Below are 57,671 nucleotides of genomic sequence, written 5' to 3' on the forward strand. Positions count from 1 at the left end.
GCAGGCGCAACTCGAATACTTTTATAAAGATTGGATAAGCGGGGGAGTCAGTGCGCTCTTTTTCGGGGGCGACCTCGACCGCGACGCGATGATCGTTTACCAGCGGTACCGCCTGAATGTCAGGTTCCACATGGCGTCCGAAGAGTTCGACTTGTATGCTTCGCCGCTTCTGGGTTTTGAAAATACGAGTATCTCGGCGTTTAGAAAGCAGGTGCGCGGAAAGAAGACTGACTCGGAACAGCGGCAACATTACTGGTGGGATGACGATGCTGAAGACGACAAAGCCGATGCGGATTCCGTAGAAGTCAAAAATGACGACTGCCAAAAACTTTTTACGCTGGACGGTTTTTCTATCGGGCTTGCGCTGGGCGGCGGGTATGACCTGTCGGATTTGTTCGGCCTGACCGGCGAAGTTCATGTGGAATACAACTTTACCAAGGAATTCCTGCTGAACGTGGTTCCGGGGGTTGCCTTTAACCTGCGCGAAGTGTGGCCCTGGGCCAAGCGGACGCTCCGTTCGACCTGGATTTCGTTCGAAGTGGGGGCTCAAAAGGCCTTCAACAAGGATATTGACGGGTGGTCGAACACCTTTTTCCTGGGAATTCAGTTCGGGGCGTAGGGTAGACCTGCCTCCGAGGTTTGACACCTAAATCCCGATTTTCTATATTTGGTGCACCGATTTTTATCGGAACCCTCCCGGGGCCAATGTCGGTTTCCCGGGCGATAGACCAAAGGGACTCATTATATGAGACAATACGAAACGATGGTGATCATCGACGCTATGATCTCTGACGACGCTATCAAGGCCGAAATCGAGACTATCGCCGCCAACATCACCAAAGGCAACGGCGAAATCCTCCGCCGCGACGATTGGGGCAAGCGCAAGCTCGCATACTCCATCAAGAAGCGCCAGCATGGCTTTTACGTGATCTTCTACTACAAGGCCGAAGCCGCTACGGTCGCCTCTGTGGAAGCCGCTCTTAAGCTGAACGAAAACGTTCTCCGCTGGATGACTCTCGCTGATTATCCGATGAGCGAAATTGTTTATGACCAAACTCAGACCCAGTCCACCGAAGATATCATCCCGGTTGACGCAGAAGAAGGGGAGGCTGAATAATGGCTTTTGAAGATAAGAAGCAGGCAACCCGTATCCGCCGCAAGAAGACTTGCTGGTTCACGGAAAACAACATCAAGTTCATTGACTATAAGGACGAAAAGACTCTTCGTCGCTTTATCTCTGAACGTGGTAAGATCATTCCTCGCCGCATTTCTGGCACCTCCGCCAAGTATCAGCGTATGCTGAACGAAGCTATCAAGCGTGCCCGTCAGATGGCTATTCTCCCGTTCGTTTCGGACAGTCTGCGCTAAGGAGGAACTAGACTATGGAAATTATTCTTAAGGCCAACGTTCCCCACTTGGGCAAGATGCTTGACGTCGTGAAGGTTAAGGACGGCTATGCCCGTAACTACCTCTTCCCGCGCAAGCTCGCTGTTCGCGCTACCAAGGAAGCCAAGCTCGAAATCGAAAACAACCGCGCTGCTGTCGAAGCTCAGTTCCAGAAGGAACTCGCTGCCGCTGGCGATGTGGCTGCTAAGCTTTCTCAGATTTCTGTTAACCTCGAACGCCGCGTTGTGGAAGGCGAACGTCTGTACGGTTCTGTGACCGCTTCTGACATCGCTGACGCCATCACCAAGCAGGGCGTTAAGGTTACCCGTGCTCAGGTTGCTCTCGAAGAACCGATCAAGCAGCTCGGTGTTTACACCGTGACGATCAAGGTCTTCAGCGACGTTGAAGCTCAGGTCAAGGTTTGGGTGGTTGCGGAAAAGGCATAAGTCTTTTCTAAATCACTAGAAATCTTTCGGACCGCTCCTTCGGGGGCGGTCCTTTTTTTGTAACAAAAAATGCGGACAAATGAATGTCCGCACATAAAGTTCGATTTGAAAAATGGTTTACTTGTTGATGAACTGCGGAATGCCCTTGTACTTTTCCATGTTCTTCATGATGCAGGCCATTTCCCAGTCCTTTTCCTTAAAGCGGCGGCGGAGCAGGGCCACGAACACTTCCATGAGCATCAGGCAGTCGTAAACGGCGCGGTGCATTTTGTCGGATTCGATCTTCATGCTGATTTCGTCGCGGCGCTGGAACATGTTTGCCAAAATACCGAGCTTGTGGGAACTTGCTTCGGGGAGGATTGCCTTGGAAATAGCGAGGGAGTCGATGACGGGGTTGCCGGGCACGAGCTGCGGATTGTTCTTATAGGCCACGCGCAAAAAGCTTGCGTCGAAGTTTGCGTTGTGGGCGAGCAGAATGGAACTCTGGCCGCAGAATTCGGTGAACTTCTTGATGGCGTCACCCACGGCGGGGGCGTCTTGCACGTCGCTGTCGTAAATGTGGTTCACGGCAGAGGCTTCGGCCGGAATCATCATGTTCGGCTTCACGAAGGTTTCGAGCTCGCCGAGCAGCTTGGGCCCGACTTTGCCGTTCTTGGTTTCGACGGTGAACTTGACGGCACCGATTTCGATGATTTCATCTTTCTGGTTGTTAAGACCTGTAGTTTCAAGGTCGAAGGCGACAAATTTCGGGGGCATTAAAATCACGATTCATTCCTTAGTTAATAAGTTATCACCTTGGTATATTTGCAGTCACAAAGATAATTTAATTTCGATGTCAATACGTGTCAGCGGCAGGGGCAAGACAAATTTATCCCATGTTTTTAGCGTGATGTGCGCGCCGTACTTGGCGCTGATTTGCCATAGGGGAGTGTGGCTTGATTTGGAAAGCCAGAGCGAGCCTTTTTTGACTACGCCTGCCGGTCCGCGAGGGCCGTCTAGCGCCATGCCTACAAAGTGGCCTTCGCGGAGCGGTATAAGCAAGTGGCGCACGTTGGTGGCGCCGTGGGTGCTAGAGCCGCGTGTGACACTGTAGCCGAGATTTTGGACGATGCTTGCGAAAAGGTCGCCGTCGCTTGATTCCGAAACGAGCGTGTGCACACCCCAGTTTTTAAAGGCGGCGGCACTCGCGAGTAGATCTTGATGCCATACCCCAAGGATTCCCGGTGCAAACGATTCGGGCGTTTTTAGCCTTACGCGCAGGCTTTTAATCCAGAGGGTAACAAGAAAAGCCTTGAACCTGACCTTGAACGGCGGTTTAGTCATGCCTAAAAGATAAAAAAATGCAAAAAAAGCCCGGTTTGCCCTTGAAAAAGGGAATAAATTTACCTATATTGCGTTTCACTTTGGCGACGTACCCAAGTTGGTAAGGGGCGGCTCTGCAAAAGCCTTATTCATCAGTTCGAGTCTGATCGTTGCCTCTCAAAACTCCTTCTCACCCCGGGAAGGAGTTTTTTTTTGGCTTGCAAGGGAATATCAAAAAAAGACGGACAAAGTCCGTCTGATTTTATACCAAACCACCAGCCTACCGCCTACAGTCTACAGTCTACAGTCTACAGTCTACTTCCTACTTCCTACTTCCTACTTCCTACTATCTTCTACACAACTAGATTCTTCCGTGAGCAACAAACACCACGTATTAACGAGGCGTGGTTGACGCCTACGGCGTCCGCGGCTTCACTCGGTCATGAAATTATGCAAGCATAATTTCGCGACTCTCGTTTTGCACGCTTTTGCGAGAGCGAGTCGATATCACAATTTTATTTATGCGACAGAGCCGAACGGACTTTTCTAGGTCTTCCGCGGCCGCGCTTTACGGGAGTTCCGTCGGGCATCACGGTTGCTTCCGGGTGCTTGGCCTTAAAGAAATCCTGAATCTTCTTGGCGCGTTCTTCGGCTTTTTGCTTGGCGAGGTCTGCGGCCGATACAATCACGGCCTTGGGCTTGTCGCCGCCTTTAAAGCCGAACGACGCCTTGAGAACGCGGCCCGAGGCGGGCTTCGGAGGTTCCGAAATCATGGACTTGGAGGCGCTGCTCAAAGTCGCTTCTTTCAGCTTGTAGCTCGAAAAGCTCGGGCTTTCTTGCGTGAAGGCGGAACTTAACATCTTCTGCTTTTCGGCCGAAAGTTCGCTGAGCGGGGGGATTCCCGGGAGGGCTGCCTTGGACTTGAAGTACAGGTCGCCCTGCTTGGGTATGGAACCGAAAATCTCGTTCGCAATACTCTGGGCTTCTCGGTATTCCTTTTGCTGCTTTTGGGCGAGGCGGTCTTTCTTGGAGGGTCTGGCGGCCCCGTTCTTGCGTTTCCCGTTAAAATCTTTCTTGATTTTTTCGGAATTCTGGATGATTTCTTCGTCGGTGAGTCCGCGGAGTTCCGGCGGAACTTCGATGATTTGGAGCGCGATGTTAGACAAATTCTGATCCATAAAGCCCGATTTTTAGCCCTTTCGGGCCTTGTCAAGAGTGGAAAAAGTCATTTTATTGTAAAAAATGCGACCCAAATTTAAAAAAAATTGAAAAAAATGCTTGTCAAGACCTAGAAAAAAAATTTTTTTTGGACTATTTTTGTTATACATGCTTCGGTTTACTCAAGAAATATTACTTGCTCTCCGTGCTATCTCTAATGAAGAAGAAGCACATGAAATGTCTAAGAAGGCCCGAGAACAGTTCGATTTCCTTGGAATTCGTCTTGTTCCCCGCCGTGAGGTGACCTACCCCATATTCGACAAGTATCCTCCGAAAGATGGTGACGAATTGGTGGCTAGGGTCGAGGACATGTGGGCACAGCCGTATCGTGAAATCCAGTATGCGGCTTGTGACTACCTGTTCCGCCACAGAGTTCTGCTCGGTGGACAGCACCTTGCCTTCCTTAAAAAGTTAATCAAGACCCGTGCCTGGCGCGATACCGTCGATACGCTCGCCGCTTGCGTCCTGGGTGACTTGGCGCTCCGCTTGCCGGCGCTGCGCTCCAAGATCGCTTCCTGGATTCGCGACCCGAACGTGTGGGTGCGCCGTAGCGCGATCATTTTCCAGATTCAGTACAAGGATCGTACCGACTGGCCGCTGCTCAGGCAGTTCTGCCTGACTTGCGCCAAGGATGATGATTACTACATCCGTAACGGTATCGGTCGTGCCCTTTCGGAATATGCCCGAATCAACCCGACCGAGGTGCGTCGTTTCGTGCAGGACAATACCTTTGCCGAACAGACCGCCCAGGAAATCCTCCGCCTGATTTAAACGAAAAAAAATCAAACATTTTAGCGCCTTTTTCGCAAGAACTGCGGAAAAGGCTTTTTATTTCTTAACAGCAGACTACTGTCTTCCGCCTACTTCGGACTTTTTCTAAATTTTAAATATGCGTTACGGTGACATTTCATTTTTCCAGAGCGGCGTGGCCGTTCCCCTCTTTAGCCTTTATAGCAAACAGAGCATCGGTATAGGTGAATTCTTGGACCTGATTCCGTTTGCCCGCTGGACCGCTTTTTGTGATTTCAATATTATTCAGCTTTTGCCGGTGAACGATACGGGGGCCGAATCGAGCCCCTATAGCGCCCGCAGTGCCTTTGCCTTGAACCCGGTGTTCATTAACGTGCAGTCGGTGGAAGGTTCTTCGGAATACGAAGACGAAATCCAGGCGGGCAAGGCTGATTTTAAAAAGTACGGCAAAATCGACTATTACAATATTACGACTTGGAAGCGCATGATTCTGCGCAAGATTTTTGACAATCGTTACGACGACCTGAAAAAAGACAAGGTGTTGCAGCGCTGGATCGATGACAATGCTTGGGCAAAGCCGTATTGCGTGTATTGCACTCTCAAGGCTCAGAACGACGAAAGAAGCTGGAAGGACTGGAAGAATTACCGCGACCCGACCGAAAAGGATATCGAGGCCCTTTGGAAAAAATTCTTGAAGGATAACCTGTACCAGGCCTGGATGCAGTTCGAAGCCGAGAAACAGTTCAGCGCTGCGGTTGCCGAAGTCTCCAAGATGGGAATCCGCATCAAGGGCGACATTCCTATTCTGATTAACGAAGACAGCGCCGACGTGTGGGCCGACCGCAAGTACTTCTCGCTGGATGACCGCGCGGGCGCTCCTCCTGACATGTTTAGCTACACGGGCCAGAACTGGGGATTCCCGACTTACCGCTGGGACGTGATTGAAAAGGACAACTTTGTATGGTGGCGCCGCCGCCTGGCTCAGGCAAGCAAGTTCTACCATGCTTACCGCATTGACCACGTGCTTGGTTTCTTCCGCATTTGGTCGATTCCGCAGCAAGAAGTCACGGGCATTCTGGGTTACTTTAACCCGTGCGTACCGCTCACTTACGACAAGTTCGCTGCCGCTGGCTTTATGCGCGAAACGCTGGAATACCTGCGCCGCCCGAATTACGGCATAGACCAGTTGCACGAATTTTTGGGCGCTGACGCCGACCGTCTTGCTCCGATTTGCTTTACCCAGCTCGAAGGTCACCCGGACCGCTTGATTCTCAAGCCGGAGTACAGTTCCGAAAAGGCTATCCTTGGCATGAACGAACCGCAAGAAGTCAAGGACAAGCTGCTCAAGGTTTACTGGAACCGAGTGTTTGTTCCCTCGGGCGACGAAAACAATTTCTACCCGTATTGGTACTGGTACAATGCGCCGGTGTTCTTTACCTTGCCGGATTACGAACAGGAAAAGTTGCGCAACTTGATCAAGGAAAACGAAAATTCCCAGAACGGTTTGTGGGATGCCAACGCCACCAAGCTCTTGACCGTGCTTTCGCAGGAAACCGATATGCTGGTCTGCGCCGAAGACTTGGGTGCCGTGCCGCCTTGCGTGCCTGCCGTGCTCAAGAAACTCAATATTCTGTCGTTGCGCATTGAACGCTGGGCCCGTAACTGGAATGCCCCGTATTCGCCGTACTACGAAATGGACGAATACCCGCGCCTGTCTGTGTGCACCACCAGCTGCCACGATACCTCTAGCTTGCGTGGACTCTGGAAGGAAAGCGACTTTGACCGCAACCTTTATTGGTCGCATGCACATTTGCCGGGCAACGCCCCTGACGAGGTGACGCCTTCTGTGGCACGCCAGATACTCTCTCACGTGTATACGGCGAACAGCTTGTTCTGCATTTTGCCGGTGCAAGATTACTTTGCTCTATCGGCAAGCCTTAGTAAGTGCGCGCCCGAAGAAGAACGCGTGAATGTGCCGGGTACGGTGGGTGGCTCTAACTGGTGCTACCGCATGCCGTGTTCTGTAGAAGAATTGATGGACTACTCGTCGCTTGCCTCTGAAATCCGCATGCTCGTGGATGTGCGCAAGCGCCGCCCCATGTGGAAGATTTAGTTGATAGAGCTTAGTTGGTAGAACTTAGTGATTGTGTCTAAGTTCTAAGCTCTAAGCTCAAAGTTCTAGTTATGTTTGCTCCTGCTTGGGTTAAAGACGCTATCTTTTATCAGATTTTTCCGGACCGGTTCTGCCGTTCGGAGCGTTATAAGGCCGTAGGCAAGTTTGTCGCGTGGGGGAGCAAGCCTACCCGCGAAAACATGTTCGGCGGGAATCTCGCGGGCATCGAAGATAAGCTTGAATATATTGCGGGCCTCGGCGTCAACGCAATTTACCTGTGCCCGATTTTCAAGAGCAATTCGAATCACCGTTACCATACGGTGGACTACTTCGAGATTGACCCGGTGCTGGGTACGCTCGAAGATTTTGACCGCTTGGTCAAGAAGGCTCACAAGCTAAAGTTGCGCGTGATTTTGGATGGCGTGTTCAACCATTGCTCTCGTGGATTCTTTCAGTTCAATAGCCTGATGGAGTTGGGCGAGCATTCGCCGTATGTGGACTGGTTCCATGTGAAGGGCTGGCCGCTGAACGCCTATACCGATAAGCCCAATTACGAATGCTGGTGGAACTTCCCGGCGCTCCCGAAATTCAATACGGACTGCCCCGATGTGCGCGAATACCTTTTTAGCGTAGGCGAGTACTGGATGAAGCGCGGCATTGACGGCTGGCGCTTGGATGTCCCGAATGAAATTGACGACGACAGTTTTTGGCAGGAATTCCGCCGCCGCGTGAAAAAGGTGAATCCGGACGCCTACATTGTGGGCGAGATTTGGGATGAACCTTCTCGCTGGCTCAAGGGCGACCAGTTTGACGGCGTGATGAATTACATGTTCCGCAAGGCGGCGATGCAGTTCCTGTTCGACGAAAATCCGATTTCGATCAAGGAATTCGGCGAACGCCTGCAGAAAGCATTCCCCGAAGGCCGTGGCGACATTCCCATGAATTTGCTCGGGAGCCACGATACCACGCGCCTGATGTCGCAACCCTGCGCAAACCTCGAACGAATCAAGCTCGCGTATACGATTCTCTTCTTCTTGCCGGGGGCGCCGTGCATTTATTACGGCGAAGAACTTTCGATGAAAGGCGGCAAGGATCCTGACAACCGCCGTAGCGTACCGTGGAGCAAGTTTGCCGAAATGCAGGGGAAGCCGCTGTACGAATTTTTAAAGCAGATGATTGCGTTCCGCAACAAGAATGCGGTGCTTCGCGACGGCGCGCTTGAAATCCGCTCCGCCGACAATGGATTTGCTATTGAGCGTACCCTCGGCAAAAAGACGATGACGCTCGTTGTGCTGCAAGACGGCTCTGAATACAAGTTCAACATTATATAAATAAAAGCCTTGCGGGGTTTTAGGGGTTAAACCCCTAGGCGAAGGGGTGGTGAGCGACGAAGTGCGAACCAGGGGGAGTCTTCCCCCCTTGCAGACCGTTCGGCTCTATTTATAGTGAAAATATGTGATTTCGCCTCACTCTCGCCTCCACGACTCGTTTAGACGAGTCGCTTGAGGCTCACAGATGCTTTCTAAACGCATTTCTTGTGACAAATTTTTAATGACTGAAGACTATTTTTCTATCTTTGCGCGCAAAACTTAGTGAATAATGCCTTATAGGGATTACAAATGAATAAGAAAAAATTCGGCATGCGAGAACTCATTATTCTCCTCGTCATTGTTTTGTCGGCCTACACGGTATGGCCTTCTATCCAGGTTCACACCAAGAAGGGCGAAGAAAAGCAGACCTTCCTCAAGGAAAATCCGAAGATGGGTGCAAAATCCATCAATTTCGGCTTGGACCTTGCCGGCGGTACGGCTATTACCCTTGAAATTGACAAAACCAACATCAAGGGCGACGATATCAAGGACATTCAGGAACAGTCCCTCGAAATCATCCGTAACCGCGTTGACCAGTACGGTCTTTCTGAACCGCAGATTTCCCCGTCCGGCGACGACCGAATCGTGGTTGAACTGGCAGGCGTGGATGACTCCACTGCAAAGGCTCTCGTGGGTTCGACCGCCAAGCTCGAATTCAAGATTCTGGCCGAAGCTGAAAAGTTTACCCAGGTGGTCGGCCTCATCGACCAGTACCTGACCCGCCAGACGACCGACATCGTGGCTGATTCCGCCGCTACGGATTCCACCGCCAAGGATTCTACGGTCGCCAAGGCTGATTCCGCCAAGGATACGACCAAGACCCTTTCCGATGACGAATTGCTCGGTAAGGCTCCGGCAGCCGAAGTGGCCGCAACCGATTCCGCCAAGGATTCTGCCGCGGTCGAGGCTCAACCGGCATCTGAGGTCGGCGTTGCTCTTTCCGCTTACTACCTGAGTTTTGGTAACGGTGGCTTTATCGCCGAAGAAAATGTCGAAAAGGTCAAGAAGCTCCTCGCTACCGACGGTGTGCAGAAGCTGATTCCGCGCGATGTCGCTTTCGCTTTCGGCAGCGGTCTCGAACCGGTGCAGCGTGATTCCAAGATCAAGGCCAAGCGCCTTTACTTGCTCAAGCGCCGTGCCGAAATGGCCGGTGACGATGTGGTCGATGCTCGCCCCTACCGCGTGTCTGACGGTGTGAGCGCCGGTGAAGTGGCTGTGAGCCTCAAGTTCGGTGGCATTGGTCCTAAGAAGTTCTCTGCCGTGACTGCCGCAAACATCGGCAAGCAGATGGCTATTGTTCTTGACAACCAGGTGATTTCTGCTCCGGTGATCCGCGACCGTATCCCGAACGGCGAAGCCCAGATTACGGGTCTCGACGACATGGCCGAAGCTAACCGCCTCTCCGTGGTGCTCCGCGCCGGTGCCCTCAAGGCTCCGATGAAGATTATTGAAAGCCGCAGCGTGGGTGCAACCCTCGGTGAAGAAAACATTGTGCAGGGTTTCGGTTCCGGTGCTATCGGCCTTATCCTCTGCTTGGTGTTCATGGTTGCCTACTACCGCCTCGGTGGTCTTATTGCAAGCTTCGGTATGGTGATCAACACCTTGGTGACCGCCGCCGTGATGTCTGTGTTTAACGCTACGTTGACCTTGCCGGGTATCGCAGGTTTCATCCTCGTGGTCGGTATGTCTCTCGACGCCAACGTGATTATTTACGAACGTATCCGTGAAGAACTCAAGAACGGCCTGACCGCCCGCGCCGCCGTGGCCAAGGGTTACGAACGCGCCTTCGGTGCCATCTTGGACTCCAACTTGACGACCGTGCTTACCGGCCTTATCCTTTATAAGATTGGTACGGGTTCTGTGAAGGGTTTCGGTCTTACTCTTACGATCGGTATCTTGACTTCCTTGTTCTGCGCAATCACGGTGACTCGCTCTATTCTTGACTGGCGTCTTGCCAAGGCTGATCGTACCACGCTTTCGATTGGTTCCGGCTTCAAGGCTATCAACGAAGCGAACCTCCAAATCATTCCGAACCGCCGTCGTTTCGGCCTCATTTCCATGATCCTGATTGTGGCCTCTATCGCCTTCATCGCTGTCAAGGGCTTCGACTTCAGCATCGACTTCACTGGTGGTCAGGTTTATACCGTGCAGTACCAGGATAGCGACAAGCATGAAAAGGACTTGAGCAAGGCTTTGTCTGCTGCCGGTATTTCTGGCACGAAGGTCCGTACGCTCGGTGGTACTTCTGCTAACTCTTACCAGATTAGCATGCGCGCCTCTGATGACGCCCAGTTCGAACTCAAGATGGCTCAGGCCTTCGAAAAGGCCGGTCAGAAGTGCGAAATCGTCGCTAAGGACAATGTGGGTCCGACCATCGGTAAGGAACTGCGCTTCAACGCTATCCTCTCTGTGATTCTCGCATGGCTCGGCATTTTGATTTACGTGTGGTTCCGCTTCGGTAAGTTCGGTCTCGGCTTCGGTGTCGCGGCCGTGCTCGGCCTGGTACACGATACCGTGATTACGCTTGGCTTCATCTCCGCCTTCGGTCTTTCCTTTGATGGCGCCTTGATTGCCTCGCTCCTCACCATGATCGGTTACTCTGTGAACGACACCATCGTGAACTTCGACCGTATTCGTGAAAACACTGCCGTGTATGGTTCCAGCAACTTCGCCGAAACCATCAACAAGTCCCTGAACCAGTGCTTCAGCCGTACCATGGTGACCTCTCTCACGACCTTGTTCGTGTGCGTGATCCTCGCCGTGATGGGTGGTTCTTCCATCCGCGACTTTGGCTTGGTCCAGTGCTTCGGTATCCTTATCGGTACCTACTCTTCTGTGTGCATCTGCTCTCCCGTGGTTCTGTGGTGGAGCAAGCGCTTCAAGAAGGGTGTGTAATTTAGCACTAAACTCAAAAAAAGCTTTAAAAAACCTCGGTTTTGCCGAGGTTTTTTTTATATTTGAAGCCGTTCGATAAAGGGGGCTCCTATGCTCAAGAAGTACTACAAGATCGAATCGGGTCGCCTCGCTAGTGCCCCGAACGAAGACAGCGCCGACATCGTGATGATGGGTTCCTTGAGCCAAGAGCAACGTAGTGTGCTCGTTAAAGAGTACGAAATCACTGAACATACCATAGCCTCTGCTTTCGACTCGGACGAACTTTCCCGCATCGAATACGATGACGATTTTACGACGATCGTGTTTAAGAAGCCGAAGAACTATTCGGCAAGCGACAACTTCCAGTTCCGCGTGGAATCTTTCGGTATATTCATCTTCAAGGACTGGGTTCTGCTCCTGACGGACTCTGACATTCCTATCATGGATGAAAAGCGCTTTTCGAAGATTGACAGCTTGAACACCTTCGTGCTGCGTGTGTTGAGCTACGCCATCTTCCACTTCAACGAACACTTGAAGATTATCAACCGCATTAACGACGAGTTGGAACAGAAACTGCGCACGGCCATGGAAAACAAGTACCTGCTTAGCATGTTCAGCTTGAACAAGGGCTTGATTTACTACGTGAGCGCCTTGAACAGCAACGATACTCTGCTCAAGAAGTTGCAGATTGGCCGCAGCCTGAACTGGAGCGAAAACGAACGGGAACTGCTGGACGATATCGTGATTGAAAACCGCCAGAGCCTGCAGCAAGCTGAAATCTACGCCAACATTTTGACGTCCATGATGGATGCCCGTGCAAGCGTCATCAGCAACAACGTGAACACGCTGATGAAGAACTTGACGATTGTGACGATTTCTATTTCTCTCCCGACGTTCTTCGCAAGTTTGTTTGGAATGAACGTGAAGTTGCCCTTCGGCATGAACGGAGACGCCACGGTCGGTTCGCCGATGGCCTTCTGGTTGATTATCGCGTTGTGTATCTTGTCGGTGATTGTGTTTACCGCTTTCTGGATGCGTCGGAAATAAAAAACTTGAATTTCTGCACAAATGTTCACTAAAAATTAGACGGCTAAGCCGTCTTTTTCTATATTGCGGCACATGACAAAGTCTATTGAAATCCGCGACGCGCACGAACACAACCTCCGCCATGTGAACCTTTCCATTCCCCGCGATTCCATCGTGGTGGTAACCGGCGTTTCCGGTTCGGGCAAGTCGAGCCTCGCCTTCGATACGGTGTTCCAGGAAGGTCAGAGGCGATTCGTGGAATCGCTCTCGGCGTACGCGCGCCAGTTCATTGGCCGCATGAAACACCCCGAGGTAGAGAGCGTGCGCGGTATTTCGCCGACGATTTCGATTGACCAGAAGACGGTGAACCGCAACCCGCGTTCGACGGTGGGTACGGTGGTGGAAATCTTGGACCATTACCGCTTGCTTTTTGCGCGCTTGGGCGTGCCGCATTGCCCCGATTGCGGGCGCGTGATCCAGGCGCAGACGGTGGACCAGATTGTCGATAATTTGTATGTGAGTGACGAAGGCAAGCAGATTACGGTGATGGCGCCGATTGTGCAGGAGCGCAAGGGCGAATACCGCAAGGAACTGGCGGAACTCAAGGAAAACGGATTTGTGCGTGCCCGTGTGGACGGGACGATTTATCGCCTGGAAGATGTTCCTGCGCTTGTGCGTTACGAGAAGCACACGATTGAAGCGGTGATTGACCGATTGACGCTCGAACGCAAGAACATGAGCCGCCTGCGCGAGGCGCTGGAAGGCGCTTTGAAACTGACCGACGGGAAGCTGGTGAGTTTCTTGCTGTCGGCAGGTGAGGGCAAGGAAGAATATCGCTTGCAGGGCACTTTGCTCGCTTGTCCCAAGTGCGGCATCTCCATTCCGGAACTGGAACCGCGGTTCTTCAGCTTTAACGACCCGAAGGGCCGCTGCCCCGCCTGTAAGGGTATGGGCGAAAGCTACAAGTTTGACTTGGACCTGATTATTCCGGACAAGACGAAGTCCATCAAGGAAGGTTGCATCGCGACCATCAAGAAGGACGACGGCACGCTGATTTTCAGCGATTTCGGTCGCCGCAACCTGCGCAACATCGCGAACGAGATGCATTTTTCGCTGGACACGCCGTGGAACAAGCTCAAGAAGGCACAACAGGATGCCGTCTTGTACGGCACGCCCAGCGGGAGCGAACGGGGAATCATGCCCATCATGGAAGAACTGTGGGACATGTGGCACATTTACCACTTCCGCAAGTACATGCAGATTGGCATTTGCCCCGAATGCCACGGCACGCGCATCAACCGCACGGCGAATGCGGTCACGTTCCATGGCGTGAACCTGACCGAGATGACGGAATGGTCCGTCGAGAAGTCGGTGGAATTTTTCAATAAGATTGACTTGTCCGAAAAGGAAAAGCGAATCGGCAAGGAAATTCTGAAAGAGATTCGCGGGCGACTTTCATTCCTCAATGCAGTGGGGCTGGGGTACCTGACTATCAACCGCAAGGCGTCCACGCTTTCGGGCGGTGAAGCGCAGCGAATCAGGCTTGCAAGTGCCGTGGGCGCCGGCCTGCAGGGCGTGCTTTACGTGCTTGACGAGCCGAGCATCGGGCTCCACCCGCGCGATAACGATAAGTTGCTCGGGATGCTGGAGCATTTGCGCGCGCAGGGCAACTCCTTGATTATCGTGGAACACGACGAAGACACCATGCGCCATGCGGACTGCGTGATTGACGTGGGGCCGGGTGCTGGCGTGGAAGGCGGTCGCGTGATTGCGGCTGGAACCGTCGAGGAACTCGAGAAGAACAAGGCTTCGCTGACGGGCGCTTATTTGAGTGGCCGTAAGGCAATCGAGATTCCCGAGAAGCGCAAGAAGATTGACAAGAATACGCCGAAACTCAAGATTTGCGGTGCTGCCGAAAACAACCTGAAAAACATTGATGTGGAAATCCCGCTCGATGGCGCGCTCACGGTGGTGACGGGCGTTTCGGGCTCCGGCAAGAGTACGCTGATTAACCAGATTCTGCGCCGCGAACTGGCCCGCGTGTTCTATAACTCCGAAGAACCGGTAGGCAAGTTCGACCATCTGGAAGGCCTCGAAAACATCGACAAGGTGATTGAAATCGACCAGACGCCGATTGGCCGCACGCCGCGAAGCAACCCGGCAACGTACACGAAGATTTGGGACGATATCCGTGACCTTTTCGCGAGCATGGAAGAAAGCAAAATTCGCGGGTACAGCAAGAGCCGTTTCAGCTTCAACGTGAAGGGCGGCCGCTGCGATGCATGCGAAGGCGCGGGCGTGAAAATCGTGGACATGCACATTTTGCCGAGCGTGCAGGTGACCTGCGAAGTCTGCGGTGGCAAGCGCTTTAACGATGCCACCCGCGAAGTTTATTTCAAGGGCAAGAACGTCTCCGAAATTCTCGATATGAGCATTGCCGATGCGGCGGAATTCTTCAAGGATATTCCGAAGATTGCAGAACCGCTGAATTTGCTTGTGGAAGTGGGCCTCGGCTACCTTACTTTGGGCCAGCCTTCGACAACGCTCAGCGGCGGTGAAGCGCAGCGCATTAAAATTGCTTCTGAACTGCGCCGCCCGGGTACCGGCAAGACGCTCTATCTGCTTGACGAACCGACGACGGGCTTGCATTTTGAAGATATCCGCAAGCTCATGGATTGCCTGAATCGCCTGCGTAGCCTCGGCAACAGCGTCGTGATTATCGAACACAACCTGGACGTAATCAAGTGCGCTGACTGGATTATTGACTTGGGCCCGGATGCGGGTATTCACGGCGGGCGCGTGATTGCGACAGGTACGCCGGAACAGATTGCGAAGTGCAAAAAATCCGAGACGGGCCGCTACCTCGCGCCGGTGCTTGCGAAAAAGCACGGCGAGAACCACCATTTTGACCGCACGCTCAAGGGCGGCGAAGACTTGTCTCTCGATATTGAGGTGCATGGCGCCCGCAAGCATAACCTCAAGAACATTGACGTGACGATTCCGCGCCACAAGCTCACGGTGGTCACAGGCGTTTCGGGTTCCGGCAAGTCGAGCCTCGCGTTCCATACGCTCTTTAGCGAAGGCCAGCGCCGCTTTGTCGAAACCTTGAGCACGTATGCCCGTCGCTTCCTCGGGCGCCCCGACCACGGGAGCATTGATTCCATTTCGGGCCTGGCGCCGGCAATCGCCATCGACCAGAAGAGTGCGAGCAAGAGCCCGCGCAGTACGGTGGCGACCCTCACCGAAATCTATGATTACTTCCGCATTTTCTGGGCGAGGGTCGGCACCCCGCATTGCTTGAAATGCGGAAAGCCCGTGTCTTCGTACAGCGCGGGCGACCTGATGCAATACGCCTTCGACCGCGACTTGAATAAGAAAGTCACTGTGCTTGCTCCGTTCGAAATCAAGGACGTGCTGAAGCTTTCCAAGATTCTCACGGAAAAGGGCTACCGCAAGGTTTACCTCGGCAATAAGCTGGTGGAACTCCCGTTGCCGAAAATCCCGACCCGCGAAAAGCAGTTGTTCGCTGTGGTCGATACGGTCGTGGTCAAGGAAGAAAACCGCGCCCGCTTGGTAGAAGCTTTTGAACGTGGCTACCGCGACGGCAACGGAATCCTTTATGTGGAAGACGAGAAGGGCGGTCGCTTGGCCTGTTCCGAAAAGCCGGGTTGCCCTGATTGCGGTTGGTACATGGATTCGGCATTGAACCCGAAGCATTTCAGTTTCAATACGCACTGGGGCGCTTGCGAAACCTGCCTTGGCCTCGGTCACTTTAAGGATGGCGAAGTCTGCCCCGATTGCCATGGCGAACGTTTGAAACCGGAATATCTGGCGGTTAAAATTGGCGACAAGAATATCATGGACGTGAACCACATGAGCATCGCCCAGGCGCTCGAATGGTTCAGCAACGAAAACTTCAAGCGCGACAACTTCGGAAAAGACAAGAATGCCGACGGTAAGATGACGGTTGCCGAACCTTTGCTCCGTGAAATTGTCGGTCGTCTCAATTTCTTGAAGGGCGTGGGCCTTGGCTACATTGGCCTCGACCGCGCGGGCGACACGCTCAGCGGTGGTGAATCGCAACGCATTCGCCTCGCAAGCCAGATCGGTAGCGGCCTCGAAGGCGTACTTTACGTGCTTGACGAACCCACGGTGGGTCTGCACGAAAGTGACACCGCTATGCTCCTCGATACGCTTTACCGCTTGCGCGATTTGGGAAACACGCTCGTGGTGGTGGAACACGACATGAAGATGATGCAGGCGGCCGACCACATTATTGACATGGGCCCGGCGGCGGGCGAGTTCGGCGGTGAAGTCGTCGCCGAGGGTTCCCCGGAGCAGCTCTCCAAGCCGTATGCGCTCCAGCAGTTCCCGCGTAGCGAGACGGTCAAGTACCTCACGCACACCATCCCGATGGCGAACGAGATTGCGGCAAAGCCCATTACCGATTCCACGGAATTCTACGAATTCGAAAAGTTGAATCACAACAACCTTAAGAATTTGTCTGTAAAATTCCCGAAGGGCGCGATTAGCGTGGTTTGCGGTGTTTCGGGTTCGGGCAAGAGCTCCATGGTCATGGACGAAATCTACCCGCGCCTCAAGAAGAAATTCCAGGCACGCGGTCGCAAGAAGCAGAGCGGCGAAGTGTTGCTGGTGGACCAGAGCCCGATTTCAGGGACGCCTCGCAGCACGCCCGCGAGTTTCACGGGCGTGTTTGACGAAATCCGTAGGCTTTTCGCCAAACTGCCGCAAGCCAAGTTGAAAGGCTTTGATTATGGCCGCTTCAGTTACAACTTGGCTCGCGGCCGCTGCGAGGCCTGCGAAGGCCGCGGCGCCATCTCGGTCGAAATGCACTTTCTTTCGGACGTGTGGGAAGTCTGCGATGTCTGCGGCGGCAAGCGTTACAATCAAGAAACGCTCACCGTCACCTTCAAGGGCAAGAATATCGCTGACGTGCTCGACATGCGCGTCGCCGAAGCCTGCGAATTCTTCAAGGACCAGCCTAAAATTCTTCCGAAGCTGGAATGCCTGCGCGATGTGGGTCTCCCGTACGTGAAACTCGGCCAGTCCGTCACCACGCTCAGCGGCGGCGAATCGCAACGCCTCAAGTTGGCGGCGGAACTTGCCCGCAAGCCTGCCCAAGAAATGGTCTACCTGCTCGACGAGCCGACTACAGGGCTCCACCTCAAGGATATTCAAATCCTCTGGAACATGCTCCGCAAACTTTCTGCTCGCGGCGATACGGTCATCGTTATCGAACACCATCCGGATATTATTCGCCTTGCGGATTGGAAGGTGGAGCTTGGCCCTGTCGGTGGTGCCGAAGGAGGTCATTTGCTCAAAATCGGGGCAAATCAGACCTAAAACCACCATCGTTGTGAGCAAAAAAAGAAATGTTTTTATATTTCGTTTAGAAATGTAGACAGGAGAAAATATGTCCCTTACCCGTTTGCTTCCGCTTTTGTTGCTGTTGCCGATTCTGATTTGGGCAGCCGACAGTGACAAGAATTTCAGGGTCGCCCCAACTATGTTCAAGGAAGGCGTTCTGATGGAGCCTGTCGCCAACATGGCGATTGTCAAGAAGGAAAAAATGATCTTGTCGGAATCCCCGATGGTTCCGCTGCGCCCGAACATCATGTTCATGCGCCATAAGAAGGGCCCCAAGGAATACCTTTGGTTCACAGGTCCCGTTGACGTCAAGAACTTTGAAAAACTGCACGCCTTTAGCCTGGCCGACAACTACCTGAGACCTGCCGAAGTGATGCTGTTGCGTTTCTACGGTTCCCAAACCTCCAGGGCTTTCCAGGACGAAGCCGATATTTATTTCGATAGGGAATACATCTATTCTCCGCGTGTTCCGAAACTCTATTTTAGAAAGAATGGCCAGTGGCAGATGATCCAGGAAACGGAACGCCCGGGCATTATTTCGATCAACTCCAATATTAAGGGGCTCGAAGCGATTTCGATTTCTGTTCCCATGAAGGAAGTTCCGTCCTTAGTTTATCCGGTTAACCCGGGCATGTATGCCTTCTCGTTTTCGGCTCCGAATTACCTGCCGTATGTCGATGCCATTTCTGTTCCGGGCGGCTCCATGGTTGAACTTAAACCGCAATTGCCGGTTGTAGATACCGCTTCCAGGGTCAAAGCTACGACTACGGTCACATTGCATGCGGTTACCGTTGCCAAGACCCTTGAAGAAACCGAACACCTGTTTGACGTGCTTACCCGCGATGTCCAGACCTCCATCGAAAAGGTCGATACCAACGAATTTGACAAGATTTACCCGCCGCTTCGCAAGCCTCTGCTTCTTGGCGTGTCTTCCGATGACAGCGTCTATGTCAAGTACCGTAACCGCTACAATGGTAAGCGTGAAGAAGCCAAGCTTTATTGGCGCATGAACAGAATGGGTTCTGCAAGTGCCGTAAATGTTGCCCTCCGCCGTAAAATCGATAGCCTGCAGGCTATTCCTCATAAGGTTTCCCTCGTGCCTACGTCTATTGAAGCGGTTAACGACGAAAAACTCTGCGAAGACGTAATCGATTCTGTTGCCATGCGTGAGCAGGCTAAACAGGATTCCATTGCGAAGGCAAATGCACCCAAGGATACGACGGTCAAGGACTCTACAGCCGCCGCTGCCGTTCCCGCCGAACCCGTAATCAAGACGAAACGTGTGTGCAGAATGGCCGCAGTCCGCATTAACTATGGTAAGAAGGGAGATCGTTATGACGTGTCCTGGGTCGGCAATGCCGAAGGCTATACCGCCGACTCCCTGTTCGCCCTGCTCACGTCGGGTGCATCTTCTCGCGCCTTTATCTCTATCGAAAGAAACAAGCCCGTCTGGATTTACCATGAAGGAGACTTGAAGGGCCGCCATCATTACCGTTACCAAAAACACGAACTGGTTGTGAACGACAAGCCGCTCCAGAGTCACGGTGCTTTTGAACTTCCGCAGTATATCTACGACGAACCCGAAGTTCAGGAATGGCTGAACCGCCCGATTGAGGAAGATGCCCATAAGGTGCAGGAACCCAAGGCGAAGGCGCTCAGGGTGGACGAGAGTGGCGTTGCGCTCGATGTTTCCATGAAGGTTCCGCGCGTCATTCGCGACCGTGACCGTGGTACGGTGGCCTTGATCGATTCCGGTTCCTTCCGTTACAAGGGCAAGGTGGTTTCGCTGTCTCCGTTTGCAATCCACACGACCGAAGTGACTCAGCAGTTCTTCAAGGACGTGATGTCCAAGATTGATTCTACGAAGCGCATCAAGGATCGTTCCTCCTTTACGGGGGCCCGTCATCCGGTGCACAATATCACTTGGAACGATGCTCAGTCCTTCTGTAAGGCTATCGGTGGCGACCTGCCGACCGAAGCCCAATGGGAATTTGCTGGCCGTGCCGACAACAACGAAGGCGCTCTTTGGAACCTTGACGAAAACCCGGATCCGGGTGCATACGCCATTTACAAGGCGAACTCCTATAGTTTGGGCAAGAAGAACCCCGCATACGGTCCGCAGCCGGTAAGCACCAAAAAGTCCAACGCCTGGGGTATCTTCGATATGTCGGGTAACGTTGCCGAATGGACTCGCGACAAGTACTTCATGTTCTCGGTCTGGGTAGAATCTTCTAATCCGACGGGTGCCATGATGGGTTCTTCCAAGGTGTACAAGGGTGGTTCCTGGAAGGACAAAGAAAGTCTGTTGAACCTGACTGAACGTGATGATGAAGATCCGCGTTACTGGTCTGATGCCATCGGTTTCCGTTGCGCATTCCCCAGGGATCTTTTTGAAGGAAAATAATGTTTAAAGGAATGCGTCTATTCAAAAAGCTTACGGCTATCCCGTATCTGCTTGTTATTGTTGCTTTGCTGATGCCTTTGGCTAATGTTTCTTGTGCCGACGATGTAATTGCCGAGCCCACTCTTTACGAGCTTGCGTCGGGCCTCGATTTGCGCCAGGAACTGAAACAGCCTGCTTTGGGTATTCTTGAAAAGATGGAAACGGGTAACCCGAGCGCCATGGAAAAGTTCCGGCAGACCATGCCGCATTTCCCGCAAATGGAACCGGTTCCGTTCCTCTACGTGATTCTTGCGGGTGCCGTGATTGCGGGCTTGTTTGCGTGCTTTACTCCGCTGGGCTCCATTGCAATGGGAATGCTTACGATGGTCTCGCTCTGGTTCTTCCTCTCGAAACTCGGACAGATCAATTCAGCCATGGGGATGTCACTCTTGAAGGTGGAACCCGGCATCGGGATTCATGCGGCATCGTTCATGATTCTGATAGGAACCGCGATGAACCTCGCAACAATCATCCGCCCGATTGTAGAAGAACTTAAGGCGCGACGCGCCGCGAAAAAGAAGTAAAAAAAACGCCAAAAGAAAAAACTCGCCATAAGGCGAGTTTTTTAATGTGTAGTGTGAAATGTGTAATGATTAATTCCACATCCCACATTCCACATTATACATTGAATAAGAAGTACATGATGTCGCCATCCTGTACCACGTAGTCCTTGCCTTCGGTGCGGACAAGGCCAGCTTCCTTGGCGGCGTTCCAGCTGCCATGCTTCAGGAAGTCTTCGTAGCTCAAGGTTTCTGCGCGAATGAAGCCGCGTTCGAAGTCGGTGTGAATTACGCCTGCGCACTGCGGAGCCTTGTAGCCGGCGTGGAACGTCCAGGCGCGGCATTCCTTTTCGCCGGCGGTAAAGAAGGTGCGGAGACCTAGGATTTCGTAACCCTTGCGCACCACGGCGTCGAGGCCCGATTCCTTCATGCCGAGTTCCTTCAGGAATTCGGCCTTGTCGGCGGGTTCCATGGCAGAGAGTTCTTCTTCGATCTTGCCGCTAATCATGATGACTTCGTGACCGTTTGCGGCTGCGTATTCCTTCAGCTTTTCCACGTAGGCGTTACCGGTGAGGATGTCGTCTTCCTTCACGTTGGCGCAGTAGAAGAGCGGCTTTGCAGTCAACAGGGCCAAGTCCTTGACGATTGCTTCCATTTCTTCGCTATCGTGCATCACGGTGCGGGCGGCCTTGCCTTCCTGGAAGGCGTCGCGGAGCTTTTCGCAAGCGGCGAGACGGGCCTTGGCTTCGGCTCCACCCATGCGGGCTGCCTTCGCTTCGGTGGCGAGGCGCTTTTCGACCGAGTCGAGGTCCTTCAAGATCAGTTCGGTTTCGATAATTTCGACATCGCGGACCGGATCCACGGAACCGTGCACGTGCACGATGTTTTCGTCGTCGAAGCAGCGGATGACTTCCATGATGGCTTCGCATTCACGAATGTGGGTCAGGAACTGGTTGCCGAGGCCTTCGCCCTGGGCGGCACCCTTTACAAGACCTGCAATGTCCACAAATTCTGTAACGGCGGGAACGATGGATTTCGGATTGTAGACCTTGACCAGTTCGTCGAGGCGGCTATCCGGCACGCTCACCATACCCACGTTCGGTTCGATGGTGCAGAAGGGGTAGTTGGCCGCTTCGGCGCCGGCGTTGGTGATGGCGTTAAAGATGGTGGACTTGCCCACGTTGGGGAGGCCTACGATACCGCATTTAAAACCCATGATAATCTCCAGTTTTGGCGGCTACCTATCTGCCGCTCGTTTTTTTGCGATGTAAAGGTAGAAAAATGCCCTTGGAGGCAGCCCCATGAAAATCTAAATTTACGCCCGTTTTTAAGGTACACAATCAAGAAACTTATGGCAAGCCACTCGTCAAAGACGAACATCGATATGCTGAATGGACCCCTTGGGAGAAAAATCCTGCGGTTCGCCATTCCTATTGCCTTGAGCAGTATTTTCCAGCAGATGTTTAACTTGGCAGATGTCGCCGTGGTGGGGCAGTTTGCGGGTGACAAGGCTTTGGCGGCCGTTGGCGCAAATACCTTCGTCATCAATTTGCTAATCAACTTGTTCGTGGGCATTTCGGTCGGGGCGAATGTGGTGGTAGCCAATTCCATTGGCGAGCGAAGCTACCGTTCTATCACCCGCAGCGTTCATACGTCGGTGATGGTCGCCTTCTTTAGCGGGATTTTGCTTTCATTTGTGGGTATCTTTTTTGCAAGGCCGATTCTTGAGTTGATTTCGACTCCGGCAGATGTGTTGGACATGGCGGTGCGCTACCTGCAAATCTACTTTGCGGGAATGCCCTTTGTGATGGTCTACAACTTTGTGGCTGCCGTTCTGCGTAGCAAGGGCGATACCAAGCGCCCGCTGTACGTGCTCATGGTGGCGGGTGCGGTGAACGTGGTGCTGAACCTGATTCTGGTGGCGGGCTTTGATATGGGCGTGTCGGGCGTGGCGATTGCGACAGTGTTTGCAAACGCCATCAGTGGCATTACTTTGTTCTACCTCCTGTTGCATGAGGTGGGCCCATTTAAGTTGGAATTCTGGAAGTTGCGCGTGACACCCTTCTTCTTGAGTCGCATTCTGCGCGTAGGGATTCCGACAGGACTCCGCGGTGTCGTGTTTTCGTTTAGCAATGTGTGCCTGCAGTCGGCTATCAATAGCCTCGGTTCTGCCACGGTGGCGGCTTCGTCGATTGCCCTCAATTACGAATTCGTGGTGTACTACTGGCTGAGTTCTTTTTCGCAGGCGTGCGTGACTTTCGTGGGGCAGAATTACGGCGCGAAGAATATGGAACGCTGCCGCCGTACGGTCCGCTGGTCACTATTGCTGGGGTGCTGTTCTACGGTTATCTTGAGCGCCCTCTGCTGCGTTTTCGCATTCCCGATGCTGTCGGTGTTTACATCGAATACCGAAATCATTGAAATTGCCTCCATTCGCATGTATGTGGTGGTGGGGCTCTTGTTCATCAACGTGTTCCTGGATGTGTTTTCAGGAGCGCTTTCGGGAATGGGCAAGTCCCTGGCGCCTGCGCTTACCTGCATGGTTGGGGTCTGCGGAATCCGCATTCTCTGGGTGATTTTCGTGTTCCCCCAGTACAAATCCTTTGCTTCGCTGATGGTTGTGTACCCGATAAGCTGGATTCTTACGAATTCTGTGATTATGGGAATCTATTTCTACCATGTGAGACGTGTCAAGTTTTAGTATATTTCGGACAATGCGTTATTTAAAACTCGCCTCATTGTCTTTATTATTTGCCCTTTCGGCTTGCGTTTACGAGCCGGAACAGTTTGCGGGTTCTGAAACCTCCAATGAAAAGACTGAAACGGGCTCGATTGTTGCGGTGAACGGTGGTAAGCAAATTTGCAACCCTTCCGTTTCCCAGGATCCTGAAAATTATCCGGCTGCAATGCTTTGGCTGAACTTTGGCGGCAAGCTGAATGTAGAAGCCCCCGATTCCGTGTACACGACTTCGAAGGTGGTGCAGCATGACCGTCTTTCGGTGTCCGACACCTCGGGTAAGGTTCTTTGGTATTTGATGCGTGATACTGAAGCGGGCGATTGCCAGTTCCAGGATCCGGAATGGAGTACGCACCCGAACTATATTGTGGCGCTCCGTGCTTACGATACCAAGGGAAACAAGGCTTGCGAAAACCTGGATTATGGCGTTTTTGCAGTCCGTATGTCTGACAAGAAACAGTTCTTCTTCTACGACAAGGACATGAGTGAATTTGCGACTCCGCACTTGTGGGTGAATCCCGATGCCGTGCTTGATTCTTCGGCCGATGATTCCAAGGTTGAAGGATTCTTCGGCACAAGCGATGTGCGTCTGGTTTATGTGAACAAGAAAGACCAGATTGTATTTGTGGACTACGCCAATGGCGGAGCCAAGAAGGCCATTACGCTCAAGAAACCCTCCGGTGTCGATGGCTGGATGATGGATAGCCCCATGATTTCGCCCGATGGCAAGTATGTGGTCTACAACGTGATTAACGCTGCGATGACGGGTTGGCGCTCCTTTATTCAGGAACTTTCGAAGGACGCTTCACCATTTGAAATCGAAAAGAATTCCGGTATGATTTCTGAACCGGTTCAGCCGCACTGGTTCTCTTTTGCCGGACGCCTTTTTGTGGTATGGGCGGAATTCCCGCAGGGTTCGCAGTACGTGAACAAGAATGATTTGACCGATGCATCGGCGCAAAACGGTAGCGCAGGCCGTACGGTGATGCGTGAAATCAAGTTGGCTGCCAACGCCCCTGCAGACCTTGCGTTTGAATGGGTCGATAACGCCAAAGAAATTGCTTCGGTCCCGATGATTGGTGGCCGTTCGCCGGATGGATTCTTCTTGGCGACTGGTGCGAACAATGGCTATTTGCTGAAGCTCCCGTGAGGTAAACGATGAAGAAGAATTTATTTAGCGGGATTTTGTCTGGCGTTGCCTTGGCTCTTGTGGCAGGTGGTGCATTTTATGCCGGTTTTAATTCGCCTGTAGAAGTTGCTACTCCGTGGGCGTCCATTGGTGGTTGCGGTGCCGGTGGCTCCGGTGGCGGTTCTGGCGATGGTATCAAGTGGATTGGCCAGGGTGTTTCTGGCGGCTACCTTGAAGTCGAAGCATTTACCAAGTACACGGTCGGCCAGAATTTCACGGGTGTCTCGTTCACGCCGCATCTGTCTATCAAGCCGACTTGGTCGACCAAGCTTGGTGTGTCTATTCCGTGGACGAGCCATAGCGGCGAAGTGCAGTACCGCAGTAACCAGATTCCGGCAGACCGCACTACGGGCGGCGTGGGCGATGTGTCCATTGACTTTAGCAAGACAATCGGTAGCGGTGGCGCCGCATCGCTTTCGGCAAGCCTCACCATTCCGACTGGTCAGTACGACATCAAGCGCGGTACCGATTCTGGCAAGGAACTGTTGCCGAGCAGTTTCCAGAAGGGCTCGGGCCTGTATTCGCTTACGCTCGGCTGGGATTATAGCCGCGATACCGACAAGGGAATCTGGCTTTACGGCCTTAGCTACACGCACCCATTTGCCATGCACCTGATTTCGGGTGAGAACGAATTCAACGATTCTTACTGGAAGGACATGGAACACGAAGGCGACCGCTTTGAATACCGCTTCAAGCCTTATGGCGAAAACGATTTGGGCGCCTACACTCCGCCTTCGGTGGGCGGCTCCATTGCTTACGGCTATCGCGGTCGTCCGGGAATCGTGCAGAGCTTCGGCGTGAATTTCTCGGTGCCGCTCGGAGTTGCATGGATCAATTCCGAAAAGGTCGGAACTTACGACCCGCGCCCCGACCCCGATCATCAGGCCTGGTCTCTCGCCTTTGCTTATGGCATCGAATTCTCGAATGCGGACTTCCCGGTGTTCCTCGCGGTCTCCTTACCGCTCCACGACAAGAGTAACGCCGCTGACCCCGATGACGAATACGACGAAAGTCCCATGCGCAAGTGGGACGCTCCCGACTGGAGTGACTTTGGCCAGCAGTGGACCATCGCCGTCGGCATCAAGGGAAGCTTTTTCTAATTCGGATTTCGGAATTATGAGTTCAGAATTATTTTTCAACTCCGAATTCTGAACTCTGAATTCAGAATTCGCCTACGCTCGCGGGTGAGTCTTCTTGAAAGCTTCTCGCAGGCGTTCTGCATTTACATGAGTATAGACCTGAGTGGTGGAGATGTTCGAATGCCCGAGCATCTCTTTTACGCTCATGATTTCGGCGCCGTTTTCGAGCAGGTGTGTAGCAAAGCTATGGCGGAGCACGTGCGGGCTCGCTTTACCTTCCCAACCGATTTCGCGGAGCAGGTGCTGGATGTCGTTTCGAAGCGTGCGCAGGCCGAAAGGCTTGCCGTCTTCGCTCAGGAATACGTAGCCCGTGGCAGTGGGCATGTGCCCCGCCTGCATTTGCGTTTGTCTGTAATTTGCGATGCGGTCAATAAAGCTTTCGGTAAGTGGAACAATGCGTTCCTTGTTACCCTTGCCGAGCACGCGTACGAGTTTGGCGTTAGTGTCGATGCGGTCCCAGGTGAGATTCTGGCATTCCGAAATGCGGAGCCCGGATCCGTAGATGAGCTCGAGCAGAATGCGCGCCCGTACCTGCGGGAGTTTTGCGTCGGCAGGCAGTTCCGGAAATTTTTCTTCGGCCAAGTCCTTTTGTCCAAGAACGTTCACCAAGCGCTTGGGGCGTTTGGGCATGGGGACGTTTTCGGCCGGATTCTTTTCGCAAATTTTGCTCTTGACCAAGTACTTGCCAAAGCTCTTTAAGGCGGCCAAGTGTTCGCAAATGCTTGTGGGCGCAAGTTTCTGCTTCATCTTCAAGTCCCACACGAACGTCTTGACGCTCGATTCCGAGAATGCGTTTAGCGGAAATTCGGCTGCGCCTTCGCCGAGATGTTCCAGAAATTTTGTGAGCGACTTGCGGTACGTGTCGATTGTGCGCGGCGAAAAACGTCGCCGGTCCGCGATGTACTGTAAATATTGCTCGATGTGTTCCGAAAGGTTCATCTAAAATACTTTTTCACTGGTCTGCAAACCAAAAATAATCTATCTTGAAGGTCAAAGTATGACATTTGCGAAAAATTCTGTTTGTATTGCTTTAATTGCTGTTGCGAGTTCTTTTGCCGCCGACCGAGTGGTAGGTGCGAATGCGACCTTGGATATTGAACCGGGTGCGCGTTCTGCTGCATTGGGTTCTGCGACAATGGCCGTCGATGGCGATTACCTGGGGCTCATGTCGAACCCCTACCAGCTTGCAAATGTGAATTACGCATGGGCTTCTTTTTCGCATACCGAATACTATGAAGATACAAAGTATGACTACGCCTCGGCGGTGGTGCCGCTCGGGGTGGGCCAGGGCTTGGGTATTTCTTTTTCAAGATTCGGTGCAGACGATATTCCCTACATTAAAGAGGGCGAACCTCTTCCCGAAGGTTCCAACTACAACACGCTTTCTATTGCAGACTGGGTGTTCTCGGCAACCTTCGGCCGTAAGCTCACCAAGCGCCTGGATTTAGGTATCGGGTTCCATGGCCTGTACCGCGAAATGGACCAGAGCGGCTGGGGCTTCCGCGGCGATGCCGGACTTCGCTTTAATGCGGTCGATGAACTTTACTTGTCGGCCCTCTTGAAGGGCTGGACGTCTTCGGCGACCAGTTGGGAATCGGGCGAGTTCGAATACTCTTCTCCGGAGTTGTATGTCGCTGCCAGTTACGGACTTCCGGTGCCTTACCTGTATGGCAAGTTGAACCTGTATTGGCAGGGGGCCGAACTTTTGCACCGTGAAGCTCGCGACCTGGATTACGAAATGGACCAGTCCCGCGGCAAGCGCGTGTGGGAAAATCCGCTGGATTGGCTTTCGGGCGGTCGCGGCGGTATCGAATACACCTTCGACTTTGGCCTTTCGCTCCGAGCGGGCCTTTCGAGCTTTACCACGCTCCAGAGCGTGACCGCGGGTGCGGGTCTAGTTATTGCAAAATTTGTAAAAGTCGACTACGCTTTCGAATCGCACCCGGTACTTTCTCCGGTGCATCGCGTAAGCGTGAGCATCAGTCCGTACTTGTTTAGCCATGCGCCTAGGCCGGGCACGCCGGAGGCAACTCCGGCAGTCAGCAAGAACCTGACTGAAGAACCCGATGAAGACACTTCTTACGAGGATATGGAACGCGAACCTTACGAAGCCTCTCGCTCTACCGAAACGGCGTCCGAGCAGCCTGCTCCGGCGTCTGCATCCGAGCAGGAACAGGGTTCGTCTGCGGCTCAAAACGAAAGTCCGGCTGCCGCTTCGCCGGCCGCTCCCGCTCCGACTAGGAACGCCATCATCGAAACAGACGACGAAGTTTTAGAGTAATTTGGGGCAAAAACCGCGATTTTATCGAGTTTAGGAGCGTTTTTTGGTGATAGGTCGCACACGTTGAACCATAATTAGGCTATATTTTTACCATGCCGCAATTAAAGAATTATCGCGAAGTTGGAATATTTGATTTGATGTCCGCCCCCCTGAATCCGATTGGGGCGTTCGATGCCGAACAGTTTAAGAAAGATGTTCGCGATCTTCTCGCTGAAAAGCCTGACGAAAAGTATTTGGCCGTCGATTTGACGGGTTTGGACTTTGTCTATAGCGACGCCTACAATGCCTTTATCCAGTTCCAGCAGGAAATGGAAGACCGTAAGGGCATTTTTGCCGTCCTTACCAATAACCAGACGATTCTTGTTGGCCTCAAGAAGGCTGGTCTCGACAAGAGCATCATGGTCTTCGCCTACGAAGAAGACTTGATGTCGTTCTCGTTGCAGGCTCAGTCTCCGGCTGCAACTGCCGAACCCGAGATCGAAGTTGTTCACGAAGAACCGGCTCCGGTTGCATCGCAGAACATGGGCTCTACCATGGGCTCTATCGATGTGACACCGTCTCATTTGGATCGCCGTACCGGTCAGCATCGCAGGTTCACCAAGAGCTTCAATGCGATTGCCAAGGAAGAACCGGCTGAAAATTCCAAGAAGAAGGGCCTCGATGTTCCGTTCGACGAAGAACCGTCTTCGGCCAAGACCGTAATCATTGTTGCCTTGCTTATGTTGGCTGCTGTGGGCGGTGCTATCGCGATTTTCAGTCTTTAGTCCGATGCCTGTCGAGTTCCACGAATACACACGTAAGCAAAAAACTTTTAATACTCAACATAAGTTCCCGTTAATCCGACTCGTGCTTGTGGCCGTGGCGGCCTTGACGGCATATTTTTCGGGCTTTGTCTCCAAAATCGCAAACGCGTTGCCGCTTCCGGGCAACGAGGAAGAAAAGCCAATCGAAACTTGGGACTACCGCTGCAAACTTTACGGTGGCAAGCCGTTTGTGCTAAAGAAGGGAATGGCACAGTGCTCGTGGGTGCTGGTTGATTCCATTCCCATTTCGCGCTTGCCGAACCCGTTCTTGCGTTACGTGGGTTCTCTCCGTAAAACTGAAAAGTCCAAGCTCCATTGGATTGCCCCGATTACAGATTTCAGTAATGCATTGCTCGTGATGCACGAAGACAGCGTGCGGTCGGTGTATTTACGTTATATGAAACCGGACTCCAGCTACATTTGGGTTTCCAAGAATACGGGCTGCAAGTTCCCCGGAGTATGTCCGAGGCTTCCACTGGAATGGTCTGCGCTTTCGATTGACGAAGGCTTTGACTTCGAAGGCCAGGAATCGCTTTTGGCGATGGATGTGTTTAGTGGCGTCGGTGAAGCTCCGATTTATCCGGTGCTTGCAGGGCGCGTGCTTGATACGGGTCGCGACTCGCTTGGTTACTTTGTTGAAATTGACCACGGCTATAATGTTACGAGTAAAACATTGGGCATGGGAGCACCGAGCGATTCCTTGTCGGTAGGCGATACCGTCGGCGTGCAATCGGTGCTGGGCAGGCTTTCTCCGAAAGACAGCGCGACATTCTTTTTGTCGGTCCGCTTGAATGGACAGTTTGTTCGCTGGAACGATTTTTACGCTTCGACGCATCCTGTCGCACCTGATTCGCTTGCGTCGTTTGAAAAGTTGAACGGTTTTTAATACCTTTGGTCTCATGAACCGCATTCGCTCTAAATACATGGGTCTTGCTTTGCTGTGGATTTTGTCCGCGGTCGTTTTTTTTGCCGGCTGCGAAAAAGACACCGATGGCCCGCTGAATGTTTCGAAAGAAGACTTTAGCTACGATGGCGAAGGGTTCTTTGCCTACGCCCGGCTCGATTCCGGCAAGACAATTCACTTGTCCAAGGACACCCTGTATTTGGACATGGGTAAAATGTGGACATTCTCGAATTGCGCCTTGAAGTCTATCAATCTGGATTACGACAAGGAAGATTCTGTCCTTTGGATTGCGCCGACGCTTTCGATTCACGCGACTGCCGAAGACTGCGCCGCTCCTTATTACCGCCCCGATACGACTCTCAAGCTTCTGCTTTCGTCGAAGCAGATGTCCGGTATTGGTGTCATCAAGGTGAAAAACGATGCCGACACGTCGCTGGATTCCATTATCCTTCGCCGCGGAAGCCTTTCGAGAGATACTTTTGAAATGTATCTGGATTCCGCTTTTGCTGACGTGCAGGCGTTCCCGCTTCGCACTAAAGACAAAAAGCACGGGAAAAATTACCCGACGGTCATGCGCGTGCTCGATTCCCTTACGCCGCGCGTGTTTTACTGGCGCACCATGAAGTCTACTTGTACGCACCGCGTGGACATGTGCAAGAATACAGTTTCCGATACCATTTACCCGAACTCCTGGAATATTAACGACACGAACTTGGTGCCGGTGCATTATGCCTGCGCCGATTCCGATTCGGTGTATTGCATCAATTCCAAATGGGAAAACGATTCAACGGAACTGGGCAAGTTGCAGGAACGCCCCGATACCATTTGGCATTACAGCACTTACTATACCGAAAAGATTCCGGAATGTGGAACGTACAGTCACTTTGCGATCAACTCCTTTGTGATCGGTGGGCAGGCCCGCTTTATTCGCGAGCTGTTTACGCCCGATGAAGACGAATCGTTCTGCGGTCCGAATTCTAAGAAAGATTGGATGGTCTATAACTTGTCGACCAACAAGATGGTGGTTGATTCCGACAGCGTTACGGTGCTAGACTCTCTGTATAAAATCTGGAAGAAGGCGACGGTCGCTCCGGATGCCCCGAAAGAAAAATGATTGAATATTCCTATTCTCCTGAAATTGCCGAGGCGGATCGCCCGATTATCCTTGAATCCCGTATTTACAAGGATTGGCTCGAAAAATCTCAAGAAAAATTCGTGGTGACCAAGGTCCACTTTTCGTCAGTGGATTTTTTGCGCAAGGGTCGCCAGCCGCTATTCATTAAGCTCGATGCGACGGCGACTCTCCCGGACGGACGCCCGGTGCATGGCATTGTGCTTGTTCGCGGGAATGCCGTTGGCGTTTTGGTAGTGTTGCGTTGCGAAGGCAAAAAGTACTTGTTGCTGGTAAGGCAGCCGCGTTTTGCGATAGGCGAGCAGGCGTCGCTTGAAATTCCGGCAGGGATTTTGGACTGGACTGGCGATTACCGCAAGGTTGCCTTGAGCGAACTTGAAGAAGAAGCGCAAATTAAGGCCGACGATTCCGAACTGATTGACCTCATGGACTTTTGGTACAAGGGTAAAAGCGACGGCTTTGCGGCAAGCTGCGGACTTTTGGATGAACGCATTCGTTTGTATGCAATCGAACGCGACGTGACGCCGGAACAGTTGAAGTCCATGGACGGCAAGGATCAGGAATACACCGAAGAAATCGAATGGATAAAGACGGTGGTGCTCCCTTACGAAGAAGCCGCCCACGAGTTTATCGATGGAAAGAACTTGATCGCTCTCTTCTTGTACGAACGCTGGCTTGAGGCTAGAAAAATGTGTAGTGTGTAATGTGTGATGACTAATTATAATTCCGCATCTTACATCTCACATTCCACATCCCACATTAGTCCCTGTTTACCATTTCCCGATGTTGTTGATGGTCAGGCCCAGGAAGAAAATGGTCAGGTAACCGTACCATAGACCTGTGAGGACGTAGTTCAATTTGCGCTTGTAGGCCTTGGGTTCGTTTTTATTCTTTTCGCGAATCACGAGAATGTTCTTGCGCAAAAAGTAGGCGCAACCAGCAAGACCAATTAAAGTAGCGAGAATCAAAAGTACGTAAGCCATGCGGTAAATATAAAAATTCGGAATTGTGATTTCGGATTTCAGAATTTAAATAATCGCGGCGAAGCCGCCTGAAAAAACAATTCTGAACTCCGAATTCCGAAATCTGAACTAATTTGCCCCTTTATTTTTATAAATCCGGCTGTAAAAATTCGTAATTGTGATTTCGGATTTCAGAATTTAAATAATTGCGGCGAAGCCGCCAGAAAAATAATTCCGAACTCTGAATTCCGAAATCTGAACTAATTTCCCCCCTTATTTTTATAAATCCAGTTGCCTAAGGCTTGAAAAATTTCTCTATTTGGTCTGTCTTGACGTTCGTGGACCCGATTTAGGCTTAAATGAGCAGATTTCGGGGCCGTATGCGAACGCCGTTTATTATACGAGGTCTATTTGGTAGCCCAGAAATTGGATACATTGGTCGCCCAGGCATGCGAAGCCGCCGGCGTTACATTGGTGGAACAGGACATGTTCCGCGCAGGCAAACGTAAAACGCTGCGCCTTTACATAGACAAACCCGAAGGGGTGACAATCGACGACTGCTCTAACGTGAGCCGTCATTTGTCCGATGCCCTGGATGCCGATCCGGATATTATTGAAGGTGCCTACACTTTGGAAGTGTCGTCGCCGGGGCTAGACCGCCCCCTCAAGTCGGTTGCCGATTTTACCCGCAATATCGGACGTTTTTTGCGGGTGACCCGCAGTACCGGTAAGCCTGTTACGGGCAAGCTCGTTGCTGCAGACGAAGAAAATTTGACGCTCACCCTTAAAGGCAATGCCGGTGACGTGGTCGTGCCCCGCAGCGAAGTGCTGGTGGCAAAAGTGGATGTACAAATATAATAGGAAGGTCATTTTATGAAGAACGAACCGAAAGTTAACTTGCTCGATGTGCTGAAAGATGTGGTCGAAGCCAAGGATATGGATGATTCCATTGTCATCAACGCTTTGAAGGAAGCCTTGGTGACGGCAGCACGCAAGTACTTGCACATCGAAAAGAAGATCGATGTGGATTTCGATACTGAAACCAACGAAGTCCATGTGTTCTTGCGCGTGGCCGTTGTCGATGACTATCCGGACTACGACCCGAACATGACCGCTGCCGAAGTGGAAGAACTCGACAAGGGTTACATGCTGGTCGAAGAAGCTCGCGACTTTAACGAAGATGCTCAGCCGGGTGACTTCCTCGAAATGGAAATTCCTATTTCTGCATTCGGTCGCCAGGCCATTCAGACTGCAAAGCAGCTCCTGAACCAGCAGATCCGCGATGCCGAACGCCAGAAGATCATGGATACCTACCGCAGCCGTATCGGTACCATGGTGAGCGGCGAAGTGCTTCGTCTTGAACAAAGTAACATCATCGTGAAGCTCGGCAAGCAGACTGAGGCCATGATTCCGGCTCGTGAACAGATCCGCCGCGAACGTTGGGCTCAGGGTAACTCCATCAAGGCCGTGATCGCCCGCGTGGAAGAATCTTCCAAGAACGGTGCCCAGGTGGTGCTGTCCCGCGCTAACGGTGACTTCCTCAAGGAACTCTTCCGTCAGGAAGTTCCGGAAATTTACGAAGGTACTGTCGAAATCAAGGGCGTTGCCCGCGAACCGGGTTTCCGCGCCAAGATTGCCGTGTATTCCCGCGACGAAAAAATCGACCCGGTCGGCGCTTGCGTCGGTATGAAGGGTGCCCGCGTGCAGACGATTGTGCGTGAACTCGGTAACGAACGAATCGACATCGTGCAGTGGAATCCGGATCTGGATACCTTCATTACGCGCGCCTTGACTCCGGCTAACGTAATCAAGCTGATTCACGTGCCCGAAACCCGCCGCACCGTGGTGATTATCAGCGACGAAAACCTTGCTTTGGCGATTGGCAAGAACGGCCAGAACGTGAAGCTTGCTGCAGAACTCGTGCAGCGTAACCTCGACGTGTTCGGTGAAAACGAATGGAACCAGAAGGACGACGAAACGAAGGCTAAGATTACCTCTCCGTCCGCTGCCGATTTTAACCAGAACCGTAAGGCTGCTCGCTAATTTTTAAAAAAGGAACATTGGAAGCTATTCATGGCTAATGAAGAACAAATCAAACCAGTAGACTGGGCAAAATCCCACGGCATCAAGGTTGATGTCGTGATGAAGCTGCTTCGCGATGCGGGCGTTGCTGTCCGTACTCAGGTGTCCAAGCTTGATGCTAAGGATTATGAGAAGATCGAAGCGGACGCCGAGGCCGAACGCCAGAAGGCTGAAGCTCGCAACAAGAATCTGAAAAAGGCGTCTTCCGCTGAAACTTCCAATGCTTCTTCTGACAAGAAGAGTGAGTCTGCTTCGGCTGGCGATGGCAAGAAGTTGAAGGCCACGCTCATCAGGACTAAGAAGCCGGCGAAACCCGCTGCCGCTGCTGCCGCACCGGCCGCTGCAAAGCCTGCCGCTACGGTGAAGCCTGCTGCCCCCGCCCCCAAGGCCGAGGCGCCTGCCGCTGTCGAAGCCCCCGCTGCCGCAGCTGTTGCACCGGCCGCTGTAAAGCCTGCCGCACCGGCCGCAGCTCCTGCAGCCCCGAAGGCTGAAGCTGCTCCGGCCGCTCCCGCAGCTCCTAAGGCAGAAACTCCTGTCGCAGAGAAAAAGCCCGCGCCCGCAGCACCTGCTCCGGCACCGGTCGCTCCTGCTGCAGTCAAACCTGCTGCTCCGGCTGTAAAACCTGCCGCTCCGGCCGCCCCCGCAGCCCCCGCTGCTGCCGCACCGGCCGCTGCCAAGCCTGCCATGGTGACCCCGGGCATGGAACTCAAACAGCCTCCGATGAAGGCCCAGGTGTTCAAACCGGACGAAGCTATTCTCGCCCGTATCAAGAAGTCTCAGCAACAGGCCCAGTCAAACCGCGGCGGTCACCGCAACGGTGGTGGAAACCAGCAGGGCTATACAGGAACTTTCGGTCGCCTCTCGAACAACAATGGCGACAACCGTAACGGCAACCGTCGCAATGACAACCGTAACGGCAATGGCGGCAACAACGGCGGTCGTACCTTTACCGGCCGCACGGGAGGCTTTACCGGCAACTCGATGCAAGACGCCTTTAACGCCAGCAATGGCGGCGGCCAGGGATTTGGTGGCCAGAATCAGGGTGGCAAGGGTGGCAAGCAGCAGAATGGCCGTCATGGTGGCAATGACAAGAATCGTCGCAATAACGGCAAGGACCGCATGGAGCAACAGAAGGAACTCCAGCAGGAAGCCGTACGCCAGAACGTTTCTCGCGTGATGGCCGACCTTTCCAAGAAGCCCGTTAAGAAAGTTTATCGCAAGGAACACAACGACAACAATTCCGGCGAAGAAAAGAAAATCCTCAAGACTTCCGACTTCATTACCGTGGGCGAACTCGCTGGCCTTATGGACCAGATGCCGGCCCGCGTGATTGCGAAGTGCATGGAAATGGGCATGATGGTGACCATCAACGCCCGCTTGGATTTTGAAACCATCCAGCTGTTGGCCGACGAATTCGGTTACGAAGCCCAGCTGATGGAAGAATACGAAGAAGAAGTGCTCGGCGTGGAAGAAGAATCCTCTGAAAACCTGAAGCCGCGTCACCCGGTGGTGACGGTGATGGGCCACGTTGACCACGGTAAAACTTCTTTGCTCGACTGGATTCGTAAGACTCACGTGGTGTCCGGCGAATCGGGCGGTATTACGCAGCACATCGGTGCATACGAAGTCACGACCAAGCAGGGCAAGGTGACCTTCCTCGATACTCCGGGTCACGAAGCGTTTAGTGCTATGCGTGCTCGCGGTTCTCAGGTGACCGACGTGATCGTGCTCGTGGTGGCAGCCGACTCCATGGTGATGCCGCAGACCGTTGAATCGATTGAACTTGCCAAGCGCGAAAAGGTGCCGATGGTTGTTGCCATCACGAAGATCGACTTGCCGACCGCTAACCCCGACAAGATTCGCGCCCAGCTCGCTGAACGCGGCGTGGAAGTGGAACAGTGGGGTGGTTCTACCAGCTGTATCGAAGTTTCTGCACGTACGGGCCAGGGCATGGACGACCTCCTGGAAACGCTCGCCCTCGAAGCCGAAGTGCTCGAACTCAAGGCGAACCCCGATGCTCATGCTCGCGGCGCCGTGGTGGAATCCAAGCTCGACGTGGGTAAGGGTTCTATGGCCACGATCCTCGTGCAGAATGGTACACTCCATGTGGGAGACCCGTTCGTTTGCGGTATTTATGCCGGTCGTGTGCGTGCCATGTTTAACGAACGTGGCGAACAGATGAAGGAAGCTCCTCCGTCTGCTCCGTGCCAGGTGCTCGGCTTTGACGGTACTCCGCAGGCCGGTGATGATTTGATCGTGGTCGAAGACGAAAAGACTGCACGTGAGATTGCCTCCAAGCGCCGTATGGCTGCCCGTGAACGCGACTTGCGTTCCCGTAACGTCAAGACTTTGGAAGATACCTTCAACGATCGTAAGGAAGGCAAACTCTCTGAACTCAACCTTATTGTCAAGGCCGACGTGGGCGGTTCTGCAGAAGCTCTTGCAGCAAGCCTCGAAAAGCTTACCAACAAGGAAGTGCGCGTCAACATTATCCGCAAGGGTGTGGGTACCATTACGGAATCCGATATCCTCTTGGCTACGACCGCACAGGCAATCATTATTTCCTTCCACTTGATGCCGTCGCTTTCTATCCGAGAAATGGCCCAGAAGGAAGGCATCGAAATCCGCAACTACCGCGTGATTTACGACTGTATCGAAGATATCACGAACGCTGTGGAAGGCCTCCTCAAGCCGACTATGCGCGAAGAACTCTCCGGCGAAGCCGAAATCCGTCAGGTGTTCAAGATTCCGAAGATCGGTCTTATCGCAGGCTGTATGGTTACCGACGGCGAAGTCGACCGTACCAGCCATGTGCGCGTGTACCGTAACGGTGTGGAACTCGGTACGACCGTGGTCCAGTCCTTGAAGCGCATGAAGGACGACGTCAAGTCTGTCGCTCGTGGCTTTGAATGCGGTATCGGCCTTAAGGGTTACGAAGACATCAAGGAAGGCGATAGCTTGATCTTCTTCAAGGAAGTCAAGGTTGCCCGTACTTTGAAGGATGTGGCCCGCGAAGAAGCCGAAGAAAAGGCGAAGAAGACCGCGGAAGAGGAAGTTAAGTAGACGGTAGAAAGTAACTAGGTCTGAGGTCGCCTTGCGGCGCAAGGCTCTGAGCGATGAGGTCGGCACCGTTGTGCCTTTGGGTATAAGTTAGGCGCCTATGGCGCAAAATGGAATCCTTAACCTCAAAGCGAAGCGAGCTCAAAGCGCTTTAGCGCGACCTCGCACCTCACAGCTTAATATAAATGAGTAGAAGAACAGACAGATTGGACGAACAGTTCCGCGAGGAAATCGGCAAGCTCTTGCAGAAGGGCTTGAAGGACCCTCGCGTGAGCAGCCTCGCAAGCATTACGCGCGTGACGATTACCGATGACCTGAGCTATGCAAAGGTGATGGTCTCGGTGATGGGAAGCGACAAGGAAAAGCGCGATTCGCTGATTGGCCTCAAGAATTCCGCCGGGTATATCCGTACGGTTTTGGGCAAGGCGCTCAAGATTCGCAAGATTCCCGAATTGAACTTTGTTCTGGACGAAAACCTGGAACACGCCATGCATATCGAAAGCATTCTGGCCGAACTGAAGCAGAAAGGGGATTTGTAATTGAGCAATTCCGGCTTCGTTCTGTTGGACAAGATTGCTGGTGAAACTTCTTTTAAGGCCCTTTTCCCACTGAAAAGGGTCTTTTCTACGAAGCGAGTAGGCCACGCAGGCACGCTGGATTTGCGCGCCTCGGGCTTGATTATTGCGGCGACTGGCCGCTGCACGCGATTGCTCCCGTTTATTGAAGCCAAGGACAAGTGCTACAGCTTTAGACTGCATTTGGGTTACGAAACCGATACCCTCGAATGGGACGGTGAAGTGGTGGAGCAGGATGAGAGAGAATTCGGAGTTCGGAATTCGGAATTCAGCGTTGACAAAGAAGGTGTCATCCTGAGCGAAACGAAGTGTAGTCTCTTTGACCACTTGGCAACTTGTTGCCTTAGTGGGCATGATCCCCGAATGGGGAGAAGGATCTCTCGTGCTGATGTCGAACGTGTATTGCCGCAGTTTTCGGGCGATATCGAGCAGATTCCGCCGAAGTATTGTGCCGTGAAAATCAACGGCGTGCGTGCAAGCGACCTCATGGAACGCGGTCGCAACATTGAGTTGAAACCCCGCAAGATTCGCATTAGCGAACTCAAGGTGATTGGCGAGGGCGAAGTGACTGAAGGTTGCTCCGGCAAGGAATTTGCGACCTTCGACTTGATTTGCGAATGCTCCAAGGGAACCTACATTCGCGCTCTCGGTCGCGATATCGGGCGTGCGCTCGGGACCTACGCCTGCGTATCGCAGATACGCAGACACCGCATCGGCAACGTGGCGGTGGAGAGTGCCGTGCGTGGCGAGAACCTGACCCGTGAAAACCTGTTGCCGGTCGATGCGGTGCTCGACTTTCCGGTGGTGCGCCTGACGCCGGAACAGGTAGCTGTGATTCGCCAGGGTAATTGGCTCCCTTGGAAAGAGAAAATCGAGGGCGTAGGCCCCGAGGGCCATGTGTTTGCCGCGGACATGCAAGGCGAAGTCTTGAGCCTGTGCTTTTATGAACCGGGGCGAATTAAGCCTAAATTTTATTTGGGTGAGGACGAAAAATGAAGCGTGCAGTGACGATGGGTAATTTTGACGGATGCCACCTGGGACACCAGGCTCTTTTTCGCACGCTCAAGGCCGTTGCCGAAGTGAACGGCTTGACGCCTACCGTCATTAGCTTTGAACCGCATTCCAATTACGTGTTGCACTCTCCCGGCGATCCGCTGCTTTTGACGACTACCGAAGAAAAACGCGAATTCATTGAAAGTCTGGGTCTTGAATTTCTGGTGCTCCCGTTTACGCCCGAAGTGGCGAAGCTCCCGTTCGATGTCTTTGTCCGTCAGGAGCTGATTGAAAAACGCGGCGTTTGTTCCATGTTCTTTGGCCACGACCATTGCTTTGGCGCCGGCGGCAAGGGCAACTACGAAACTATTACGGCTGCCTTCCCGGAACTTTCGACAGCCATGCTTTCGATTGTGCTGCATAAGGGCGAACGCGTGAGTTCTTCCGCTGTGCGAAATGCCCTGCTGAATGGCGATGTGTCTCGTGCGCAGACTTATTTGGGCCGTCCGTATCGTTTGTCTGGAACGATTGTCGAAGGCAAGCGCCTCGGGCATACCATCGGTTTTCCGACCGCGAATTTGCAGGTGGAAAAGTACAAGTTCTTGCCCAAGCACGGCGTGTATGTGGCAACCGCCCGCCTCCCGGGTGGAGTCGATGCGGATGGTGCACATGATGAACGTTCTTTCCGAGCGGTGGTAAACATTGGAACACAACCTTCTACGGGTAACCAGCAGCTTGCCATCGAAGCCTACCTGCTCGACTTCAGCGAAGACATTTACGGTCGCCCGATGGTGCTCGACTTGATGGCATACTTGCGCCCCGAACAGAAGTTCCCGAGCTTAGACGATCTGGTGCGCCAGATTGGCATGGATGCCGATACCGCCCGCAATTACAACGGCAATCATTGGGCCGAATAGAGCCTGCTTTAGCAAGAAAAATAAAAAAAAATTACAAAAGCGGTAAGAATATTATATATTTCTTACCATGAAATTAGGTTGTATACACGCTTTATTCCTTGCTGCATCAGTTTATGCCGCAACATCCATTACCCCTGTAATACCCAAGCTTTCGGACGGATGCTATCAAATTGGAACTGCCGCAGAACTTTACGGCTTTGCATCCATCGTGAATGGAAGCAACGGAATGACGCAGAATATGGCGGCGTGTGGCAAACTCACTACAAATATCATAGTCAACAAAAACGTGCTTGCGAACGATACGCTCAACGGCGACGGTTCGGCTTTTATAACCTGGACTCCGATAAAAAAATTCAGCGGTACCTTGGACGGCCAGTACCACACCATTTCGGGCCTTTACATGAGTGGCGACGAAGATGCCGCCCTGATTCTGTCTGTCAAGCCGCCCAAGGACGAAGACACGGTGACTGTCAAAAATCTAGGCATCGAGGATTCTTACTTTTTCAGCCGCGGAAGCGCTTCGGGTGTCATCGGTAACATCGATACTGGCACGGTCGCGATATCCAATGTCTATAGTGTCGCCTTTGTACGCGGTTACTATGGGTCGGCAGGCCTGGTCGGCAATGCGCATAAAGGTCCGCTCTATGTCCGGAATTCATATACGTTACCCCCGAAAACCGTCATCAAGGATGTAGGACTTATTGTCGGAGCTTATGCGGAAACAATCGATGAGGTCGTCAATAGCTACGAACCTTATGAGCATAACGTCTATTCCAGTACCAACACCATTTCGGTCAAGTCTTCTCAATTCGCCGACGGTACAATCGCACAACGCCTTCACAATTCCCTCGGCGGTAGCGCCTGGGGGCAAAACGTAGGGGCCGATCCGCATCCCGTATTCAGCGGAACGGTAACTGGTTATACAGGTGCAGACTCGGTCTTCAGTCTTTCTTGGCATAACGTGACCATGGATAATGAAATTTATGCCGTCGGCTATATAAAGGGGGCCAGGACTACTTTTCCGATTCCCGTCCGTGATGGTTACGCTTTCCTAGGCTGGTTCAAAAATGCTAAGCTTACCGGGAATCCGATTGCTGGTCTTGATTACAAGACGTCGGGTAATTTAGATTTGTATGCCATGTGGACTCCGCTCCCCAAAAAGAACGGGGACTGTTATGAAATAAGTACAGAAGATGATCTTTATGGTTTTGCCGCCATAGTGAATGGAGCCCCTGGGACTGTTCAGGAGCCTTGCGCCTGTGGTAAGCTTACGGCAGACATTGCTTTGAACGTAGACGCCGAAAAGGAATACAAGCCCTGGTTTCCGATCATGAATTTTTGCGGGACATTCGATGGTAGCGGCAAGAGCATTTCGGGATTGTATCGTAACGATACGTTGAGCAGTATGGGATTTTTCGGATCCGTAAATGAAAAGGTTATCACCTATACGGAACGCTACAGGGCAACCATCAAGAACTTGGAAGTCAAGAAAGTGCATTTCGAAGGCGGTGACTGTATAGGTGTCCTTGTGGGTAATGGATCGGGCGTGAATATCGATAATTGCCATACCAGCGGCAGTGTCGTGTGGGGATCTAGTGCGGGAGGATTTGCGGGGTGCCTGCGTGATGCGTCCATATCGCATTCGTACAACGAAGCCCATGGCTCTGCTAGGGTTTCTGTAGGCGGTTTTGTCGGTAACGTATCCGGTGATTTGCTCGTTACGAATTCCTATAACTTGGGGCGTTTCGAAAATTATAGGGATTGTTGCCAAGATAACAACTTTGCCATGTTTGGTCGAGTCGGTGGTAAGATTACTGCTGAAAACTCATACAACATGCCTATTGTCGATTTCTGGTATAAAAAGGAGCCCCCGTCTGCAACTTTGACCGACGAAGGCGACGTGGATTCCGCTTTTAACGTTTTTTACTACGGAGCGAAAAAAGATTCTAACGGAACCTGGGTGAGTGAACAGGAATTCCGGGATGGAACTGTCGCCAAGTTGCTGCACGACTACAAGAGCGAACGTACTGACGGCTCCATTTGGGGGCAGGACGTATGGGTCGACCCATATCCGACTTTCAAGGACGGTATCATCGTAGCATCGTCCATTACACCCAAGACACCCAAATTGGTTGACGGTTGTTACCAGATCGGTTCCAGGGAGGAACTCTTCGGTTTTGCGAACATCGTAAATACATCCCTTTATAACATCGTTCCCTTCTGTGCGAAACTTACCGACGACATTACCATGAACAAGAATGTCATGGCCTCTGCAGAACATCTCAGGGATGGTAAAAACGACTTTATCCAGTGGACTCCCATAAAAGAATTCGATGGCGAATTCGATGGGCAGGGCCACACGATTTCGGGACTTTACTTCAACGACTCGACAGTTGCAAACGCGGGCCTTTTTGGCTCGGTGTTTAGCAAGGATTCACTTTTCCCCACAAAGATCATAAACGTCGGTATTACTGATTCTTATATACGCAGTAATGAAAATGCAGGTGGCCTGATTGGAAAAGTTGATACGCTCAGCAAGAGGGTGATTGTAAAGAATTGCCACAGCGATGCCGTTGCCGATGGCTACTATCATTTTTCCGGGTTGATCGGTGCGCACCTTGACGGTGTTCTTGATGTAAGCGAGTCTTATGCCACGCGTACGACAGACATGGGGGTGGGTAGCCTTGTCGCCTATACAACGGGAAGGCTTAACATTCTCAATTCGTACAGCATCGATGTGGGCGGTAGAGGCCTGGTCGGGTCTACCCCCTCACTTCATTTCATAGGGTCTGATTCCATCGTTGCACACATCAGCATCGAAAATTCCTATGCGCTTTCCAAGAATAAATCTACGGGAGAATGGGACTGGGTTGGCGTAGTCAATGCCCCCTATAATGTTCCGGTTGTTTATAGAAACGCCTACCGCTACGAAAATACTCAAGGGTTTATAGATCCGGATTCAAACAAGGCCCTTTATTTTGAGGTGACAGCAGATCAGATCAAGGATGGCTCTCTCGCAAGCGCCTTGCACATGTACAAGAACAAAAATATAGATGGTTCCGTATGGGGCCAAGAAGTCGGTGTGGACGAATATCCTAAGCTTACGGGAACCATCAGTGGTGTTGCCACCGTGAAAACGTCTCCGCTGGTCCTATACACCTTTGACGGCGATACTGCCGACTATCCAGATTCCTATGTCAATGGAATTGGATTGTCCCTTCCGGTTCCTGTTCGCGCAGATTATACATTTAGGGGTTGGTACGACAATGCCGAATATTCCGGCAAGCTGTATGAAGCCATTCCTGATACTGCCTCCGGAGAACAAGTCTTTTATGCAAAATGGTGGCATATTCCGCAGGTCACTGGCGGCTGCTACGCAATCGGTGATGCCGGAGAACTTCTCCAGTTCGCAGAAGACTACAACAGGGCTTCCCGCGGCGCGGTTTGCGTAAAATTGACCGCCGACATCGTAATGAACAAAAACGTGACGATTGATGATCAACTGAATGTGACTGATACCGCATCCTTCCAAGAATGGACTCCGATCAGGAACTTCCGTGGGACTTTTGATGGTCAGGGGCATGCCATATCGGGGCTTTACTATGACAACGGCTACGTGGTCAGCGCAGGGCTTTTTGCTTCCATAGGCGATGAGTACGAATTTTCTACCGTCACTATCAAGAACTTGAACATCAAGGATTCTTATTTCAAGGCCGCCAGCTGGGTTGGAAGCCTAGTCGGTCTTTCCAAGAAGAAAACGGACCTTTTAGTGGAAAATGTTACCAGCGAAAGCATTGTTGAAGCGATGATTTACCAGGGTAACCAAGTCAACGGAACGAAGGTTGGTGGACTTGTCGGTTATTTCTTCGGGGATTCGGATGCGGACGAATGCAGAACCCTGGAAATGGTGAATGTAAACCACAAGGGGCATTTGTCCAGTACTTCAGAATGTGCTGGCGGACTTGTCGGTGAACTTTTTTCCGCAAGAATACTCATTGTACATGCAAGTCATGAGGGAACTATTTTCGCAAGAGAACATGCTGGTGGACTGATTGGTGTAGCGGACAATGGATGTCAGGTTGATTTGGCGTATGTGTACAACGAGGGCTCTGTGGATGGGCGCTATATCGGGGGCCTGGTGGGGCGCAATAGGACTCCGCTTAACATATACAACGCGTATAATGTTGGCGAACTGAAAACCTCAAAATATCCCGGCGGCATTGTTGGCGATATTTATTCAAAAGTGAATTTGCTCAACTCCTTCAACATGGGCAAGGGAACATCTTCAACGAGTCCTTTCTACGGTTACAAAAGTGAAGGCGCTGTAATTCAGGTCGATAACGCATTCCACTTGGATTCCATCGATGCATTGGATGGTTCTACGCCCGTATCCGAAAAGGAATTTACGGACTTGACCTTGGCGAAGAAACTTCATGACTACAGCAAGGGCTGGGTCACGGGCGAAGGCTGGACCCAAAAAGTGGGGGATTCGCATCCTGTATTCGATATGGCTTACTTGAATGAACACTCCGCAGAAATCGCGAAGAGTATTCCGGGGCCGTCTAGCAGTTCTACGGCATCCTCTTCAAGCAAAGAAGAATCTTCTTCGAGCGAAGAAATTTCGTCTTCCGGCGAAGCGGTGTCTTCTTCTAGTGAAGTCGCATCTTCTTCGAGCGAAACGGTCTCCTCTTCGTCTAAAGAATCCAGCTCCAGCTCTGTTGGAAGATCTAGCTCTAGTGAAGCAAAGTCTTCGTCTTCTGAGACGCCGATTGCAATTGCTATAACGGCTGCTCCTCGATTCGTGATTCAGACTGTAGGTCGAACAGTCCAAGTCAATGGATCCAAGGCCGGCAAAAAGTACGCCGTGATGGACCTTCAAGGTCGCGTAATGACTCTCGGCTATACATTAGAGAATTTCTCCATCGTGATTCCTGCACCTGGCACCTACCTTCTCCGAATTGATGGAGAAATTGCCAAGGTAGATGTTGAGTAGAATGGATATTAAAAAGGTCTATATGAAACAGTTCTTTCAAAAAAGTTTGATATTGTTGTTGCTTGCTTATGGTTTTTCAGGTGCAAGTTTCTATTATGAACATTCTGGCAACCGTGATGTTGCTGTCGAAAATGCTCGGCCCAAAATCGAATCCCCAAAGGGTGAATGTCGCATGAGCAATGATGAACTTTCGAATGGTAAACGGAAACTGCTTCAAAAATATAACGAGTGCGTGAACGCCTATTCTGTTAATTCGGTACATGTTCTTTGGTTTAAGGTTTGGGAGGGCGAGTCTGGTGTAGATGAACGTGCGACATGCTTTAGGGAACTCTCTCAAGAAATTATCCGTATGAGTGACTGCGCAGAACAGAGCCTAGACAACGGGGCTTTAATGTCGCTCGATGAATTTACGGGCTATATGCTGAATTTGGGATTCACAGAATACTTTTTTGGAATTATCCTCAACTATGATTCGTTGAAGTCTTATGAAGCGGAAACCAAAATCGTTGATGAATTCGACATGGAAGATGAAAAGTACTTGTTCAAGGATCGGGATTATTCCGAACTTATTCAAGACATGCCCGTGGATAGAGAAAGCAAGGATGTTGCGTTGCTGTACTTGAATTATCTTAGGTACAAGTATGGCGATTATGGTTGTGAGCAAGTTGCATTCCATTACGAGTGCTCTTTTGATAAAGTTGAAAACGATAAGAAGGCATTCTTGAACCGTTATCCCGATAGCAAGTATAGTGATTTCGTAAATAAAGTCGTCGTTGATTATGAATCGGAACGTTCCCGTATACAAGCTGGAAAACAACATGAAAAAGATTTGCAGGAGGCCCAAAGTATTGCGAATGACTTGAAAGAGAGAAGACTCTGGATGGCGCTGAATTTATTTGGCATGGTAGGTTTCCCTCAAACGGATGGTCCAAGTTCTTTTGATAACGAGTATGATGTCTCTACTATGGTTACTTTGGGACTGAAGTGGCAATATCGGAGATTTTTCCTGCAATACCAGTACTATATGGCTCCCGGGACAACATTTGATGATTCTTTTGCCGAAAACGGTTTTTTTGTGATGTTGGGAGGATCAATTGGTACCCTTAAAAGTTGGTCGATCGATTTGTTCCTAGGAGTGAATTCTGTGAACACCCATGGTAAATATCCGAATTTGGAGGATTCTGATTTCGAACCCTTGGTTGGTTTGCAGTATAGCAAAGCGATCCAATTGACGGATTGTATTAGCTTGGTTCTTTCTGCACAGGCCGCGTGGACAGGCTTTTATTACCAAGAGCTCACTGCTGACGATCGACCTAGCGCCCAAGAAGCTGCTACGCAGCTTCACTTGAATTTCGGCGTGGGAGTTCGCTTCTGGACACCGAAACCGCGCTCGATGTATAATGAAAAATATTTGGATTTGATTGAGGAATAGTTTATGCGTCAAATGGGCCTTGCGTTTGCATTTGCGGTGTTGTTCCTTGTGGGGTGTTCCGGTAAACATTCCCTGGTGAACCCGGAATGGAAAAATGCTCCAGATTCATACACAGTGCTTGTGAGCAGACCATTTGTTGGAAATCCTGACGATGTGGCAGATGACCTTCCGGAATACACATCAAATTTTGAAGAGTGGTTTAGCGCAGAAATTGCGACGGCACTTGAAAAAAGAACCGAAAAAAAGCCTTCTGTTAAGGTTGAACTCGATGAGAATTTTAATTTAGTTCCACTGAAATTTGGAAAAGAAGCCTTTTTACAGACTCCGATTCCGAATTTGGATCGTATCAGCGGTCTTCACGGTGTAGTTATTAGTATACACCCAATCAAGTTCAAACGTAAGACGGAAAAACATAACAGTGCAAGTGGAACAACAGTCGATCATTGGTTAGTGGTGAATGGTACATATAGTATTGTTTCGGCAGATGAAGAAAAGATTCTCGCCTATGGATTGTGCTATGGAATATCGAGCTTCAAGTTTGCGATGACCAAGGGGGACTGGGAAAACGTTGTAGATGACCTTGCGAAAACGGTAATTCAAGACACTCCGCTCGAAAAATAGCGATAACAAAACTATCGCACATTCTGCTATGAAATCGCCTTCGAAAATCTAAAACGTGTAGCGCACGTCTAAAAGCAACGATTTACCCGTAGATGCTCTCTTTGACACCGGATTAAACATCATTCCATTGAGTCCCCAATGTTCATTGAAGTCCCAGTTGAAACCGGCTGCGACTTCGGTCTTGGTGTCTGCGCCCTGGGCCTCGTTAATCAAGGTAAAGCCCGTGAGAAAATGGAAATTGTTGCCGCCCAAGTAAATCAATGCTGGAACACGAAGATACTGCGTGCGAAATCGTTGCCACATCATATCGAATGTCATGTACACGCCGTTTTCTTGACTCAGGCGAACCTTTAAGCCGAGGCCCGCATCCAGTAACCCCGCATGCAAAAAGAAATGGCACCTGGATTCACTCCTTGCAGATTCAGTTTTTTTTGCGGCAAAGCCAGAGGCCGAAAAAAACAACAAACAAACCAAGACCATCTTTAACTTATTCATCACACCCAAAATAGATAATCTTTCAACAAAGCGTGTTCTAGATTGAAAGACGAGAGATTTCTTATCAAGCGCTTTTTTTGACGACTGCGCTGCGACATTAATGTGTTGCACCTTTTTTGTGTAGTGAACTAATGTTCACTATCTATTGGCCGGACCTGGAACCGAAGTATGTTTTTTGTATGCTTTCGGGTTGAAAATGTCTGCTCCATCTTGCCAAAGTGGTAGAAAATGGTAGATTTGTACTGTGTTGTGGTAAAATGTGTCAAACTAGTATGAACTTTACGTCTTTCATAGGTCAAGCCCAGACGGCTATCGATGGAAAGGGAAGGTCTTCCTTCCCCAGGGAATTCCGTCGTCAGCTCGGGCCAACCGAGGGCGAAGAATTCGTGATCACTCGTGGTCCGAATCGTACGCTTCGGTTGTTTACCTTGCCGGAATATGAAAAGTTCATGGCGGACTTGGACTCGAGGTCCGACCGCCGTCAAGCTGACCTAGTTCGGAGAGGCCTCGCGCCCACGGTAGTGGAGCTCGATGGTCAGAACCGCATTTTACTTCCAAAGATCTTGTTGGAGTATGCTGGTCTTAAGGGCGAAGTCCTTTACGTACAAGCTAGCGGAAAAACTCTTGAACTATGGAATCCTGAACGTTATAACGAAAAGTTCGGCTTGCAGACAGAAGATGCAATTGCCGCCTTCGATGCCGCGTTCTATGGAGAAAGCTTGACGGAGGGGTCCGATGTCCATTAATAGCCTCCGCAAGAACGAATTACATACAAATGAAATTTTGAGCGGCCGCGCTACGGCAGCTCATTCCGAAGCAGCCCTCGCTGGCGTCGAAAACGGCGTGTTCTATCACGATCCGGTGATGCTCAAGGAATGCCTTGAAGGTCTGAACATCAAGCCGAACGGTACTTATAGTGATTGCACCTTGGGTGGTGGCGGTCATTCTTACGCTATTGCAAACAAGTTAAATGAAGAAGGAACGCTTCACGCTTTTGACCGCGACGGAGAAGCCGTTGCCTTTGCCACAAAGCGCCTTGCTGGTGTAAAACCCAAGTTCATTGTGCATCCGGTTCGCTTCGGTGAACTGAAGAACGAAATTGCGCCGAATACCTTGGACGGCATTCTCTACGATTTGGGCATTAGCAGCCACCAGGTAGATGCCTCGGACCGCGGCTTTACTTTTGTGGGCGACAATCCGCTGGACTTGCGCATGGACCGCCGCGAAGGTGTTTCTGCACAGGAATGGCTCAAGACGGTAGATGCAGATACGCTCGCCGCTGCACTCCGCAAGAATGCCGATATGGATCGCGGCTTTAAGCTGGCGACTCGCCTGATTGAAATGGCTGCCTCCAAGGGTGACCGGGAAATTTTGCCTTCTGACGTGAAGGCTGTCGTAGAATCCGTGTTCCCCGACAAGAGGCGCGAAGTGAACGGCCTTTTGGCCCGCGTGTTCCAGGCGATTCGCATGGAAGTGAACGGCGAACTCAAGGAAATCGAAGATAGTCTGCGTGCTGCCGTGGACTGCCTCAAGGTGGGTGGCCGCCTAGTGGTGATGAGCTACCACTCCGTGGAAGACCGCTGCGTCAAGGAAACGGCCGCTGAATTTGAAAAGGCCTGCATTTGCCCCGAACATCTGCCTGTGTGCACCTGCGGTGGCAATCACCAGCGCCTGAAAAAAGTGAATCGCAAGCCGATTCTGCCTTCTAACGAAGAAATTGCAAACAACAGCAGGGCTCGCTCTGCAAAGCTTAGGGTGTACGAACGGGTATGAGCGAAAAGAATCAGAAATCCCTGTTCAACTCTAACCGCACCATTGTGTGGGTGTTTATCTGCGCCGTGCTGGTGGCAGGGCTTTTGCTGATTTTGCCGTTGTATATGCAGAACTGCTTGTCCAAGCTTTACTTGAAGTCCCAGGATCTTTCTTATAAGATCGGGCAGCTGCAGCGTGAAAGAACCCTGCAGGAACTTGAAATCAACAAGTTGTCTTCTCTTGAAAACTTGTCTGTCTTTGCAGACAGTGCCGGTCTTGACTTGAATGGCGTGCCGACCAAGGTTCGCATAACGGGGGCTCCATGAATATAATCAATATGGACGCTCTTTCGGTTGCGAAGATGATTGTGCTTGGCGCAATCGGTGTTCTGGCATGGCAGACCTTTAATATTCAGGTGCTGAACCGTGAAGTGTACCAGGCCGAAACCAAGAGCATGGTAACCCGTACCAAGAGCATTTATGCCGAACGCGGTGAAATCCTGGACCGTAACGGTGTCGTGTTTGCCAAGAACCTGCGCGACACCGGCAAGGCCGAAGACTACAGCCGAATCTTCTTGCAGGGCAAGCTTGCCTCGCAGATTGTGGGCAAGGTCGGTTACGATGGCGAAGGCAGCATGGGCATGGAGCGCATGTACGACTTGCGCCTGCGCGGTAACGAAGGATTCCGCGTGGGTATCAAGGATGCCAGGGAACGCGAAATTTTGGGACGCTCCGAAAACGTGGCCGAAGCAAAGCCCGGCAAGAATCTGGTGCTCACGATTGACCGCGACATGCAAGAAATCGTGGAAAAGGCCCTGAAGGATGGCGTGATTGAATTCAGCGCCGCCAGCGCCTCTGCCGTAGTTGTGGACCCGTACACGGGCGAAATCCTGGCCATGGCAAGTTACCCGACTTTCGACCCGAACTCCAAAAAGCAGGGTGTGGGCAAAATGGCGAAGAACGACATCGTTGCGATGTCCTATGAACCGGGCTCTACCTTCAAGGTGATTACGGCTGCGGCGGCACTTGAAAACGACGTGGTGCCCGAAGATACCGTGTTTGTGAACGAGGGCAAGTGCTGGAGCTGGAGCGCCCGAGCCGAACGCATTTGCGACACGCACATTTATGGCGATATGGATATGGCCGAGGCAATGGTGCAGTCTTCGAACATTGTCTATGCGAAGGTAGCCGACAAGGTGGGCGCCGAAAAGCTTTACCGTATGGCCCGTAACTTCGGCTTTGGCATGAAGACTTCTGAAAACCTGGCGGGTGAAGAAGCCGGTCGCCTTTACATGCCTTACGAACTGACTCGTGATGACCGAACCCTTAAAACGATGGGCTTTGGCCATGCTGTTTCTGTAACGCCAATCCAGATGGTGATGGCTTATGCGGCTATTGCGAACGGCGGAACTCTGATGGAACCGATGATTGTAAAGGAATGGCGTGATTCCGACGGAAACCTGGTCGAAAAGAAGGACCCGGTAAAAGTGCGTCGCGTGATTTCGGAACGCACGGCAGCCTCGATCCGCAAAATGCTCAATCGCGTGGTGAACAGCGGTACGGCAAAGCGCGTGGCTAGCAAGAAGATTCCGGACGTGATTTTTGGCGGTAAGACCGGTACGGCTGAAAAGTACAACCAGGAAACTGGCAAGTATGACCGCGAACACCAGGTGGCATCTTTCATTGGCCTTGCTCCGGTCGAAGATGTGCGCTACGTGTGCATGGTCCTGGTGGACGACCCGAACGCGGACAAGCTTTATGGTCACACGGGTGGCGCAACGGCAGGCCCGATTTTCCGACGCATTATGGAAGGCATTTACTACCATCCGAAGCTTTCGCCGGTATCGCATGATCTTGAGTTTGTCAAGATGAATACGGCTTGCGAAGGCGACTACGTGGGAATGCTTGGAGAGACAGCAAAGTCTGTGGCAGCAGGCAAGAAATGTCCGGTGACTTTTGAAGGCGAAGGTTCTCGAGTGATTGCCGTTCGCCGCGACAAGACGGATTCTTTGGCGCTGGTGCTCAAACTTGGCGATGTCGACGCTTCGACGATGCCGGACTTGAAGGGCCTTTCGCTGAAAGATGCTCTTGAAATTGCTGGAAACATTCGCATGAATGTGGAATATACCGGAATGGGCCGCGTTGTGTCTCAGACGCCGAAAGTCGGGGAAACGCTCCATAAGGGTCAAATTTGCAAGCTTACGCTCAAGGAGAGGGGCTAAATGATTTCTGAAACGTTGATGCAGAAATTGAATGTACAGGGCCTGTGCGACGACTCCCGCCGCGTGAAGGCTAAAGATTTGTTTTTCTCGATGCCGGGTGAAAAAGCCGATGAATTTGCAAGAACCGCTTTGGCATCGGGTGCTGTGGCCGTGGTGAGCGAAACGGTTGCTCCCGAAGGCTTGACTTCGAAGTGGATTCAAGTGGCCGACGTGAAGGCCGCCCGCCTCGAAGCAGCACAAGTTTTCTACAAGAACCCGTTTGCAAAGCTTAACGCTCATGCCGTGACGGGTACGAACGGAAAGACCACCAGCGCATTCTTGATGGATGCGATGCTTACGGCTGCTGGCCGCAAGGTGGCCCTCCTTGGAACGATCAAGAACAAGATTGGCGATACTTCGGTACCAGCCACCCTAACTACACCGGGACTTTTGGATTTGTATGCCTTTGCCGCGAAGGCGGTGGAGGCCGGTTGTACGGATTTGGTGATGGAAGCGTCTTCGCACTCGCTGGATCAGGGACGTATGGCAGGCGTGCTTTATAAGAGCGCCTTGTTCAGCAACCTTACGCAAGACCATCTCGATTACCACAAGACAATGAATGCCTATTTTGAGGCAAAGAAACTTCTGTTTACGCGTTATCTGGCAGATGACGGCGTTGCTGTTGTCAATATCGATGATGCGTACGGACTGAAACTATACGATTCCCTAGCCGGGATTGGAGCGGACCGGAGGGTGGCTGTCTCGCGTCTAGGGGTCGTTAGTGCTCTTGTGAAGCCCGAAGGGGCTGTGAAGAATACCGAAGACGGACTCAAGATGCTTTTGCCCGCCATTAGCGCTGAGCCGTTTGAAACTCCGTTGTGTGGCGACTTTAACGTAGACAACGTGATGCTGGTGCTTGCTTGGGCAAAGACAATCGGTGTGGCCGAATCTGCCATGCGCAAGGCTCTCTCCGAAGTCCGTGTTCCGGGCCGTTTCGAAAAAGTCTGGAACAAGAATGGCCGCCACGTGATTGTGGACTACGCCCACACTCCCGATGCCCTCGAACGCGTCCTTACGACCGCGCGAAGCCTCTGCCGAGGCAAACTTTCGTGCGTATTCGGCTGTGGCGGTGACCGCGACAAGACCAAGCGCCCGATTATGGGTGCGATTGCCGAACGCATTGCGGACAAGGCTTGGCTCACCTCGGACAATCCGCGTACCGAAAATCCGACCGACATCATCAACGACGTGCGTGCCGGCATGAAAACGGACAAGTTCAGCGTCGTCGAAAAGCGCGAAGAAGCGATTGCCAAGGCTTGTGCCGAACTTAAAGATGGCGACTGGTTGGTGATTGCGGGCAAGGGCCACGAAGACTACCAGATTGTGGGCAAGACCAAACACCACTTTGATGACCGCGAAGAAGCGGTGAAGGCGATGGAAAATGTATAAGCTGGATTTGAAAATCAAGGAACTCTTGGAAATCCTCGAAACCTACTCGGTAGGTGTCGATGGCCGTACCAAGAACCGCAAGGTGAATCTTTGCATGGATTCCCGCGAACCTGCCAAAGGTGTTGTGTTTTGGCCAATCAAGGGCGCCCGTTTTGACGCCCACCAGTTTGTAACACAAATGGAAAAAAATGGAGCATTGATGAGTGTCGTGAATGCAGATGCCGAAGGCATTGAAAACTTCAAGATGTATGCGCCCGTCGACGATACGACGAAAGCGCTCCTCAAGCTCGCCAAGGGCTACCAGAAGAATTTCAAGGTGAAGAAAGTTGCCATTACGGGCAGCAACGGCAAGACCACCACTAAGGAAATGGTGAAGGCCGTTCTTTCGCAGAAGTACAATACGCACGCTACCGCCGGTAATTTCAACAACCACATCGGTGTGCCCATGACGCTGTTCCAGCTCAAGCACAGCCACGAAGCGGCTGTTATCGAAATGGGCACGAGCGGCCCGGATGAAATCCGTCCGCTCTCGCTCGCCGTCGAGCCCGATGTGGCCGTGATAACGAACATTGGCGCCTCTCACCTGGAACGCCTCAAGGATTTGGACGGCGTGTTCGCCGAAAAGAAGACGATTGTCGCGGGCCTCAAGAAGAACGGCGTGCTGATTGTAAACGCCGATGACCCGCGCCTTTGCAAGTGCCGCAGCAATACCAGCTACAAGGTGGTGACCTTTGGCGTAAAGCGTGGCATTATCAAGCCCGAAAAGCTCGAATGGAACGAAGACAACTGTGCCACTTTCTTTGTAGACCGCACCAAGTTTACGCTGAATGTGCCGGGCATTCATAACCTCTATAACGCTCTCGCTGCAATTGCCGTCGGCTTGCAGTACAGGGTGCCCAAGGCCGACATCGCCAAGGCTCTTGCAAATTTCCGTTCGACCAACATGCGCATGGAAATCAAGAATGCGAACGGCTTCAAGATCGTGTCGGACTGCTACAATGCAAATCCGTCTTCGACCAAGATGGCGTTGCAGACCATTGGCAATATGAAGGTGAACCGCCGCATTGCCGTTCTGGGCGATATGCTGGAACTCGGCGCCCAGACCGACGCCTTGCACCAGGAAATGGGTGCCATGGTGCCCGAAATGAATTTTGATATGCTCCTGACCGTGGGCGAAAAGGCGAAACTTTATGTGAAGGGCGCAAAGTCCAAGGGCATGAAGGCCGCTCATCATTTTGCCTCTGTGCAGGAACTGATCGACACCCTCACCGAAATCGTGGCCGAAGGCGATGTGCTCCTGATCAAGGGCAGCCGCGGTATGCACATGGAGACTGTGGTGGATGCCATGCTTAAACTCACGAAGGTCAAGGCTTAAGGATATAACGAAGTAATGGAAAACACAGTTGCAAATACCGGCATGAACAAGCTGCTCCTGGTAGTTGTGTTGCTGCTGATTTGTTTGGGGGTGCCTATCGTGTATACGGCATCGGCCCATTTTGCTGTGTCTCATGGACTTCCTGCAGAATACTACTTGCAGAAGCACCTGATCAAGGCTGTGTTTGGCTTGATTCTGATGCTTGGCCTTGCCCGATTCCTGGATTACGGTCACTGGGTCTGGCTCGGTCGCATTACCTTCTTTGTAGGCGTTGTCCTTACGATTGCGGCTCTTGTGTCGGGCCACGGTGTCAAGGGTGCGAACCGCTGGATTTTGGGCATTCAGCCTTCTGAAATCATGAAGCTCGGCATGCTCATCTGCATTTGCGGAAAGTTCTCGCAGGCAGGCGACAACATCAAGAGTGTCGCTTGCACTATCATTCAGCCGGGAATCTTCTTTGGCATTACGGCGTTTCTCTTGATTATGCAGCCGAACTACTCGATGCTTATGATGCTTTCGATGGTCGTGATTTGCGTGATGCTCACGGCTGGTGTGAATTACAAGTACCTCGCCATTGCGATTGGTGCCGCCATTCCGCCGGGAATTATCATGCTGCTCATGACGGGGCATTCGAGTAAGCGTATTCAGGCGTTTACGGCTGCCGAAGGCGAAATGGTCGCTTCGAACTGGCAGGGTGAACATGCTTTGCTCGCTTTGGGTAACGGCGGATTCTCGGGAACCGGATTCGGCATGGGTGTGCAGAAACTGGGTTACTTGCCCGAAGTTCACAAAGACGTGATTTATGCGGTGGCTGGCGAAGAATTCGGATTCTTGGGAACCTTCTTCTTGCTTGCCTTGTATGCGGTTCTGTTTGCGCAAGGATTCTCGATTGCACGCCAGTCTTCGACCCGATTCGGAAAGTACTTGGCCGTGGCTCTCACGTTCTCGCTTTTCTTCAACTTTTTGGTTCACGTCTGCGTTTGTGTGGGTCTTTTCCCCACGACGGGCCAACCTCTCCCGTTCATAAGCTTTGGCGGAACCAATTTAATTTACAGCTGTGTGGCGGTGGGTATTCTTTTGAACATTTCTAGACCAAATACAGGCAAGATGATCAAGGAACCTTATATGAGCGGAGCTTCGCTCGAAAGCAGTGCCTACAGAAACTATGAATATTCAAGGAGTGGCGTATGAAAAAGTTCCTTTTCGTATGTGGCGGTACCGGTGGCCATATCTTCCCGGCCGTAGCCATTGCAAATAGCCTTAAAAAGATGGGCGTGACCGACATTACTTTTGCGGGCCGTAAAGATTCCATGGAAGAACGCTTGGTGGCAAAAGACTGGCCCTACGAATACATTTCGGCTGTTCCTCTGCACCGTGGCCCGTTCCTCAAGAATTTGGCCTTGCCGTTCAATTTGTCCAAGGCATTGGTGCGCGCCAAGAGCGTGATTAAGAAGGTAAAGCCCGACGTTGTCGTGGCAACCGGTGGCTATGTGTCGCTCCCGATTGTGCTTGCCGCAGGCACTGCCGGCATTCCGGTTTACCTGCAGGAACAGAATGCGGTGGCAGGTGTCGCCAACAAGGTGGGCGCCCGCTACGCAAAGACCATCTTTGTAACCTCCGAAGAAGCTGCCAAGTTCTTCCCGGTAGAAAAATGCATGATTTTTGGCAACCCGGTTCGTGAATTGCCGATTGGCGATTCCTTGCCGCGTCCGGCAGAATTTGCTCCGGGCAAAAAGGCCGTGTTTATTGTTGGTGGCTCTCAGGGGGCAGTGGGCATCAACAACAAGATTGAAGAAAGCATCAAGACCATTGCCGCCCGCGACGATGTTTCCGTGGTATGGCAGGTGGGTGTCAAGAACGTGGAATCCATCAGTTCTCGCGTGGGTGAAGTCAAGAATGTGGCAGTTCGCGGTTTCCTGGATGGCATTTACGCCTACATGAAACATGCCGACTTGATTATCAGCCGCGCCGGTGCTTCTGCCTTGGCCGAAATCTTGGCCTTCGGTAAGCCTTCGATCCTCTTGCCGTTCCCGCATGCAACTGCGAACCACCAGGAACATAACGCCCGCGTGGTAGAGAAGGCGGGTGCCGCCCTTGTGGAACTTGACGCCGAAGAAAATCACCTGTGGGAAAAGGTGGAACAGCTCTTGGCTGATGAAAACCGTTTGAATTCGATGGCCATCGCGGCGAAAAAGCTCGGAATGCCCGATGCTGCCGACCAGATTGCTCGTGTTATCCTCTCTAAGGAGAATGATTAATGCAGATTAATGATTGTAAGCGAGTCCGTAAGCTTCATTTTGTAGGTATCGGTGGCGCCGGTATGTCCGGTATTGCCGAAGTGCTCCACGACAACGGTTTCGTGGTGAGCGGCTCCGATACCGGTGAAAGCCAGGTGATTGATTACCTGAAGGGCCTTGGCATTAAGGTATTCTCGAAGCACGAAGCTTCTAATGTGGAAGATACTGACCTCGTTGTTTATTCTTCTGCGGTTCCGCACGATAACCCGGAACTTGTTGAAGCCCGCAACCGCCGTATTCCGGTGATTCGCCGAGCAGAAATGCTGGGCGAACTCATGCGCATGAAGTACACGCTTTCGATTGCCGGCACTCACGGCAAGACCACGACCACCTCTATTGTGGGAGCTATTTGGGAAGAAGCCGGCCTTGACCCGACCATTATCGTGGGCGGTGTAGTCAAGGGCAAGGGCAGTGGAGCTAAGGTCGGTAAGGGTGACTACCTGATTGCCGAAAGCGATGAATTTGACCGCAGCTTCCTTTCGATGATGCCGTCTTCTGCAATCATCACAAACATTGACGCTGACCACTTGGATACCTACGAGAACATTGAAGACATCAAGGATGCCTTCGTGCAGTTCGCGAACAAGATTCCGTTCTACGGCCAGGTGATTGTCTGCCTCGACGACCCGAACGTGCAGCAGATTTTGGCCCGCCTCAAGAAGCCTGTGATTACTTACGGCTTTACTCGCCAGGCCAAGTACCGCGTAGATAACCTGCGCTTTGAAAAGGGTTTTCCTGTATTTGAAATTTTGAACGATGGCGAAAGCCTGGGCGAATTCAAGCTCCAGATTCCTGGCCGCCACAACGTGCTGAATGCAACCGCTGCCGTAGCCCTCGCCATCGAGGAAGGCATCTCTGCCGATATCGCCCGCAAGGCCTGCGCCGAATTCGAAGGCGTCAAGCGCCGCTTTGAATTCATCGGCGAAAAGAACGATGTCCTGGTCTTTGATGACTACGCCCACCATCCGACCGAAGCAACGGCGACCTTGCTCGGTTTCCGCGACGCCTTCCCGGACCGCCGCATTATCGTTGCATTCCAGCCGCACCTGTTTACACGTACCCGCGACCAGCACGATGCCTTTGGCGGTGCCTTTGCGAACTGCGATGTGCTCTTGGTGACTGACATTTACGCTTCCCGCGAAAAGCCGATTGAAGGCGTGACGGGTGCGCTCGTGTCGAACAGCGCTTCGGACCGCGGCCACCGTGACTCCCGCTTTGTGGGCGACCAGCTGAACTTGCTGCCGATCCTCAAGAAGGAATTGCAGCCGGGCGATGTGGTGGTGCTCATGGGCGCCGGAAACATCTGGAAACTGGGTGAAAGAATTTTGAAGGAATGCTTGTAAGTATTAGGGATTAGAATTGACTGGACGTAAGACAACATTACTCGGCCGTCGAATGGGCTATAACGAACTGAAGCGCAAGCAAGAGCGCGTCCGCAAGGTAAAGAACGGCGTGTCTTCGGCTTGG

Annotated in this window: 46 protein-coding genes and 1 tRNA gene (2 of these 47 only partly in view); 40 read left to right on the top strand and 7 right to left on the bottom strand. The window is 52.0% G+C overall.

The features are described from left to right. The 4 genes from B7988_RS00895 to rplI form a co-directional block, all read left to right on the top strand. Window positions 1–619 carry the 3' portion of a hypothetical protein gene (locus B7988_RS00895; RefSeq protein ID WP_141225513.1) on the top strand. The gene continues 215 nt to the left of window position 1, outside the view, so 619 of the gene's 834 nt are visible here — the last part of the coding sequence; its start codon lies off the left edge, out of view; it ends in the stop codon at window positions 617–619. Window positions 620–745: 126 nt separating this feature from the next. After that, complete coding sequence (gene rpsF / locus B7988_RS00900) at window positions 746–1,117, top strand: 30S ribosomal protein S6 (RefSeq protein ID WP_073058172.1); 372 nt, start codon at window positions 746–748, stop codon at window positions 1,115–1,117. Further along, window positions 1,117–1,368 (top strand): 30S ribosomal protein S18, encoded by a 252-nt coding sequence (gene rpsR, locus B7988_RS00905; RefSeq protein ID WP_072801474.1) that lies wholly within the window; start codon window positions 1,117–1,119, stop codon window positions 1,366–1,368. Before rpsF ends, rpsR begins: the two co-directional genes overlap by 1 nt. 14 nt (window positions 1,369–1,382) lie before the next feature. Beyond that, entirely contained in the window at window positions 1,383–1,832 is a 450-nt protein-coding gene (rplI, locus tag B7988_RS00910) for a 50S ribosomal protein L9 (RefSeq protein ID WP_072801475.1), read from the top strand. Between the two features lie 117 nt (window positions 1,833–1,949). Here the strand turns inward: rplI and B7988_RS00915 are convergent, their stop codons facing one another. Next, window positions 1,950–2,588: a 3'-5' exonuclease gene (locus B7988_RS00915; protein WP_249268784.1), complete on the bottom strand. Its 639-nt coding sequence runs from the start codon at window positions 2,586–2,588 to the stop codon at window positions 1,950–1,952. Window positions 2,589–2,642: 54 nt separating this feature from the next. Beyond that, window positions 2,643–3,155 (bottom strand): DUF374 domain-containing protein, encoded by a 513-nt coding sequence (locus B7988_RS00920; RefSeq protein WP_249268785.1) that lies wholly within the window; start codon window positions 3,153–3,155, stop codon window positions 2,643–2,645. An 82-nt stretch (window positions 3,156–3,237) separates the two neighbouring features. Here B7988_RS00920 and B7988_RS00925 point away from each other — a divergent pair. Further along, a tRNA-Cys gene (locus B7988_RS00925) sits at window positions 3,238–3,310 on the top strand. Window positions 3,311–3,649: 339 nt separating this feature from the next. Here B7988_RS00925 and B7988_RS00930 read toward each other — a convergent pair. Further along, window positions 3,650–4,312: a hypothetical protein gene (locus tag B7988_RS00930; protein ID WP_073318390.1), complete on the bottom strand. Its 663-nt coding sequence runs from the start codon at window positions 4,310–4,312 to the stop codon at window positions 3,650–3,652. Between the two features lie 148 nt (window positions 4,313–4,460). Between B7988_RS00930 and B7988_RS00935 the strand changes: the two genes are divergently transcribed. From B7988_RS00935 to B7988_RS00970, 8 genes are all read left to right on the top strand, one after another. Beyond that, window positions 4,461–5,123, top strand: coding sequence for a DNA alkylation repair protein (locus tag B7988_RS00935; protein WP_073058164.1), 663 nt, complete (start codon window positions 4,461–4,463; stop codon window positions 5,121–5,123). Between the two features lie 118 nt (window positions 5,124–5,241). After that, window positions 5,242–7,215 carry a 4-alpha-glucanotransferase gene (locus tag B7988_RS00940; RefSeq protein WP_088656498.1) on the top strand — a complete coding sequence of 658 codons (1,974 nt, stop codon included), beginning with the start codon at window positions 5,242–5,244 and terminating at the stop codon, window positions 7,213–7,215. Window positions 7,216–7,286: 71 nt separating this feature from the next. Then, window positions 7,287–8,546 carry a glycoside hydrolase family 13 protein gene (locus tag B7988_RS00945; protein ID WP_088656499.1) on the top strand — a complete coding sequence of 420 codons (1,260 nt, stop codon included), beginning with the start codon at window positions 7,287–7,289 and terminating at the stop codon, window positions 8,544–8,546. 288 nt (window positions 8,547–8,834) lie between these two features. After that, on the top strand, window positions 8,835–11,480 hold the full coding sequence (gene secD / locus B7988_RS00950; RefSeq protein WP_088656500.1) for a protein translocase subunit SecD: 2,646 nt from the start codon (window positions 8,835–8,837) through the stop codon (window positions 11,478–11,480). Between the two features lie 90 nt (window positions 11,481–11,570). Continuing rightward, window positions 11,571–12,506, top strand: a complete 936-nt coding sequence (locus tag B7988_RS00955) for a magnesium transporter CorA family protein (RefSeq protein WP_073318378.1) — start codon at window positions 11,571–11,573, stop codon at window positions 12,504–12,506. A 72-nt stretch (window positions 12,507–12,578) separates the two neighbouring features. Beyond that, entirely contained in the window at window positions 12,579–17,849 is a 5,271-nt protein-coding gene (uvrA, locus tag B7988_RS00960; protein ID WP_088656501.1) for an excinuclease ABC subunit UvrA, read from the top strand. 70 nt (window positions 17,850–17,919) lie between these two features. Next, complete coding sequence (locus tag B7988_RS00965; RefSeq protein ID WP_088656502.1) at window positions 17,920–20,277, top strand: formylglycine-generating enzyme family protein; 2,358 nt, start codon at window positions 17,920–17,922, stop codon at window positions 20,275–20,277. An 11-nt stretch (window positions 20,278–20,288) separates the two neighbouring features. Next, complete coding sequence (locus tag B7988_RS00970) at window positions 20,289–20,840, top strand: hypothetical protein (protein ID WP_249268786.1); 552 nt, start codon at window positions 20,289–20,291, stop codon at window positions 20,838–20,840. A 94-nt stretch (window positions 20,841–20,934) separates the two neighbouring features. Here B7988_RS00970 and ychF read toward each other — a convergent pair whose 3' ends face one another. Next, window positions 20,935–22,032: a redox-regulated ATPase YchF gene (gene ychF / locus B7988_RS00975; RefSeq protein ID WP_088656504.1), complete on the bottom strand. Its 1,098-nt coding sequence runs from the start codon at window positions 22,030–22,032 to the stop codon at window positions 20,935–20,937. 135 nt (window positions 22,033–22,167) lie between these two features. Here ychF and B7988_RS00980 point away from each other — a divergent pair, with 135 nt between their 5' ends. From B7988_RS00980 to B7988_RS00990, 3 genes are read left to right on the top strand one after another with little or no spacing between them, the layout of a single operon-like run. Further along, the gene (locus B7988_RS00980; protein WP_088656505.1) at window positions 22,168–23,517 is read left to right on the top strand and encodes an MATE family efflux transporter; all 1,350 of its coding nucleotides are present in this window, start codon (window positions 22,168–22,170) and stop codon (window positions 23,515–23,517) included. 13 nt (window positions 23,518–23,530) lie between these two features. Beyond that, window positions 23,531–24,703 (top strand): hypothetical protein, encoded by a 1,173-nt coding sequence (locus B7988_RS00985; RefSeq protein WP_141225514.1) that lies wholly within the window; start codon window positions 23,531–23,533, stop codon window positions 24,701–24,703. Between the two features lie 8 nt (window positions 24,704–24,711). Further along, window positions 24,712–25,842 carry a hypothetical protein gene (locus B7988_RS00990; RefSeq protein WP_088656507.1) on the top strand — a complete coding sequence of 377 codons (1,131 nt, stop codon included), beginning with the start codon at window positions 24,712–24,714 and terminating at the stop codon, window positions 25,840–25,842. A gap of 72 nt (window positions 25,843–25,914) precedes the next feature. On the opposite strand, the gene B7988_RS00995 is transcribed toward B7988_RS00990, so the two are convergent. Continuing rightward, complete coding sequence (locus B7988_RS00995; RefSeq protein WP_088656508.1) at window positions 25,915–26,820, bottom strand: tyrosine-type recombinase/integrase; 906 nt, start codon at window positions 26,818–26,820, stop codon at window positions 25,915–25,917. 58 nt (window positions 26,821–26,878) lie between these two features. On the opposite strand from B7988_RS00995, the gene B7988_RS01000 reads away from it, so the two are divergent. The 5 genes from B7988_RS01000 to B7988_RS01020 all read left to right on the top strand — a co-directional run bounded on the left by B7988_RS01000 (window position 26,879) and on the right by B7988_RS01020 (window position 31,705). Further along, window positions 26,879–28,162 (top strand): hypothetical protein, encoded by a 1,284-nt coding sequence (locus B7988_RS01000; RefSeq protein ID WP_073318348.1) that lies wholly within the window; start codon window positions 26,879–26,881, stop codon window positions 28,160–28,162. Between the two features lie 137 nt (window positions 28,163–28,299). After that, entirely contained in the window at window positions 28,300–28,926 is a 627-nt protein-coding gene (locus tag B7988_RS01005) for an STAS domain-containing protein (RefSeq protein WP_073318345.1), read from the top strand. 4 nt (window positions 28,927–28,930) lie between these two features. Then, a complete protein-coding gene (locus tag B7988_RS01010) occupies window positions 28,931–29,851 on the top strand; it encodes a peptidase M23 (RefSeq protein ID WP_088656509.1) in 921 nt (306 codons plus the stop codon). A gap of 13 nt (window positions 29,852–29,864) precedes the next feature. Then, window positions 29,865–30,983, top strand: a complete 1,119-nt coding sequence (locus B7988_RS01015; RefSeq protein WP_249268787.1) for a hypothetical protein — start codon at window positions 29,865–29,867, stop codon at window positions 30,981–30,983. Then, the gene (locus B7988_RS01020; RefSeq protein WP_088656510.1) at window positions 30,980–31,705 is read left to right on the top strand and encodes an NUDIX domain-containing protein; all 726 of its coding nucleotides are present in this window, start codon (window positions 30,980–30,982) and stop codon (window positions 31,703–31,705) included. Before B7988_RS01015 ends, B7988_RS01020 begins: the two co-directional genes overlap by 4 nt. 66 nt (window positions 31,706–31,771) lie before the next feature. On the opposite strand, the gene B7988_RS01025 is transcribed toward B7988_RS01020, so the two are convergent. After that, window positions 31,772–31,984: a hypothetical protein gene (locus tag B7988_RS01025; protein WP_073318336.1), complete on the bottom strand. Its 213-nt coding sequence runs from the start codon at window positions 31,982–31,984 to the stop codon at window positions 31,772–31,774. Between the two features lie 390 nt (window positions 31,985–32,374). On the opposite strand from B7988_RS01025, the gene rimP reads away from it, so the two are divergent. From rimP to B7988_RS01070, 9 genes are all read left to right on the top strand, one after another. Continuing rightward, complete coding sequence (rimP, locus tag B7988_RS01030; protein WP_073318334.1) at window positions 32,375–32,821, top strand: ribosome maturation factor RimP; 447 nt, start codon at window positions 32,375–32,377, stop codon at window positions 32,819–32,821. A 15-nt stretch (window positions 32,822–32,836) separates the two neighbouring features. Continuing rightward, complete coding sequence (gene nusA / locus B7988_RS01035; protein ID WP_073318331.1) at window positions 32,837–34,006, top strand: transcription termination factor NusA; 1,170 nt, start codon at window positions 32,837–32,839, stop codon at window positions 34,004–34,006. Between the two features lie 30 nt (window positions 34,007–34,036). Next, window positions 34,037–37,108, top strand: coding sequence for a translation initiation factor IF-2 (infB, locus tag B7988_RS01040; protein WP_088656511.1), 3,072 nt, complete (start codon window positions 34,037–34,039; stop codon window positions 37,106–37,108). 182 nt (window positions 37,109–37,290) lie between these two features. After that, the gene (gene rbfA, locus B7988_RS01045) at window positions 37,291–37,644 is read left to right on the top strand and encodes a 30S ribosome-binding factor RbfA (protein ID WP_072976600.1); all 354 of its coding nucleotides are present in this window, start codon (window positions 37,291–37,293) and stop codon (window positions 37,642–37,644) included. Beyond that, window positions 37,645–38,676, top strand: coding sequence for a pseudouridine synthase (locus B7988_RS01050; protein ID WP_088656512.1), 1,032 nt, complete (start codon window positions 37,645–37,647; stop codon window positions 38,674–38,676). Beyond that, window positions 38,673–39,590: a riboflavin biosynthesis protein RibF gene (gene ribF, locus B7988_RS01055; protein WP_088656513.1), complete on the top strand. Its 918-nt coding sequence runs from the start codon at window positions 38,673–38,675 to the stop codon at window positions 39,588–39,590. The genes B7988_RS01050 and ribF overlap by 4 nt, the downstream gene beginning before the upstream one ends. Window positions 39,591–39,657: 67 nt before the next feature. After that, entirely contained in the window at window positions 39,658–44,583 is a 4,926-nt protein-coding gene (locus B7988_RS01060) for an InlB B-repeat-containing protein (protein ID WP_088656514.1), read from the top strand. 1 nt (window position 44,584) lies between these two features. Next, on the top strand, window positions 44,585–46,015 hold the full coding sequence (locus B7988_RS01065; protein ID WP_088656515.1) for a hypothetical protein: 1,431 nt from the start codon (window positions 44,585–44,587) through the stop codon (window positions 46,013–46,015). Window positions 46,016–46,018: 3 nt separating this feature from the next. Beyond that, window positions 46,019–46,636, top strand: a complete 618-nt coding sequence (locus B7988_RS01070) for a hypothetical protein (RefSeq protein ID WP_088656516.1) — start codon at window positions 46,019–46,021, stop codon at window positions 46,634–46,636. Between the two features lie 48 nt (window positions 46,637–46,684). On the opposite strand, the gene B7988_RS01075 is transcribed toward B7988_RS01070, so the two are convergent. Next, on the bottom strand, window positions 46,685–47,131 hold the full coding sequence (locus B7988_RS01075) for a hypothetical protein (RefSeq protein ID WP_088656517.1): 447 nt from the start codon (window positions 47,129–47,131) through the stop codon (window positions 46,685–46,687). A gap of 272 nt (window positions 47,132–47,403) precedes the next feature. On the opposite strand from B7988_RS01075, the gene B7988_RS01080 reads away from it, so the two are divergent. The 10 genes in view from B7988_RS01080 to B7988_RS01125 are tightly spaced (at most 52 nt apart) and all read left to right on the top strand, a layout consistent with a single transcriptional unit that may run on beyond the window. Next, entirely contained in the window at window positions 47,404–47,877 is a 474-nt protein-coding gene (locus B7988_RS01080) for an MraZ family transcriptional regulator (protein ID WP_073318312.1), read from the top strand. Next, window positions 47,867–48,904 carry a 16S rRNA (cytosine(1402)-N(4))-methyltransferase RsmH gene (rsmH, locus tag B7988_RS01085; RefSeq protein WP_088656518.1) on the top strand — a complete coding sequence of 346 codons (1,038 nt, stop codon included), beginning with the start codon at window positions 47,867–47,869 and terminating at the stop codon, window positions 48,902–48,904. Before B7988_RS01080 ends, rsmH begins: the two co-directional genes overlap by 11 nt. After that, window positions 48,901–49,209 carry a hypothetical protein gene (locus tag B7988_RS01090; RefSeq protein ID WP_088656519.1) on the top strand — a complete coding sequence of 103 codons (309 nt, stop codon included), beginning with the start codon at window positions 48,901–48,903 and terminating at the stop codon, window positions 49,207–49,209. Before rsmH ends, B7988_RS01090 begins: the two co-directional genes overlap by 4 nt. After that, a complete protein-coding gene (locus B7988_RS01095; protein WP_073318306.1) occupies window positions 49,206–51,104 on the top strand; it encodes a penicillin-binding protein in 1,899 nt (632 codons plus the stop codon). Before B7988_RS01090 ends, B7988_RS01095 begins: the two co-directional genes overlap by 4 nt. Then, window positions 51,105–52,532 carry a UDP-N-acetylmuramoyl-L-alanyl-D-glutamate--2,6-diaminopimelate ligase gene (locus B7988_RS01100; RefSeq protein ID WP_088656520.1) on the top strand — a complete coding sequence of 476 codons (1,428 nt, stop codon included), beginning with the start codon at window positions 51,105–51,107 and terminating at the stop codon, window positions 52,530–52,532. Then, on the top strand, window positions 52,525–53,907 hold the full coding sequence (murF, locus tag B7988_RS01105; RefSeq protein ID WP_088656521.1) for a UDP-N-acetylmuramoyl-tripeptide--D-alanyl-D-alanine ligase: 1,383 nt from the start codon (window positions 52,525–52,527) through the stop codon (window positions 53,905–53,907). Before B7988_RS01100 ends, murF begins: the two co-directional genes overlap by 8 nt. 15 nt (window positions 53,908–53,922) lie before the next feature. Further along, the gene (locus tag B7988_RS01110; RefSeq protein WP_073318300.1) at window positions 53,923–55,098 is read left to right on the top strand and encodes a putative peptidoglycan glycosyltransferase FtsW; all 1,176 of its coding nucleotides are present in this window, start codon (window positions 53,923–53,925) and stop codon (window positions 55,096–55,098) included. Then, window positions 55,095–56,165 carry an undecaprenyldiphospho-muramoylpentapeptide beta-N-acetylglucosaminyltransferase gene (murG, locus tag B7988_RS01115; protein ID WP_073318298.1) on the top strand — a complete coding sequence of 357 codons (1,071 nt, stop codon included), beginning with the start codon at window positions 55,095–55,097 and terminating at the stop codon, window positions 56,163–56,165. Before B7988_RS01110 ends, murG begins: the two co-directional genes overlap by 4 nt. After that, window positions 56,165–57,547, top strand: a complete 1,383-nt coding sequence (gene murC, locus B7988_RS01120; protein WP_073318296.1) for a UDP-N-acetylmuramate--L-alanine ligase — start codon at window positions 56,165–56,167, stop codon at window positions 57,545–57,547. The genes murG and murC overlap by 1 nt, the downstream gene beginning before the upstream one ends. 52 nt (window positions 57,548–57,599) lie before the next feature. After that, window positions 57,600–57,671: the beginning of an FtsQ-type POTRA domain-containing protein gene (locus B7988_RS01125; protein ID WP_088656522.1), read on the top strand. The gene runs 735 nt beyond the window's last position; 72 of the gene's 807 nt are visible here — the first part of the coding sequence; the start codon lies at window positions 57,600–57,602; the stop codon falls past the right edge of the window.

This window comes from Fibrobacter sp. UWB1, from assembly GCF_002210325.1.
In the GTDB taxonomy this organism is placed as follows: domain Bacteria; phylum Fibrobacterota; class Fibrobacteria; order Fibrobacterales; family Fibrobacteraceae; genus Fibrobacter.

What these genes read in the sequence shown, in the direction of transcription:
- murF (WP_088656521.1), top strand. Translation starts at nt 52,525, where the DNA reads ATGTATAAGCTGGATTTGAAAATCAAGGAACTCTTGGAAATCCTCGAA.
- B7988_RS00920 (WP_249268785.1), bottom strand. Translation starts at nt 3,155, where the DNA reads ATGACTAAACCGCCGTTCAAGGTCAGGTTCAAGGCTTTTCTTGTTACC.
- rsmH (WP_088656518.1), top strand. Translation starts at nt 47,867, where the DNA reads ATGTCCATTAATAGCCTCCGCAAGAACGAATTACATACAAATGAAATT.
- B7988_RS01110 (WP_073318300.1), top strand. Translation starts at nt 53,923, where the DNA reads ATGGAAAACACAGTTGCAAATACCGGCATGAACAAGCTGCTCCTGGTA.
- ychF (WP_088656504.1), bottom strand. Translation starts at nt 22,032, where the DNA reads ATGGGTTTTAAATGCGGTATCGTAGGCCTCCCCAACGTGGGCAAGTCC.
- B7988_RS01090 (WP_088656519.1), top strand. Translation starts at nt 48,901, where the DNA reads ATGAGCGAAAAGAATCAGAAATCCCTGTTCAACTCTAACCGCACCATT.
- B7988_RS01020 (WP_088656510.1), top strand. Translation starts at nt 30,980, where the DNA reads ATGATTGAATATTCCTATTCTCCTGAAATTGCCGAGGCGGATCGCCCG.
- B7988_RS01065 (WP_088656515.1), top strand. Translation starts at nt 44,585, where the DNA reads ATGGATATTAAAAAGGTCTATATGAAACAGTTCTTTCAAAAAAGTTTG.
- B7988_RS01000 (WP_073318348.1), top strand. Translation starts at nt 26,879, where the DNA reads ATGACATTTGCGAAAAATTCTGTTTGTATTGCTTTAATTGCTGTTGCG.
- B7988_RS00940 (WP_088656498.1), top strand. Translation starts at nt 5,242, where the DNA reads ATGCGTTACGGTGACATTTCATTTTTCCAGAGCGGCGTGGCCGTTCCC.
- B7988_RS00985 (WP_141225514.1), top strand. Translation starts at nt 23,531, where the DNA reads ATGCGTTATTTAAAACTCGCCTCATTGTCTTTATTATTTGCCCTTTCG.
- murC (WP_073318296.1), top strand. Translation starts at nt 56,165, where the DNA reads ATGCAGATTAATGATTGTAAGCGAGTCCGTAAGCTTCATTTTGTAGGT.
- B7988_RS01010 (WP_088656509.1), top strand. Translation starts at nt 28,931, where the DNA reads ATGCCTGTCGAGTTCCACGAATACACACGTAAGCAAAAAACTTTTAAT.
- B7988_RS00970 (WP_249268786.1), top strand. Translation starts at nt 20,289, where the DNA reads ATGCGTCTATTCAAAAAGCTTACGGCTATCCCGTATCTGCTTGTTATT.
- nusA (WP_073318331.1), top strand. Translation starts at nt 32,837, where the DNA reads ATGAAGAACGAACCGAAAGTTAACTTGCTCGATGTGCTGAAAGATGTG.
- B7988_RS01025 (WP_073318336.1), bottom strand. Translation starts at nt 31,984, where the DNA reads ATGGCTTACGTACTTTTGATTCTCGCTACTTTAATTGGTCTTGCTGGT.
- B7988_RS00930 (WP_073318390.1), bottom strand. Translation starts at nt 4,312, where the DNA reads ATGGATCAGAATTTGTCTAACATCGCGCTCCAAATCATCGAAGTTCCG.
- B7988_RS00965 (WP_088656502.1), top strand. Translation starts at nt 17,920, where the DNA reads ATGTCCCTTACCCGTTTGCTTCCGCTTTTGTTGCTGTTGCCGATTCTG.
- B7988_RS00990 (WP_088656507.1), top strand. Translation starts at nt 24,712, where the DNA reads ATGAAGAAGAATTTATTTAGCGGGATTTTGTCTGGCGTTGCCTTGGCT.
- B7988_RS00945 (WP_088656499.1), top strand. Translation starts at nt 7,287, where the DNA reads ATGTTTGCTCCTGCTTGGGTTAAAGACGCTATCTTTTATCAGATTTTT.
- B7988_RS01015 (WP_249268787.1), top strand. Translation starts at nt 29,865, where the DNA reads ATGAACCGCATTCGCTCTAAATACATGGGTCTTGCTTTGCTGTGGATT.
- B7988_RS00915 (WP_249268784.1), bottom strand. Translation starts at nt 2,588, where the DNA reads ATGCCCCCGAAATTTGTCGCCTTCGACCTTGAAACTACAGGTCTTAAC.
- rpsF (WP_073058172.1), top strand. Translation starts at nt 746, where the DNA reads ATGAGACAATACGAAACGATGGTGATCATCGACGCTATGATCTCTGAC.
- B7988_RS00995 (WP_088656508.1), bottom strand. Translation starts at nt 26,820, where the DNA reads ATGAACCTTTCGGAACACATCGAGCAATATTTACAGTACATCGCGGAC.
- B7988_RS01095 (WP_073318306.1), top strand. Translation starts at nt 49,206, where the DNA reads ATGAATATAATCAATATGGACGCTCTTTCGGTTGCGAAGATGATTGTG.
- B7988_RS01080 (WP_073318312.1), top strand. Translation starts at nt 47,404, where the DNA reads ATGAACTTTACGTCTTTCATAGGTCAAGCCCAGACGGCTATCGATGGA.
- B7988_RS00955 (WP_073318378.1), top strand. Translation starts at nt 11,571, where the DNA reads ATGCTCAAGAAGTACTACAAGATCGAATCGGGTCGCCTCGCTAGTGCC.
- secD (WP_088656500.1), top strand. Translation starts at nt 8,835, where the DNA reads ATGAATAAGAAAAAATTCGGCATGCGAGAACTCATTATTCTCCTCGTC.
- B7988_RS00980 (WP_088656505.1), top strand. Translation starts at nt 22,168, where the DNA reads ATGGCAAGCCACTCGTCAAAGACGAACATCGATATGCTGAATGGACCC.
- B7988_RS01070 (WP_088656516.1), top strand. Translation starts at nt 46,019, where the DNA reads ATGCGTCAAATGGGCCTTGCGTTTGCATTTGCGGTGTTGTTCCTTGTG.
- B7988_RS01100 (WP_088656520.1), top strand. Translation starts at nt 51,105, where the DNA reads ATGATTTCTGAAACGTTGATGCAGAAATTGAATGTACAGGGCCTGTGC.
- B7988_RS01060 (WP_088656514.1), top strand. Translation starts at nt 39,658, where the DNA reads ATGAAATTAGGTTGTATACACGCTTTATTCCTTGCTGCATCAGTTTAT.
- rpsR (WP_072801474.1), top strand. Translation starts at nt 1,117, where the DNA reads ATGGCTTTTGAAGATAAGAAGCAGGCAACCCGTATCCGCCGCAAGAAG.
- B7988_RS01005 (WP_073318345.1), top strand. Translation starts at nt 28,300, where the DNA reads ATGTCCGCCCCCCTGAATCCGATTGGGGCGTTCGATGCCGAACAGTTT.
- rplI (WP_072801475.1), top strand. Translation starts at nt 1,383, where the DNA reads ATGGAAATTATTCTTAAGGCCAACGTTCCCCACTTGGGCAAGATGCTT.
- rbfA (WP_072976600.1), top strand. Translation starts at nt 37,291, where the DNA reads ATGAGTAGAAGAACAGACAGATTGGACGAACAGTTCCGCGAGGAAATC.
- ribF (WP_088656513.1), top strand. Translation starts at nt 38,673, where the DNA reads ATGAAGCGTGCAGTGACGATGGGTAATTTTGACGGATGCCACCTGGGA.
- B7988_RS01075 (WP_088656517.1), bottom strand. Translation starts at nt 47,131, where the DNA reads ATGAATAAGTTAAAGATGGTCTTGGTTTGTTTGTTGTTTTTTTCGGCC.
- uvrA (WP_088656501.1), top strand. Translation starts at nt 12,579, where the DNA reads ATGACAAAGTCTATTGAAATCCGCGACGCGCACGAACACAACCTCCGC.
- B7988_RS00935 (WP_073058164.1), top strand. Translation starts at nt 4,461, where the DNA reads ATGCTTCGGTTTACTCAAGAAATATTACTTGCTCTCCGTGCTATCTCT.
- murG (WP_073318298.1), top strand. Translation starts at nt 55,095, where the DNA reads ATGAAAAAGTTCCTTTTCGTATGTGGCGGTACCGGTGGCCATATCTTC.
- infB (WP_088656511.1), top strand. Translation starts at nt 34,037, where the DNA reads ATGGCTAATGAAGAACAAATCAAACCAGTAGACTGGGCAAAATCCCAC.